Origin of the sequence: Delftia sp. DLF01, from assembly GCF_014852125.1 — a bacterium.
GTDB lineage: Bacteria > Pseudomonadota > Gammaproteobacteria > Burkholderiales > Burkholderiaceae_C > Comamonas > Comamonas acidovorans.
The window spans coordinates 511,331-569,001 of the sequence record NZ_JACVAZ010000003.1 but is presented as its reverse complement, the minus strand read 5'-3'; the positions used below and the strand labels follow the sequence as shown (position 1 = coordinate 569,001).

The 57,671-nt window shown below is 68.3% G+C and carries 44 protein-coding genes and 1 tRNA gene (2 of these 45 running past the window's edge); 25 read left to right on the top strand and 20 right to left on the bottom strand.

The window, feature by feature from the left end:
* Positions 1 to 25, top strand: partial view of an addiction module antidote protein gene (locus tag IB269_RS17765; protein WP_017406814.1) — the end only. 272 nt of this gene lie to the left of the window's left edge; the window shows 25 of its 297 coding nt (coding positions 273–297); the start codon falls outside the window, past its left edge; its stop codon occupies positions 23 to 25.
* 74 nt (positions 26 to 99) lie between these two features.
* On the opposite strand, the gene IB269_RS17760 is transcribed toward IB269_RS17765, so the two are convergent.
* From IB269_RS17760 to IB269_RS17735, 6 genes are all read right to left on the bottom strand, one after another.
* A tRNA-Thr gene (locus IB269_RS17760) sits at positions 100 to 175 on the bottom strand.
* Positions 176 to 201: 26 nt separating this feature from the next.
* On the bottom strand, positions 202 to 1,209 hold the full coding sequence (locus tag IB269_RS17755; protein ID WP_013802818.1) for a class 1 fructose-bisphosphatase: 1,008 nt from the start codon (positions 1,207 to 1,209) through the stop codon (positions 202 to 204).
* A gap of 50 nt (positions 1,210 to 1,259) precedes the next feature.
* The gene (gene pepN, locus IB269_RS17750; protein WP_180317331.1) at positions 1,260 to 3,986 is read right to left on the bottom strand and encodes an aminopeptidase N; all 2,727 of its coding nucleotides are present in this window, start codon (positions 3,984 to 3,986) and stop codon (positions 1,260 to 1,262) included.
* Positions 3,987 to 4,063: 77 nt separating this feature from the next.
* Positions 4,064 to 5,168, bottom strand: a protein-coding gene (prfB, locus tag IB269_RS17745) for a peptide chain release factor 2 (RefSeq protein WP_013802816.1) whose coding sequence is annotated in 2 segments (ribosomal slippage) — positions 4,064 to 5,086 and positions 5,088 to 5,168 — 1,104 coding nt in all. Because the reading frame shifts where the segments join, the coding sequence is not laid out codon by codon here.
* A 315-nt stretch (positions 5,169 to 5,483) separates the two neighbouring features.
* The gene (locus IB269_RS17740) at positions 5,484 to 7,343 is read right to left on the bottom strand and encodes a methyl-accepting chemotaxis protein (protein WP_192367846.1); all 1,860 of its coding nucleotides are present in this window, start codon (positions 7,341 to 7,343) and stop codon (positions 5,484 to 5,486) included.
* 255 nt (positions 7,344 to 7,598) lie between these two features.
* Positions 7,599 to 10,199, bottom strand: coding sequence for an EAL domain-containing protein (locus IB269_RS17735; protein ID WP_192367845.1), 2,601 nt, complete (start codon positions 10,197 to 10,199; stop codon positions 7,599 to 7,601).
* Positions 10,200 to 10,427: 228 nt separating this feature from the next.
* Between IB269_RS17735 and IB269_RS17730 the strand changes: the two genes are divergently transcribed.
* The 12 genes from IB269_RS17730 to IB269_RS17675 all read left to right on the top strand — a co-directional run bounded on the left by IB269_RS17730 (position 10,428) and on the right by IB269_RS17675 (position 27,350).
* Positions 10,428 to 10,970: a sigma-70 family RNA polymerase sigma factor gene (locus IB269_RS17730; RefSeq protein WP_192367844.1), complete on the top strand. Its 543-nt coding sequence runs from the start codon at positions 10,428 to 10,430 to the stop codon at positions 10,968 to 10,970.
* Positions 10,967 to 11,977, top strand: coding sequence for a FecR domain-containing protein (locus tag IB269_RS17725; RefSeq protein ID WP_192368191.1), 1,011 nt, complete (start codon positions 10,967 to 10,969; stop codon positions 11,975 to 11,977). Before IB269_RS17730 ends, IB269_RS17725 begins: the two co-directional genes overlap by 4 nt.
* 95 nt (positions 11,978 to 12,072) lie before the next feature.
* Positions 12,073 to 14,568 (top strand): TonB-dependent siderophore receptor, encoded by a 2,496-nt coding sequence (locus tag IB269_RS17720; protein ID WP_192367843.1) that lies wholly within the window; start codon positions 12,073 to 12,075, stop codon positions 14,566 to 14,568.
* A 119-nt stretch (positions 14,569 to 14,687) separates the two neighbouring features.
* A complete protein-coding gene (locus tag IB269_RS17715) occupies positions 14,688 to 15,194 on the top strand; it encodes a sigma-70 family RNA polymerase sigma factor (protein ID WP_012205109.1) in 507 nt (168 codons plus the stop codon).
* Positions 15,173 to 16,177, top strand: coding sequence for a FecR domain-containing protein (locus IB269_RS17710; protein WP_192367842.1), 1,005 nt, complete (start codon positions 15,173 to 15,175; stop codon positions 16,175 to 16,177). The genes IB269_RS17715 and IB269_RS17710 overlap by 22 nt, the downstream gene beginning before the upstream one ends.
* Positions 16,178 to 16,266: 89 nt before the next feature.
* Positions 16,267 to 18,747 (top strand): TonB-dependent siderophore receptor, encoded by a 2,481-nt coding sequence (locus tag IB269_RS17705; RefSeq protein ID WP_192367841.1) that lies wholly within the window; start codon positions 16,267 to 16,269, stop codon positions 18,745 to 18,747.
* Positions 18,748 to 18,873: 126 nt separating this feature from the next.
* Complete coding sequence (locus IB269_RS17700; RefSeq protein ID WP_192367840.1) at positions 18,874 to 19,356, top strand: sigma-70 family RNA polymerase sigma factor; 483 nt, start codon at positions 18,874 to 18,876, stop codon at positions 19,354 to 19,356.
* 5 nt (positions 19,357 to 19,361) lie between these two features.
* Positions 19,362 to 20,345: a FecR domain-containing protein gene (locus tag IB269_RS17695; RefSeq protein ID WP_192367839.1), complete on the top strand. Its 984-nt coding sequence runs from the start codon at positions 19,362 to 19,364 to the stop codon at positions 20,343 to 20,345.
* Positions 20,346 to 20,486: 141 nt separating this feature from the next.
* Positions 20,487 to 23,018: a ferric-rhodotorulic acid/ferric-coprogen receptor FhuE gene (gene fhuE, locus IB269_RS17690; protein WP_192367838.1), complete on the top strand. Its 2,532-nt coding sequence runs from the start codon at positions 20,487 to 20,489 to the stop codon at positions 23,016 to 23,018.
* A gap of 105 nt (positions 23,019 to 23,123) precedes the next feature.
* On the top strand, positions 23,124 to 23,633 hold the full coding sequence (locus IB269_RS17685; protein WP_043825626.1) for a sigma-70 family RNA polymerase sigma factor: 510 nt from the start codon (positions 23,124 to 23,126) through the stop codon (positions 23,631 to 23,633).
* Positions 23,630 to 24,640 (top strand): FecR domain-containing protein, encoded by a 1,011-nt coding sequence (locus IB269_RS17680; protein WP_192367837.1) that lies wholly within the window; start codon positions 23,630 to 23,632, stop codon positions 24,638 to 24,640. The genes IB269_RS17685 and IB269_RS17680 overlap by 4 nt, the downstream gene beginning before the upstream one ends.
* Positions 24,641 to 24,803: 163 nt before the next feature.
* Positions 24,804 to 27,350 (top strand): TonB-dependent siderophore receptor, encoded by a 2,547-nt coding sequence (locus tag IB269_RS17675; protein WP_192367836.1) that lies wholly within the window; start codon positions 24,804 to 24,806, stop codon positions 27,348 to 27,350.
* A gap of 56 nt (positions 27,351 to 27,406) precedes the next feature.
* Here IB269_RS17675 and IB269_RS17670 read toward each other — a convergent pair whose 3' ends face one another.
* A complete protein-coding gene (locus tag IB269_RS17670) occupies positions 27,407 to 27,676 on the bottom strand; it encodes a hypothetical protein (RefSeq protein WP_192367835.1) in 270 nt (89 codons plus the stop codon).
* A 3-nt stretch (positions 27,677 to 27,679) separates the two neighbouring features.
* Entirely contained in the window at positions 27,680 to 28,051 is a 372-nt protein-coding gene (locus tag IB269_RS17665; RefSeq protein WP_192367834.1) for a hypothetical protein, read from the bottom strand.
* Between the two features lie 489 nt (positions 28,052 to 28,540).
* Between IB269_RS17665 and IB269_RS17660 the strand changes: the two genes are divergently transcribed.
* The 8 genes from IB269_RS17660 to IB269_RS17625 all read left to right on the top strand — a co-directional run bounded on the left by IB269_RS17660 (position 28,541) and on the right by IB269_RS17625 (position 39,900).
* On the top strand, positions 28,541 to 29,896 hold the full coding sequence (locus IB269_RS17660) for a sigma-70 family RNA polymerase sigma factor (RefSeq protein WP_192367833.1): 1,356 nt from the start codon (positions 28,541 to 28,543) through the stop codon (positions 29,894 to 29,896).
* A gap of 132 nt (positions 29,897 to 30,028) precedes the next feature.
* The gene (locus IB269_RS17655; protein WP_047473137.1) at positions 30,029 to 32,524 is read left to right on the top strand and encodes a TonB-dependent siderophore receptor; all 2,496 of its coding nucleotides are present in this window, start codon (positions 30,029 to 30,031) and stop codon (positions 32,522 to 32,524) included.
* Positions 32,525 to 32,729: 205 nt separating this feature from the next.
* Positions 32,730 to 33,065 (top strand): DUF3649 domain-containing protein, encoded by a 336-nt coding sequence (locus IB269_RS17650; RefSeq protein ID WP_197485475.1) that lies wholly within the window; start codon positions 32,730 to 32,732, stop codon positions 33,063 to 33,065.
* Position 33,066: 1 nt separating this feature from the next.
* The gene (locus IB269_RS17645; protein WP_192367832.1) at positions 33,067 to 34,782 is read left to right on the top strand and encodes a PepSY-associated TM helix domain-containing protein; all 1,716 of its coding nucleotides are present in this window, start codon (positions 33,067 to 33,069) and stop codon (positions 34,780 to 34,782) included.
* On the top strand, positions 34,779 to 35,156 hold the full coding sequence (locus IB269_RS17640; protein WP_071955411.1) for a DUF3325 domain-containing protein: 378 nt from the start codon (positions 34,779 to 34,781) through the stop codon (positions 35,154 to 35,156). The genes IB269_RS17645 and IB269_RS17640 overlap by 4 nt, the downstream gene beginning before the upstream one ends.
* 49 nt (positions 35,157 to 35,205) lie before the next feature.
* The gene (locus IB269_RS17635) at positions 35,206 to 36,447 is read left to right on the top strand and encodes an efflux RND transporter periplasmic adaptor subunit (protein ID WP_192367831.1); all 1,242 of its coding nucleotides are present in this window, start codon (positions 35,206 to 35,208) and stop codon (positions 36,445 to 36,447) included.
* On the top strand, positions 36,447 to 38,441 hold the full coding sequence (locus IB269_RS17630; protein ID WP_192368190.1) for an ABC transporter permease: 1,995 nt from the start codon (positions 36,447 to 36,449) through the stop codon (positions 38,439 to 38,441). The genes IB269_RS17635 and IB269_RS17630 overlap by 1 nt, the downstream gene beginning before the upstream one ends.
* A gap of 1 nt (position 38,442) precedes the next feature.
* Complete coding sequence (locus tag IB269_RS17625; protein ID WP_192367830.1) at positions 38,443 to 39,900, top strand: efflux transporter outer membrane subunit; 1,458 nt, start codon at positions 38,443 to 38,445, stop codon at positions 39,898 to 39,900.
* A gap of 70 nt (positions 39,901 to 39,970) precedes the next feature.
* Here IB269_RS17625 and IB269_RS17620 read toward each other — a convergent pair whose 3' ends face one another.
* From IB269_RS17620 to IB269_RS17605, 4 genes are all read right to left on the bottom strand, one after another.
* Complete coding sequence (locus IB269_RS17620) at positions 39,971 to 41,245, bottom strand: acyl-CoA dehydrogenase family protein (protein WP_013802791.1); 1,275 nt, start codon at positions 41,243 to 41,245, stop codon at positions 39,971 to 39,973.
* Positions 41,246 to 41,324: 79 nt separating this feature from the next.
* Positions 41,325 to 42,410 carry a phosphotransferase gene (locus tag IB269_RS17615; protein ID WP_013802790.1) on the bottom strand — a complete coding sequence of 362 codons (1,086 nt, stop codon included), beginning with the start codon at positions 42,408 to 42,410 and terminating at the stop codon, positions 41,325 to 41,327.
* A 151-nt stretch (positions 42,411 to 42,561) separates the two neighbouring features.
* Positions 42,562 to 43,281 carry a Crp/Fnr family transcriptional regulator gene (locus IB269_RS17610; RefSeq protein ID WP_012205125.1) on the bottom strand — a complete coding sequence of 240 codons (720 nt, stop codon included), beginning with the start codon at positions 43,279 to 43,281 and terminating at the stop codon, positions 42,562 to 42,564.
* Positions 43,282 to 43,451: 170 nt separating this feature from the next.
* The gene (locus IB269_RS17605) at positions 43,452 to 44,990 is read right to left on the bottom strand and encodes a 3-hydroxyacyl-CoA dehydrogenase (protein ID WP_192367829.1); all 1,539 of its coding nucleotides are present in this window, start codon (positions 44,988 to 44,990) and stop codon (positions 43,452 to 43,454) included.
* A gap of 121 nt (positions 44,991 to 45,111) precedes the next feature.
* Between IB269_RS17605 and IB269_RS17600 the strand changes: the two genes are divergently transcribed.
* Complete coding sequence (locus IB269_RS17600; protein ID WP_225614173.1) at positions 45,112 to 47,787, top strand: FimV family protein; 2,676 nt, start codon at positions 45,112 to 45,114, stop codon at positions 47,785 to 47,787.
* Between the two features lie 57 nt (positions 47,788 to 47,844).
* Here the strand turns inward: IB269_RS17600 and thiE are convergent, their stop codons facing one another.
* The 4 genes from thiE to IB269_RS17580 all read right to left on the bottom strand — a co-directional run bounded on the left by thiE (position 47,845) and on the right by IB269_RS17580 (position 51,057).
* Positions 47,845 to 48,768: a thiamine phosphate synthase gene (thiE, locus tag IB269_RS17595; protein ID WP_192367827.1), complete on the bottom strand. Its 924-nt coding sequence runs from the start codon at positions 48,766 to 48,768 to the stop codon at positions 47,845 to 47,847.
* A gap of 11 nt (positions 48,769 to 48,779) precedes the next feature.
* Positions 48,780 to 49,589: a thiazole synthase gene (locus tag IB269_RS17590; RefSeq protein WP_013802786.1), complete on the bottom strand. Its 810-nt coding sequence runs from the start codon at positions 49,587 to 49,589 to the stop codon at positions 48,780 to 48,782.
* Positions 49,590 to 49,621: 32 nt separating this feature from the next.
* Positions 49,622 to 49,819 (bottom strand): sulfur carrier protein ThiS, encoded by a 198-nt coding sequence (gene thiS / locus IB269_RS17585; RefSeq protein WP_192367826.1) that lies wholly within the window; start codon positions 49,817 to 49,819, stop codon positions 49,622 to 49,624.
* A gap of 119 nt (positions 49,820 to 49,938) precedes the next feature.
* Entirely contained in the window at positions 49,939 to 51,057 is a 1,119-nt protein-coding gene (locus tag IB269_RS17580) for an FAD-dependent oxidoreductase (protein WP_071957121.1), read from the bottom strand.
* Between the two features lie 354 nt (positions 51,058 to 51,411).
* Between IB269_RS17580 and thiD the strand changes: the two genes are divergently transcribed.
* Complete coding sequence (thiD, locus tag IB269_RS17575; RefSeq protein WP_192367825.1) at positions 51,412 to 52,293, top strand: bifunctional hydroxymethylpyrimidine kinase/phosphomethylpyrimidine kinase; 882 nt, start codon at positions 51,412 to 51,414, stop codon at positions 52,291 to 52,293.
* Positions 52,294 to 52,327: 34 nt separating this feature from the next.
* On the opposite strand, the gene IB269_RS17570 is transcribed toward thiD, so the two are convergent.
* Positions 52,328 to 52,804 (bottom strand): SH3 domain-containing protein, encoded by a 477-nt coding sequence (locus IB269_RS17570; RefSeq protein WP_012205133.1) that lies wholly within the window; start codon positions 52,802 to 52,804, stop codon positions 52,328 to 52,330.
* A 201-nt stretch (positions 52,805 to 53,005) separates the two neighbouring features.
* Here IB269_RS17570 and IB269_RS17565 point away from each other — a divergent pair, with 201 nt between their 5' ends.
* Together IB269_RS17565 and IB269_RS17560 are read left to right on the top strand one after the other, a co-directional pair.
* Positions 53,006 to 53,770, top strand: a complete 765-nt coding sequence (locus IB269_RS17565; protein WP_012205134.1) for an ankyrin repeat domain-containing protein — start codon at positions 53,006 to 53,008, stop codon at positions 53,768 to 53,770.
* A gap of 115 nt (positions 53,771 to 53,885) precedes the next feature.
* Positions 53,886 to 56,087 carry a TonB-dependent receptor gene (locus IB269_RS17560; RefSeq protein WP_192367824.1) on the top strand — a complete coding sequence of 734 codons (2,202 nt, stop codon included), beginning with the start codon at positions 53,886 to 53,888 and terminating at the stop codon, positions 56,085 to 56,087.
* 178 nt (positions 56,088 to 56,265) lie between these two features.
* Here the strand turns inward: IB269_RS17560 and IB269_RS17555 are convergent, their stop codons facing one another.
* The 3 genes from IB269_RS17555 to IB269_RS17545 form a co-directional block, all read right to left on the bottom strand.
* Positions 56,266 to 57,051 (bottom strand): peptidylprolyl isomerase, encoded by a 786-nt coding sequence (locus IB269_RS17555; protein WP_012205136.1) that lies wholly within the window; start codon positions 57,049 to 57,051, stop codon positions 56,266 to 56,268.
* A gap of 81 nt (positions 57,052 to 57,132) precedes the next feature.
* Complete coding sequence (locus tag IB269_RS17550) at positions 57,133 to 57,414, bottom strand: BolA family protein (protein WP_192367823.1); 282 nt, start codon at positions 57,412 to 57,414, stop codon at positions 57,133 to 57,135.
* Positions 57,411 to 57,671, bottom strand: partial view of a septation protein A gene (locus tag IB269_RS17545; protein ID WP_013802779.1) — the end only. Its footprint extends 339 nt past the window's final position; the window shows 261 of its 600 coding nt (coding positions 340–600); its start codon lies beyond the right edge, outside the window — the gene reads right to left on this strand; it ends in the stop codon at positions 57,411 to 57,413. The genes IB269_RS17550 and IB269_RS17545 overlap by 4 nt, the downstream gene beginning before the upstream one ends.

Here is a 57,671-nt window from a genome sequence, read left to right as displayed (position 1 = left end):
GGTGGCTCAGCCTATCCGCACCTGATCATTGTTGCCGGAATGCACTCAGAGTGCCCAACGAAAAAGCCCCTGGCTCTTGCGAACCAGGGGCTTCTTGTTTGGTGCCGGAGAAAGGAATCGAACCCTCGACCTTCTCATTACGAATGAGCTGCTCTACCAACTGAGCTACACCGGCGACAGACAAAAATTATAACGGCAAATTCATGCCTCGGAATGGTACTGCGTCACTTTTTCGACTTCGTTCTTCGAGCCGAGGATGACGCTCACACGTTCGTGCAACTGCGTGGGCTGGATGTCGAGGATGCGCTGCTTGCCGTTGGTGGCGGCGCCGCCGGCCTGCTCTATGAGCCAGGACATGGGGTTGGCTTCGTACATCAGGCGCAGCTTGCCGGGCTTGTTGGGCTCGCGGCGGTCCCAGGGGTACATGAAGATGCCGCCGCGGGTCATGATGCGGTGCACGTCGGCCACCATGGAGGCGATCCAGCGCATGTTGAAGTCCTTGCCGCGCGGGCCTTCCACGCCGGCCAGGCATTCGTCCACGTAGCGCTTGACGGGGGTGTCCCAGTGGCGCATGTTGGACATGTTGATGGCGAATTCCTTGGTGTCTTCAGGGATGCGGATGTTTTCCTGCACCAGCACGAAGGAGCCTTGCTCGCGGTCCAGCGTGAACATGGACACGCCGTCGCCCACGGTCAGCACCAGGGTGGTCTGCGGGCCATAGATGCAGTAGCCGGCCGCGACCTGCTGGGTGCCGGGCTGCATGAAGTCCTGCTCGGTCACGCCGGGGTGGCCTTCGGGCTTCTTGAGCACGCTGAAGATGGTGCCGATGGAGACGTTGACGTCGATGTTGGACGAGCCGTCCAGCGGATCGAACATCAGCAGGTATTCGCCGTGCGGGTAGCGGTTGGGCACCAGGTAGATGCCTTCCATTTCCTCGGAGGCCATGGCTGCCAGGTGGCCGCCCCATTCGTTGGCCTCGATCAGCACCTCGTTGGCGATGATGTCCAGCTTCTTCTGGACTTCGCCCTGCACGTTCTCGCTGCCGGCCGTGCCCAGCACGTCGCCGATGGCGCCCTTGTTGACGGACTGGCTGATGCGCTTGCAGGCGCGGGCCACGACTTCCAGCAGCAGGCGCAACTGGCCGGGGATGAGGCCGTCCACGCGTTGCTGCTCGACCAGGTAGCGGGTCAGGCTGACGTTTTTCTTCATGGGTTCAACTCCTAAAAATCCGGGAGGCGCGGCCTGGGCCGCGCCTTGGGTCAATCCGCGAGGGCGCGGGTGACGACTTCACGCACGTCGTTGCTCAGTTCAGCGCGGGCCGCCACGCGGGCGACGGCCTCGCGTGCGGCCGTGCGGTAGGGCTCGGCCAGCTTGCTCCAGCGGTCCAGGGCGCGCGCCAGGCGGGCGGCGACCTGGGGGTTGATGGCGTCCAGCTCGATGACGCGCTCGCTCCAGAACACATAGCCCGCCGCGTCGGCGCGGTGGAAGGCGCCGGGGTTGGCGCTGCAGTAGCTGAAGATCAGGCTGCGCGCGCGGTTGGGGTTCTTGATCTGGAAGTCGGGGTGCTTCATCAGCTGCTTGACGGCCGGCAGCACGTTGCCGCCACGGTCGCAGGCGCCGCCCTGCAGCGCGAACCACTTGTCCAGGACCAGCGCATCGTGCTGGAACAGCTTGTGGAAACGCGCCAGGGCCTGGGCTGCCAGCGGGTGGCCGCTTTGCACCAGGGCCGTCAGGGCGCTCATGCGGTCGGTCATGTTGCCCGCGTCCTTGAAGCGCTGCAGCGCCTTGCCGGGCCAGACGCTGTCGCCCGAGGCGCGTGCGGCCAGGCACAGCATGGACAGGGCCAGGCCTGCCAGCGCACGGCGGCCGGAGCTTACGGGGTCGGGGCGGTAGGCGCCGGTGTCGCTGTGCTCTTGCCATGCCTGCTGCCAGTCGGCCTGCAGCTCGGTGGCCAGTTGCTGGCGCATGGCTTCACGCACGGCGTGCACGCGCTGCGGATCGACCACGGCCAGTTGCTCGGCGATGTAGCTTTCGCCGGGCAGGGCCAGCATCAACTCCTTGAAGGCCGCATCCAGCTGGGGATGGCGCAGCACGCCGCGCATGGCCTCGATGAAGGAGGCCGGCAGCAGGGCGGCCGTGATCTGGCCGCTGGCATCTGCCGTGATGGAGGTGTCGCCAATGGCCTGCAGCGCGATGCGCAGGCCCAGGCGCTGGCCGGCTTCCCAGCGGTTGAAGGCGTCGCTGTCATGGGCCAGCAGGGTCAGCAAGGCGGCATCGCTGTCGCTGTGCTGCAGCACCACGGGGGCGCTGAAGCCGCGCAGCAGCGAGGGCACGGGCTCCTGGTCCACGTCGGTGAAGACGAAGCTGTGGCTGGGCTCGGACAGCACCAGCAGGCGGCTGTCGCCCGCTGCCGCCTGGTCCTCGCCCTGCAGGCGCAGGGTCAGCGCGCGGCCGTCCTGGCCCAGCAGGCCCATCTGCACGGGGATGACGAAGGGCAGCTTCTCTGCCTGGCCCGGCGTGGGCGCGCAGCTTTGGCTCAGGGTCAGCGTGTAGGTGCGGGCGGCGGCGTCATAGCTGCCTTCGGCGTGCAGCTGGGGCGTGCCGGCCTGACTGTACCAGCGCTTGAACTGGTCCAGGCGCTGGGCCAGCTCGCTGCCGGGGTTGGCGTCGGCCATGGCCTGGGCGAAGTCGTCGCAGGTGACGGCGTGGCCGTCATGGCGCTCGAAATACAGCTTCATGCCCTTGGCAAAGCCTTCGCGGCCCACCAGGTTGTGCTGCATGCGCACGACCTCGGCACCCTTTTCGTAGATGGTGACGGTGTAGAAGTTGTTGATCTCGATGTAGCTGTCGGGCCGCACCGGGTGGGCCATGGGGCCCGCATCTTCGGGGAACTGGGCGGTGCGCAGCACGCGCACGTCCTCGATGCGCTTGACGGCGCGCGCCGAGGGGCTGCCCGCCATGTCCATGCTGAATTCCTGGTCGCGGAAGACGGTCAGGCCTTCCTTGAGCGACAGCTGGAACCAGTCGCGGCAGGTGACGCGGTTGCCGGTCCAGTTGTGGAAGTACTCGTGGCCGACGACGGACTCGATGTTGGCGTAGTCGGTGTCGGTGGCCGTGGACTGGCTGGCCAGAACGTACTTGGTATTGAAGACGTTCAGGCCCTTGTTCTCCATGGCGCCCATGTTGAAGTCGCTGGTGGCGACGATCATGAAGCGGTCCAGGTCCAGGGACAGGCCGAAGCGGGCCTCGTCCCAGGCCACGCTGGCCATGAGGGAGTTCATGGCGTGCTCGGTCTTCTCCAGGTCGCCGGGGCGCACGAAGACCTGCAGCAGGTGGTCGCGGCCTGCGCGGCTCTTGATCTTTTGCTCGCGCGCAACCAGATTGCCGGCCACGAGGGCGAACAGGTAGCTGGGCTTTCTGTGCGGATCGGCCCACTTGGCGAAGTGGCGGCCGTCTTCCAGCGCGCCTTGCTCGACCAGGTTGCCGTTGGACAGCAGCACCGGGTACGCGGTCTTGTCGGCGCGCAGCGTCACGGTATACATGGCCATCACATCGGGACGGTCCAGGAAATAGGTGATGCGGCGGAAACCCTCGGCCTCGCACTGGGTGAAGAACGTGCCCTGGCTCACATACAGGCCCATGAGCTTGGTGTTCTTGGCGGGCGCGCAGGTGGTGAAGATTTCCAGATCGACGGGGTCGCCGCCCTCGGGCAGGTTCTCCAGCACGAGCTGGTCGCCGTCCATCTTGAACGAGGTGCCGCCGCCGTTGACCAGCACGCGCGCAAGGTTCAGTTCATCGCCGTCCAGGCGCAGCGGCTGCGCCGGCACCTCGGTGTTGCGGCGCACGCGCATCTTGTTGAGCACGCGGGTCTTGGCCGGATCGAGATCGAAGGTCAGGTCCACGGTGTCGATCCACCAGGCAGGAGCCTGGTAGTCGGCGCGGTGGATGGCGGTGGCAGGGGCCTGCCCGTCACGCAGTTGCAGCATACAGATTCCTTCCTATGCCAATATCAGGGGACAGAGTTCAAGCCCCTGTGCGGCCGGTGCCGCCCAGGGGCTTGAAATCAGAGGCCTTGCTTGAGCGAGGCTTCGATGAAAGCGTCGAGGTCGCCGTCCAGCACCTTCTGGGTGGCCGAGATTTCGACGTTGGTGCGCAAATCCTTGATGCGGCTGTTGTCCAGCACGTACGAGCGGATCTGGTGGCCCCAGCCCACATCGGTCTTGGTGTCCTCCAGCTTTTGCTGCTCCACCATGCGCTTTTGCATCTCGTGCTCATAGAGCTTGGAGCGCAGGCGCTGCCATGCCACGTCGCGGTTGCTGTGCTGGCTGCGGCCGTCCTGGCATTGCACGACGATGCCGGTGGGCATGTGCGTCAGGCGCACGGCCGAGTCGGTCTTGTTGATGTGCTGGCCGCCGGCGCCCGATGCGCGGTAGGTGTCGGTGCGCACGTCCGAGGGGTTGATCTCGATCTGGATCGAGTCGTCGATCTCGGGGTAGACGAACAGCGAGGCAAAGCTGGTGTGGCGGCCGCCCGAGCTGTCGAACGGCGACTTGCGCACCAGGCGGTGCACGCCGGTTTCGGTGCGCAGCAGGCCGTAGGCGTACTCGCCTTCGATGTGGATGGTCGCGCTCTTGATGCCGGCGATGTCGCCCGGCGTCTCTTCCTCGACCGTGGCCTTGAAGCCCTTGCGCTCGGCGTACTTCAGGTACTGGCGCAGCAGCATGCCGGCCCAGTCGCAGGCTTCGGTGCCGCCGGCGCCGGCCTGGATGTCCACGAAGCAGTTCAGCGGATCGGCTTCCTTGCCGAACATGCGGCGGAACTCCAGCTCCTCGATCAGCGGCTGCAGCTTGGCGGTCTCGCCCTCGATGGTGAGCAGGCCGGTCTCATCGCCTTCTTCCTTGCTCATCTCGAACAGCTCGGCGTTGTCGGCCAGCTCGGTGGTCAGCTTTTGCAGCGTCAGCACGACGCCGTCGAGCAGCTTCTTTTCCTTGCCCAGCTCCTGGGCCTTCTTGGGGTCGTTCCAGACGCTGGGATCTTCCAGCGAGGCGTTTACCGTGCGCAGTCGTTCGTACTTTGCATCGTAGTCAAAGATACCTCCGTAGATCTGCCGCACGCTGCGACAGATCTTCGAGGGTGTTGCCGATGAGGTTGATGCGTTCTGCTTCCATGATGTGTTCCGTTCTTCTGATGAATGTGTTCTTGGCCGAATCGCCGATTTTCTCATGCTGAGGCATCGTGCCGGGGCAAGCGCCCGCCGCGCGGGCCTGGAGGCGCGCTGCCGTGTGACGATGGCTTTCAAAACAAGGGCTTGCAGCGGCCGATCATGGCAGATTTGAAGGGCTTGGCCATGGCAATGCGCAGGTTGCAGCGTGGACCCTGGCGTGATCTGGCTGCAGACCTCCCGGAAAAAAGGCCCGGCCAGCTGGAGCTGGTCGGGCCTTGGCAGGCATGTCCGCCCCCGGCGGGGCGGGCGAAAACCTGGTTCAGAAGGTTTCCCAATCGTCGTCGGAAGCCGTGCTGGCCGCCTTGGCCTTGGCTTTGGCCGATGCCGTCACGGCGGGCCGGGCCGGCTGTGCTGGCTGGGCCGGGCGCGCGGCGCCAGCCGGAGCAGGGGTTGCACCGGCCGCACCGGTCGCACTGGTTGCAGAAGGCAGGGCGGCCGAGGCACGTGCGGGCACCGCGCGTTTGGGAGCGGAAGGCGCCAGATGCGGACGGGGCGCCGTCGGCGCGTGGCGGGGCGCTGCCACGGCAGCGGCGTGGTTGACGCCACGGCTGTTGCCCAGCATGCCGGTGGACGGCGAGAGCTTGAACACGCTGACCACTTCGGCCAACGCCTTGGCCTGGGCCTGCAGTGCGCCGGTGGCCGCCGCCGATTCCTCGACCAGAGCCGCGTTCTGCTGGGTCATCTGGTCCATCTGCGTGACGGCCTGGTTGACCTGCTCGATACCGGCCGTCTGCTCATGGCTGGCGGCCGAGATCTCGCCCATGATGTCGGTCACGCGGCGCACGCTGGCCACGATCTCTTCCATGGTCTTGCCGGCCGAGTCGACCTGGGCGCTGCCTTCCTCGACCTTACCCACCGAGTCGTCGATGAGCTGCTTGATCTCCTTGGCGGCGGCGGCCGAGCGCTGGGCCAGGGTGCGCACTTCCGAGGCGACGACGGCAAAGCCCCGGCCCTGGTCACCGGCGCGGGCCGCTTCCACGGCCGCATTCAGCGCCAGGATATTGGTCTGGAAGGCGATGGAGTCGATGACGCCGATGATGTCCACGATCTTGCGCGAGGCATCGTTGATGGCGGACATGGTCTGCACCACCTGGGCCACGGCCGAGCCGCCGCGCACGGCGACCTGGGAGGCGGCGGCGGCCAGCTGGTTGGCCTGCTGGGCGTTGGCGCCGTTTTGCTTGACGGTGGAGGTCAGCTCCTCCATGGAGGCGGCGGTCTGCTCCAGCGAGCTGGCCTGTTCCTCGGTGCGGGCCGACAGGTCCTGGTTGCCCGAGGCGATCTGGCCGCTGGCCGTGGCGATGGAGTCCGTGCCCTGGCGCACCTGGCCGACGATGCGCTGCAGGCTCTCGTTCATGTGCTGCAGGGCCTGCAGCAGCTGGCCGGTTTCATCCTTGCCATGCACCTCGATGCGGCTGCCCAGGTCGCCGGCGGCCACGGCCTGTGCCAGGCTCACGGCCTGCTGCAGGGGGCGTGCCACGCTGCGGGCGATCAGCAGCGCCATGCCCAGGCCGAAGAGGACGGCCCCCGCCAGCAGGGCGATCACCCACCAGCGTGCGGCGGTGAAGATGTCGTCGCCTGCCTGGTTGGCATCCTCGATGCCCTGGGCGTTGATCTTGAGCAGTTCGTCCAGCTTGGTGTTGATGGCACGGCTGGTCTTGACCGAATCGCCGCGCAGCACCTCGGACGCCTCGTCGGTGCGCAGGGCGTGGGACAGGTCCACGATCTTTGCCGTGTGCTGCGCGTACTGGCCCAGGTCGTCCTTGATGCCGGCCATCAGCTCGCGCTCACGCGCGGTGTTGGCATAGCGCTCGAAGGCCTGCTGGTTCTTGAGCAGCTCGGACCACAGCGCCGGCATGCTCTTGTCGTAGATGGCCATTTCATCCATCGAGGTGGCCAGCACATGCTGCATGGTCTGCGAGCGGTAGCGCTGCAGCTGGTAGCGCATCTCCATGATCACGCGCTCGGCGGGCATCCAGTGGTGCGCCAGGTCGGTGGCCGTGCGGTTGACACGGTCCAGCTGGACCACGGAGAACAGGCCCAGGCCGGCGGTCAGCAGCAGCAGGGCGATGAAAGAGGCCAGCAGCTTGTGGGCCAGCTTCAGATTGCGGAAAAACATCATGGTGGGGAGTGCCGTACGGCGAGAAGCGAAAGCGGGTGAGCGGCGGTGGCTGCGAATCGAGGGGATGCGGTGGCGATCGGTGGCGATCAGCGGGACCGACACTCGGCCCCGCCATGCCGCAGTTATCGGTCACTTGCCGGCGAGGCTTAGGGAAAAATAGGTCCAGTCCGAATATTTATTGCGGATTGTTACTTTTTCCGGCCAAGGTCTCCGCGCGCATGGCCTGGTCCGCGCACGTGCCCGCTCACATGCCGTTCACACGTCCGGTCCCACGTCCGTCGCCACGCCGGCTTGCAGGCTCGATGCCTGCAGCCACCGCTCCAGATCCGCTGCCGGCAGCGGGCGCGAGAACAGATAGCCCTGCGCGACCGGATAGCCCTGTTCGCGCAGGATGGTGTTCTGCGCAGCCGTCTCCACTCCCTCGGCCACCACGGTCAGGTGCAGGCTGCGGCCTATGCCCAGGATGGCGTTGCTCAGGGCCTGGGCGGCTTCGTCGTTTTCCAGGTCGGCCACGAAGCTGCGGTCCAGCTTGAGCTCGCTGACCGGCAGGCGCCGCAGGTAGCTAAGGCTGGAGTAGCCCGTGCCGAAGTCGTCCATGGACAGGCGCACGCCCTGGGAATGCACGGCCTGCAGCGTGCGCATGGTGCCCGGGTTGGTGTCCAGCAGCAGGCTTTCGGTGATCTCCAGCGTGAGGTCCTGCGGCTTGAGCGCGTTGTGCTCCAGCGTGTCGGCAATCATGCGCGGCAGGTCCAGGTTGTGAAAGCTCGTGGGCGAGAGGTTGACCGACATGGCCGGCACGTCAATGCCCCGGCTGCGCCACTCGCCCAGCTGGCGGCAGGCCTCGCGCAGTGCCCAGGTTCCCAGCTCGCCGATCAGGCCGCATTCCTCGGCCAGCGGAATGAAGCGTGCGGGCGAGATCTCGCCGAATTCCGCATGGCTCCAGCGCGCCAGGGCCTCCACGCCGTAGAGGCGCCCGTCCTTCAGGTCGAGCTGAGGCTGGTAGTGCAGTCGCAGGCCGCCGCTGCGCAGGGCGTCGCGCAGCGCCGTCTCCAGCACCAGCCGCTCCTGGGCCAGGCGGTTCATCTCGGGGCTGAAGAAGCTGTAGAGCCCGCGCCCGCCCGATTTGGCCTGGTACATGGCCATGTCGGCGCGGTGCAGCAGGGTCTCCATGTCGCGCCCGTCGGCGGGAAACACGGCAATGCCGCAACTGGCCGTGCTGGCCAGGGACACGTCGTCGATCATGCAGGGCTCGCCAAGTGCCGACTGCAGCCGCTCGATCACCTCGGCAGCCTGCGCACCGCCGCAGTGTGGCAGCACGATGACGAATTCATCGCCCGACAGGCGCCCGGCAATGTCGCCCGTGCGCAGCTCCGCCTGGATGCGCTGGGCCACGCTGCACAGCAGCCGGTCGCCGGCCGGGTGGCCCAGCGAGTCGTTGACCTGCTTGAAACGGTCCAGGTCGATGAAGACCACGGCCAGCTCGTGGCCCTCGTGCGAAGCCACGGACAGCGCCTGTTCGGCCTGCGCCAGCAGCAGGCTGCGGTTGGGCAGGGTGGTCAGCCCGTCGTAGAAGGCCAACTGCCGGATGCGGCGGCGTGCCTGCTCGCGCTCCAGCGCCAGCGCACACAGGTCGGTGCAGGCCTCCACCAGCCGCTGGTGGAAGGGATCGGGGCCGGGCCGGTCGAAATGGCGGTAGTAGAAGGCAAAGGTGCCGGCCACGCCGCCCTGCAGCCCGCAGATGGGCGTGGACCAGCAGGCCGTATACCCCAGCGGCAGGATGAGGTGCTTGAAGTCGGCCCACAACGGATCGGTGGCGATGTCGCCCACCAGCACGGGCCGGTTGTGGAAGGCCGCCGCGCCGCAGGAGCCGACATTGGGGCCGATGGGCACGCCGTCCAGCGCCGCCGAATAGGAGGCCGGCAGGCTGGGCGCGGCCAGCGGATGCAGGCGGTTCTGGTCATCGACTTCCAGCACCGACACCGCGATATCGGGCGCAATGCGCTCGACCTCGCGGCAGACCAGGTCCAGCACCTCGGTCAGCGGCTGGTCGCGGGCCATGGCCTCCAGGGCGCGCCGCTGCAGCACCTCGTGCATCTTGGCCTCGGTGATGTCGGTGATCACGGTCACCGTGGTGTGGAGGCGGCCGTCGGGGCCCATGACGGGATTGGCCTGGGCGCTGACCCAATACCGCTCGCCGTCCTTGCCGACGAGGATCTCCTCGCGGTAAACCGGCTTGCCTGCGTCCAGTTCGGCGCGGTAGGCGGCCGTGAATTCGGGCGAGGCATGGGGCACCAGCAGGGCGATGGGCGCACGGCCCACGACCTCTTCGCTGCTCCAGCCGAACATGCGGGTGAAGCCTGCGTTGACATAGGAGATGGTCCAGTTGCCGTCGGCGATCACCACGGCCGCGTCGGTGGCATCGGCCACCAGGGACAGGCGCCGCAAATGCTCCTGCCGTCTGCGGTCGGCCTGCACCCGGGCCGTGATGTCGGTGGCAATGCACAGCACATGGCTGAGCGCGCCCTGGGTATCCAGCACGGGGGCATAGGTGGCCTCCAGCCAGCAGGTGCTGCCGTCGCGGCGCCGGTGTTCGCCCACGCGCGAAATCGTCTCGCCCGCGCCCCAGCGCTGGCGCCACCGGCCGTAGGCGTCGGGATCGGCATGTGCCTGGGTGCACAGGTCACTGTGCAGCAGGCCCTCGGCGCCCGAGGTGGGGTAGCCAAGAATGGCTTCGTAATTGGCGTTGGCGCGCATCAGCCGGCCTTCGGGCGTGAACTCCGCCAGCGCCATGGCCTTGTCCAGCGTGCTCCACAGCGCCTGCTGCCCTGCCGTGCCTGCTACCCGCGTTTCGAACATGGTTCGCTCTCCTGATGGATGCTGAGCTGATGATGATTGTTTCCAAATGATACCGATCCGGCGCAGCAGCTGGATGTCCAGCCACACCTGATCGCACTTGCTCCCTCTGTTCGCCCATGGATGGTCCGCCTGATGGCACTCTTAGGCAAGTGCTGCCGCTGGTTACAATGATTTGAGAATGATTCTTGTTTGATGGCGCCTCCCGCCTTCAAGCCATCGGGTCCCACCATGCCATCCGCCCCAGCCTCCAGCGCCACCTCCAACGCGGTCTCCAGCCCCTTGCACCGCGAAATCTTCGCCCTCTACGTCGGCCACCATGGCTGGCTGCAGGGCTGGCTGCGCCGCCGACTTGGCAATGCCTGCGACGCGGCCGACCTGGCGCAGGACACCTTTGTCCGCCTGCTGGTGGCGCCTGCAGGCGACTTGCCCGCCCTGCGCGAGCCACGCGCCTACCTGGCCACGGTGGCGCGGCGCCTGCTGATCAACCACCTGCGCCGCCAGTCGCTGGAGCAGGCCTGGCTGCAGGCCCTGGCCGCGCTGCCAGCGCCGCAGGCGCCGTCGCCCGAGCAGCAATTGCTCATCCTGCAGGCGCTGCAGGAGGTCGATGCCATGCTCGACGGCCTGCCGCCCAAGGTGCGTGCGGTCTTCATCCTGTCCCAGGTCGAGGGGCTGACCTATGCGGCCATTGCCGAGCAACTGGGCATGGGCCTGCGTTCGGTCAAGCGCTACATGGCCCAGGCCATGGCCGAGTGCATTCTGCTGTCGGCATGAACGCCGTGGACTCCCAGGCCGCAGCACCGCTGTCGCGCGAAATCGCCTTGCAGGCCGCCGAATGGTTTGTGCTGCTGCACTCGGGCGAGGCCAGCGAGGCCGACCACCGCGCCTTCGAGGCCTGGCGCACCCGTGCCGATGTCCATGAGCAGGCCTGGCTGCGCGCCCTGGCCGTGAGCCAGCGCGCGGGCAGCCTGCCGCCCGCACTGGGGGCACCGGCCCTGGGCCGCAAGCAGCGCCGTCTGGGCGCCGTGGGCCGCCGCGATACCGTGCGCGCTCTGGCCCTGCTGATCACGGCCGCCCCCGTAGGCTGGCTGGCCTGGCGTGCCACGCCCTGGAGGCAGTGGACCTCCAGCCATGCCACGGCCACGGGCGAGCGCCGCGAATGGACGCTAGCCGATGGCAGCCGCATCGTGCTCGATACGGGCAGTGCCGTCGATGTGTTGTTTGACGAGGCGCTGCGCCGTGTCCACCTGAGTGAGGGCGCCGTCTTCATAGAGACCGCGCCCGACCCGCAGTCCCGGCATCGGCCCTTCGTGGTCACCACAGGGCAGGGCAGGGTGCGCGCCCTAGGCACGCGCTTTGTCGTGCGCAGTGTCCGGGAGCGCAGCGAGGTGGCCGTGCTGCAGGGCGCCGTGCAGATCACCACCCGTGGCGGCGCCGCGCAGCAGCTGCAGGCAGGCCAGCAACTGTGGTTTGACGCCATGGGCATAGGCCGTGCCGAGCCTGCGGACGCCAGCGCCGCCCAATGGGCGCGCGGCCTGCTGGCCGCAGACAACATGCGGTTGGCCGATTTTGTGGCCGAGCTGTCGCGCTACCGCTCCGGCTGGCTGCACTGCGATCCGTCTGTGGCGGATTTGCGCGTCACCGGCGCCTTTCAACTGGGCGATGCCGATACCGGCACGGACGCCGTGCTCGCCAACCTCGTGCACCTGCTGCCCGTGCAGGTCCACTACCGCACGCGCTACTGGGTGACGGTGGCGGCGCGCGGCACACCACCGGCTTGAAATTTCTTTCGGAATCTGGCCCCTTTCTGCGGCAGGCCGTGTCCTGTTCGATGGCAACCGATTTCATCGAACGACTTCCGAAGGAAAAACAGACCATGGCTCTCCGGCCCGGCATGCGCAGCGTGGCGCGCACTCCCTCCCCCTTGCTCTTTCCACTGTCCCAGACAGGTCTCGCCGTGCTCATGGCCGCGGGCCTGGCGGCAGGCGCCGCCTTGCCGCGCGCCGCGCTGGCCCAGGCCGGTGCGGCGGCCACCAGCGCGGTGCAGCGTCCGTTCCAGGTGCCGGCAGGCCCGCTGGCCACCGCGCTCACGGCGTTTGCCGCTGACGCAGGCGTGAGCATCAGTGCGCCGCCCGCCCTGGTGCAGGGCCGGCGCACCCAGGGCGTGCAGGGCCGCCTCACGGTGCGCGAGGCGCTGGACCGACTGCTGGCCGGCACCGACCTGCAGGCGCAGGCGGCGGGGGAGGGCGGTTTTGTGCTGCGTGCGGTGCCCGAGGCCACCCAGGCATCGACCGTGCTGGGCGAGGTCAGGGTGACCGCCGCGGCCCCGGCAGAAAGCCCATGGGGCAGCACCAGCGGGTATGTGGCGCGCCGGGCCAGCACGGCCACCAAGACCGATGCGTCGATTCTCGAGGTGGCGCAATCGGTGTCCGTCATCACGCGTGACCGCATGGACGACCAGGGCGTGCGCACGCTCAACGATGCCGTGCAGTACACGGCCGGCGTGCGCACCAATACGGGCGGGGCAAATCCTGCGGACGACAGTCTGTCGGTGCGCGGCTTCAGCCAGTTCTCGGGCAATTTCTACCTGGACGGGCTGCGCCTCATGCCGCTGGGCACGCTGGGCTTTTTCGGCATGGAGCCTTACGGGGCCGAGCGCATGGAGGTCCTCAAGGGGCCGGCCTCGGTGCTGTATGGCCAGAACTCGCCGGGCGGCATCGTGAACTTCGTGTCCAAGCGGCCTTCGGCCGATGCGGTGCGCGGCATGGAGTTGTCCGTAGGCAGCCATGCTCGCCGGCAGGCGGCCTTCGACCTCGGAGGGCCGGTGGGTGACGATGGCACGGTGAGCTACCGCCTGGTGGGGCTGGCCAGGGCGGCCGACCAGCAGATCGACTTCATGCGTGATGACCGCGTCTACCTGGCGCCCAGCCTGACCTGGGCGCCGGACGCGCGCACCAGCGTCACGCTGCGCGGCTTCTACCAGAAGAACCACGCCATGATGTCCACCAACGTGCAGTGGGATGCGCTCAACGGGCGCAACCCCAATGGCCGGCTGCCCCTGAACCGCTTCCTGGGGGAGCCGGGCTTCGACCGCGAAGAGACCGAGGTCGCATCGCTGGGCTACGACGCACGCCATCAATTCGACAGCGGCTGGACGCTGCGGCAGAACTTCCGCTACCTGCACGCACGCAACCACGAGCAATACATGTTCCGCTACGGGCCGCTGATCGACGGCTCCATCACCAACCGGGAGATCGATTCGCGCGATGGCAAGGGTGGCGTCTACACCGTGGACACCAGCCTGTCGGGCCAATTCGCGGCGGCCGGCCTGCAGCATGAACTCATCGTGGGGCTGGACTACAACCGCAGCCGCTCCAGTTTCGACTCCTACATTGCCGACGGTCCGCAGCTGGACATCTACCGGCCCGTCTATGGCAGCTTCATCGACACCTCGCTGCTGCAGCCCGATGCGCTGCGCGATGAGCGCGCCCAGCAGGTAGGCCTCTACGTGCAGGACCGCATCCGCAAGGACCGCTGGGTGCTGGCCCTGGGCGGACGCCACGACTGGAGCCGCCTGGAGCAGTCCAGCCGCCTGGCCGACCCCGTGTCCACCAGCGTGCGCAAGCCCAAATCCTTCACGGGCCGCGTGGGCCTGACCTATCTTGCAGACAATGGCGTGGCGCCCTATGTCAGCTACAGCGAGTCGTTTGTCCCTTTGATGGGCGCTGACCGCAACGACCGGCCCTTTGATCCGGAAACCGGCAAACAGGTCGAGGTCGGCGTCAAGTACTCGCCCGACGAGCGCAGCAGCTTCACGCTGGCCGCCTTCGAGCTGCGCCGGCAGAACGTGCTCACCACCGACCCCGAGAACGTCCGCTATTCCATACAGCAGGGCGAAGTGCGTTCTCGCGGCATCGAGTTCGAGGCGGCAGTCCAGCCCACGCGCGGGCTCAAGCTCCTGGCCGCGCTGACCTACAACCCCGTCAAGGTGACCCGGGCCCAGCCAGACCAGTGGGGCGGCAACGTGCAGGGCAAGTCGCCTTACGAAGTGCCCCGCAAGATGGCGTCGGCCTGGGTGGACTATGCCTTTGGGGGCGACCTGCTGGGGCTGGGGGCGGGCGTGGGGGCGCGCTACATCGGCTGGAGCTGGGGCGATGCGGACAACAGCTTCCGCGTACCGTCGTTCACCCTGGTGGATGCCTCGCTGCGCTATGACCTGGGAAAGATGCGCAGTGACTGGCGCGGGGCCAGCGTGAGCCTTACGGTGAAGAACCTGTTCGACAAGTACCACACGGCGTCGTGCTTTTCCGCCAATGCCTGCAACTATGGCGAAGCGCGCAACATGGTGGTTCGGTTCGGGTACATCTGGTAGGCCTTGCGGCATCAGGCCGGTCGAAAGCGCGGTTGCACGCTCCCTGGCATGGATACAATCGAATAAGAATGATTCTTGTTTGATTGCGGGCCCCGCCCCCAAGGGAATCGGGACCTGCCATGCCATCCGCCTCCACCCCCCAGCACCGAGAAGCCGCCTCCCTGTACACCGCCCACCATGGCTGGCTGCAGGGCTGGCTGCGCCGCAGGCTGGGCAATGGGGCGGATGCGGCGGACCTGGCGCAGGACACCTTCGTGCGCATCCTGGGCGTGCGCGACCTGGCCGGTGTGCAGGAGCCGCGTGCCTACCTGACCACGGTAGCCAAGGGCGTGCTCGTCAACTGGTACAAGCGCCAGGCGCTGGAGCGGGCCTACCTCGAAGCCCTGGCCGCGCTGCCCGAACCCGTGGCGCCTTCGCCCGAGCAGCGCGCCCTGGTGCTGGAGACCCTGCACGAGATAGACGCCATGCTGGACGCGCTGCCGCCCATCGTGCGGCGCACGTTTTTGCTGTCCCAGCTGGACGGCATGAAGTACGAGGACATCGCGCAGCAGCTGGAGGTCTCGCTCACCAGCGTCAAGCGCTACATGGCCCAGGCGTTTCGCCAATGCCTGGTGGCAATGGCGTGATGGAGACGCCCCTGCAAGCGCGCGTGCTCGACGAGGCCGCCGAATGGCTGATGCGCCTGCACGACAGCGGTGCCACCGATGCCGACCGCGCCGCCTGCGAACGCTGGCGCCAGGCCGACCCACAGCATGCCCTGGCCTGGGAGCGTGCCGAGCGGCTGCTGGGCAAGTTGGGCGGCCTGCCTGCAGCGCTGGCCATGCCGGCGCTGGACCGGCCCCGAAGCCACCGCGCCCAGCGCCGCGCCACCGTGGCCCGGCTGGCCGCGCTGCTGGCCGTGGCGCCTGCAGGCTGGCTGGTATGGAGTGCGGCGGACCAGCGCGGCTGGGGCGCCGACCTGCGCACCGCCACCGGCGAGCGCCGCACCGAGCATCTGGCCGATGGCAGCCGCCTCCTGCTGGACACGGCCAGTGCGGTGGACATCCGGTTTGATGGCGCACTGCGCCTGCTCACCTTGCGCCAAGGCGCGATTTCCATAGAAACGGCGGCCGATACCGCCACGCCGCACCGCCCCTTTGTCGTGGACACCGCCCATGGCCGGCTGCGCGCCCTGGGCACCCGCTTCACCGTGCGGCAGGAGGGGGGCAGGGCGGACGGCGGCCCCGTGCGCCTGGCCGTGACCGAGGGCGCCGTGGAAGTCACGCTGCGCGGCGCCGCCCACCCGGCGCTGGTCGTTCAAGCCGGTCAGCAAACGGTATTGCGAGCGGGGGAGGTGACCGCGCCCCACCCCCTGCAGCCCGAGGCCACGGCCTGGACCCACGGCATGCTGATGGCCGACGCCATGCCGCTGGCCGCGTTCTGCGCCGAACTGTCGCGCTACCGGCCCGGCCTGCTGCAGTGCGCGCCCGAGGTGCGCGCGCTGCGCGTGTCCGGCTCCTTTCCGCTGGGCGATACGGACCGGACGCTGACCATGCTGGCCTCCACCTATCCCGTCGACGTGCAGACGCGCATGCGCGGCTACTGGATCACCGTGGTCGCCAGGAACTAAAAAAATCAAGGCAGGGTGACACTTTTTCGGATCTCGGCTGGCAACGGGGAAAGAGCTTCTTTCTTCACCGCCTCCAAGGACCGATTTCCATGCCTGCCGTACCCATGCCGCATCCCGTCTTCCATCCCCTGGCGCATGCCGCCCGCCTGGCCCTGCTGGGCATGGCATTGGCCGCAGGCGCCGTGCAGGCGGCCGAACCGGCACCTGCTCCCACACCCGCTCCCGCAGCCCAGACCTACCAGATCGCACCCGGGCCGCTGGGCCGCACGCTGGCCGGCGTGGCCACGGCGGCGGGTATTTCGCTGTCCTTCGATCCTGCGCTGACCGAAGGGCTCACCAGCCCGGCCCTGTCCGGCCACTATGCGCCGCAGCAGGCACTGCAGCGCCTGCTGGCCGGCAGCGGGCTGGACATGGTGGCGCGCAGCGATGGCAGCTACACGCTGCGCAGGCAGGCCGCACCGGCCGGCGCTGGTGCCGGTTCCACCACGGTCCTGAACGAAGTGCAGGTGACGGCCCGCGCCGAGCGCAGCGCCACCAGCGAAGGCACGGGCAGCTACGTGGCCCGCGCGGTCACGGTGGGCAAGGGCGAGCAGGCGATCAAGGACATCCCCCAGTCCATCAGCGTGATCACGCGCCAGCGCATGGACGACCAGAACCTCAACACCGTGGACGACGTGCTGGCCAGCACCACGGGCATCACGATGTACGACAGCCCCATGGGCGGGCGCTATGTCTACTCGCGCGGCTTCCGCGTGGACACCTACCAGTTCGATGGCGTGAACCGCGCCTTCTACTACCCGCAAGCCGACAACTTCACCAGCAACGCCGCCACGCTGGACCGCGTGGAAGTGGTGCGCGGTGCCACGGGGCTGCTGCAGGGGGCGGGCTCCCCCAGCGCGGCCATCAACATGGTGCGCAAGCGCCCCCTGGCAGAGCGCCAGCTGGAGGTATCGGCCAGCGCGGGCTCCTGGAACAACCTGCGTAGCGAGATCGATGCCACGGGCCCGCTCAACGAGGCCGGCACGCTGCGCGGGCGCGTGGTCGCCAGCCTCAACAGCCGCGACTATTTCTACGACGTGGCCAGCAGCCGCACCGGCGTGCTCTACGGCGTGCTGGAGTACGACCTCAGCTCCCAGACCCGGCTGACGGTGGGCGCCACCCACGAGCGGCTGCGCTCCACGCCGTTCTTCCAGGGCCTGCCGCGCTATGCCGACGGGGCGGACCTGCGGCTGCCGCGCTCCACCTTCCTGGGCGCGGACTGGAACCGCTGGGACAGCGAGCAGACATCGCTGTTTGCCGAGCTGCAGCACCGCTTCAACGCGGACTGGACCGTCAAGGCCACGGCGGGCTACACCCGGGAAAAGCACGACATGAAGTACGCCTTCGCCCTGGGGGCCATCAATCCCGCCACGCTGGCGGGCAACGAGATGTATGCCGGCCTGTTCGATGTCACCACCGACAACAAGACCCTGGACGTGGCGGTGGACGGCAAATTCGACGCCTTCGGCCGCCGGCATTCGCTGAGCTTTGGTGCCAACACGGGCCGCATGGTCAACGACAGCGACTATTCGCTGATCCGCATGGGCCTGCCCAACAACGTGTTCGACCCGAGCGCCGCCATCCGCGAGCCGTCCCGCGCGGAATTCCTGGCCAACCGCTATCGCGGCGATGAAAGCCGCACCCGCATGACCCAGTCCGGCGCCTACGGCGTGGCGCGGCTGGGCCTCACCGATGCGCTGACCCTGATCGGCGGCGCCCGCGTCACCCGCTTCACGGGCAGCAGCAACTACCGCAACACGGGCGAGGCCTACAACGACCCGTACAAGGAAAGCGGCGTCATCACGCCCTATGGCGGCCTGGTCTATGCGCTCAATGACCAGTGGTCGGCCTATGCCAGCTACTCCGACATCTTCCAGGCCCAGAACGCCGTGACGGCGGCCGGCGACCTGCTGGCACCCATCAAGGGGCGCAATCTGGAAGTGGGCATGAAGGGCGAATTGCTGGACGGCAGGGTGAACGCGGCCGTGGCCCTGTTCCGCATCGACCAGAAGAACCGCGCCGAAGAGGACCTGGTCAACCCCTGCTCGGCCAGCACCTACTGCTATGTCTCCGTGGGCAAGGTCCGCAGCCAGGGGCTGGATGCCGAGATCAGCGGCGAGGTGGCGCGTGGCTGGCAGCTGTTTGCCGGCTACACCTTCAGCCATTTCAAATACCTGGACAACACCTCCAATGCCGGCGTGGAGTTCGCCAGCACCTACACGCCCAAGCACATGCTGCGGGTCTGGAGCGACTACCGCCTGCCGGGCGAATGGAGCGCCTGGAACGTGGGCGGCGGCGTCAACTTCCAGACCGCCAGCTCGCGCGCGGTGGGCGCCATCACCGACGTGCAGCCAGCCTATGCCGTGTGGTCTGCCCGCCTGGGCTACCGGATCGACCGCAACTGGTCCGTGGCACTGAGCGTGGCCAACCTGTTCGACAAGACCTACTACCAGACCATAGGCGCGCCGGCCTGGGGCAATGTCTACGGCGCACCGCGCAGCGCGACACTCACGCTGCGCGGCAAGTTCTGAAACACGGCCAGGAGGAACGGACTGCAGCAGCAGGCGGGAGAGCAGGGCCGCAAGAGGGTCGTAGTTGCCTATAATTGAGAATTATTCTCAATCTCGGGTCGCCGCGTGTCCAGCCCATCGCCTTCCTTGTCCGCCCATGTCGAATCCCTGTACCTGGCCCACCACGGCTGGCTGCAGGGCTGGCTGCGCAAGAAGGTGGGCAATGCCTTCGACGCGGCCGATCTGGCGCAGAGCACCTTCCTCAAGGTGCTGGGCGCCAAGGGCCTGGACCAGCTCCAGGAGCCGCGCGCCTACCTGACCACCATTGCGCGCAACCTGCTGATCAACCAGGTGCGGCGCCGCGCCATCGAGCAGGCCTATCTCGATGCGCTGGCCGCCATGCCCGATCCCGTGGCGCCGCCGCCCGAGGTCCGGCTCATGGTGCTGGAGACCCTGGTGGAGATAGACCGCCGCCTGGGCCGCCTGCCCGCGCTGGCCAAGCAGGCCTTCCTGCTGGCCCAACTCGAAGGGCTCGGCCATGGCGAGATCGCGGCTGAGCTGGGGATTTCCATCTCCACGGTCAAGCGGCATCTGGCCAAGGCGGCCATGCGCTGCTTCTTCCCGGAGTAGGCGGCATGCAGGCGTTCCCTTCCGCTTCTTCCCCCATTTCTGCCGAAGTGGCCCGCCAGGCCGTGCAATGGTGGCTGCAACTGAACTCCGGCAAGGCCCAGGCCCGGCAGCACGATGGCCTGCAGCGCTGGCGTGCGGCCAGCCCCGAGCATGAGGCCGCCTGGCAGCGCATCGAATCCATGGGCAGCCAGATGGCCGGCATCCCCATGCCGCTGGCGCGGGCCGCATTGGCCGCGCCCGGCTCGGCCGGCAGGCGCCGTGCAGTGCAGGCGCTGGCCGTGCTGCTGGTCTCGGGCGCAGGCTCCGCTGCCGTCGTGCGCTCGCAGGCCTGGCGCGGCTGGACGGCCGACCAGGTGGCTGCCGTGGGCGAGCAGCGCCGGCTGCCGCTGCCCGACGGCGGCAGCGTGGTGCTCAACACCGGCAGCGCCCTCAACCTGCGCTACGGCGCAGCCGAGCGCGTGCTGGAGCTGGTGCGTGGCGAAATCCTCGTGCAGACCGCGCCGGACAGCCTGCACCGTCCCTTCATCGTGCAGACCGCCATGGGCGCCGTTCAGGCCCTGGGCACGCGCTTCACGGTGCGCGAGCGCGGGAGCGGCATCGAAGTGGGCGTGCTGCAAGGCGCCGTGCAACTGCGGCCCGCGCATGCCCCGCATGCCGCGCAGCGCATCGATGCGGGAGAGCAGGGCACGTTCACGGCCCAGCAGGCCGTGCACTCCGGCGCGCTGGACACGGCAGCCAGCGCCTGGGCCGAAGGCATGCTCGTGGCCTCGCGCATGCGGCTGGAGGATTTCCTGGCCGAGCTGGGCCGCTACCGGCGCGGGCGCCTGGGCTGCGACCCGGCCGTGGCCGGCCTGCACGTCTCCGGCGCCTATCCGCTGGCCGACACCGACCGCGTGCTGGCCGCGCTGACTTCCTCGCTGCCCGTGGAAATCCATTCCTTCTCGCGCTACTGGGTGATGGTGCGGCCTGCCGGGGCGGGCAAGGCATGAGCGGCACGGCCTGCATGAAGGCCTTCGCACTTTCCTGAAAAAAATTTGAGCTGATTTGCCGGCGATGGCTGTCAACAGAGACAGGAGCGCACCGCAGCGTGCGCCAACGCTTCTCTACAACCATTGCAACAAGGCCTTTCCATGCGCCCTCAGACCATGCGCCAGAACTCCATGCGGCAGACTGCCGCCTCCACCGTCCGCCCATCCCAGGCGGCCCCGGCATTACGTCCGGTGGCGCTGGCGCTGCAGGTGCTGTGCGCGGGCACGCTGGCGGGGCTGGCTGCCGCAGGCGCCCTGGCTCCGGCACAGGCCTGGGCGCAGCCCGCTGCCGGTGCTTCGCAGCAACGCCAGTACGACATTGCAGCCGGCCCGCTGGAAAGCGTGCTCAACCAGCTCGGCCGCGAGGCCGGCGTGCTGGTCACCTTTGGCTCGGCCGTCACCGAAGGCTTGCGCAGCGGCGGCGTGAGCGGGCGCTTCACCGTGGAGCAGGCGCTGGACCGCGCCTTGCTGGGCACGCCGCTTGCGGCCGTGCGCTCGGCCGGTGGCGGCTACACCCTGCGCGAGATGCCCGTGGTGCCGGCCGCCTCCGCTGCGGGTGCTGCGGGTGCGGCAGGCGCGCCGTCCTCCCAGACACTCAGGACCGTGCTGGTCACGGCCTCGGCCCAGGCCAGCCCCACCACCGAAGGCTCGGGCTCCTACACCACGCCGGCCACGGCGGCGGCCACGGGCCTGAGCCTGTCGCTGCGCGACACACCGCAGTCCGTCAGCGTGCTCACGCGCCAGCAGATCGAAGACCAGGGCCTGCTCTCGCTCAATGACGCCATGCGCAGCGTCACCGGCATCCATGTCGTCAGCTCGGACAGCGACCGCTCGGACTTCTACTCGCGCGGCTTCTACGTGGACAACCTGCAGTACGACGGCGTGCCCACCTCCATCGGCCTGTCGTTCTACGGTGACTCGGGCACCGATACCACCATCTATGACCGCGTCGAAGTGGTGCGTGGCGCCACGGGCCTGCTCACGGGCGCGGGCAATCCGTCGGCCTCCATCAACATGGTGCGCAAGCACGCCAACAGCAAGGTGTTCACGGGCTCGGCCTCGGCCAGCGTGGGCTCGTGGAACCACCATCGTGGCACGGTGGACCTGTCCATGCCGCTGACGCAGGACGGCCGCATCCGCGCACGCGTCGCAGGCATGGCCGAAGAGCGCGACTCCCATGTGGATCTCTACCACGCGCGCAAGCAGGTCTTCTACGGCGTGATCGACGCCGACCTCACGCCCGACACCACGCTCAGCGTGGGCGCCGACTACCAGTCCAACCGGCCCACCGGCTCGACCTGGGGCGGCCTGCCGCTGGTCTTCACGAACGGCATGCCAGCCGACTGGAGCACCTCCAAGACCACGGCCGCGAACTGGACGCGCTGGAACAGCACCAACAAAAACATCTTCGCCAACCTGCAGCACCGCTTCGGCAACGACTGGAAGCTCAAGGCCAACTTCGTGCACCGCGACAGCGCCTACGACGCCAAGCTGCTGTACCTCATGCGCCAGCCCGACATCACCACCGGCCTGGGCATGGCGGCCCTGCCCAACTACTCCGAATACAGCTTCCAGCAAAACAGCGCCGACCTGCAGGTGACGGGCGGCTGGGAACTGGGCGGGCGCCGCCATGAGGCCGTTGTCGGCCTGAGCAGCAGCCGTGCCCGCGAGCACAAGGCCGGCCATGCGCGCACCAGCCCCCTGCAGGACGTGGGCAACTACTACCAATGGGACGGCTCCTATGCCGAGCCCACCTGGGGGCCGCTGACCACCAGCAGCCTGGACCACACGCGCCAGGACGCGCTGTACGGCGCGCTGCGCCTGTCGCTGGCCGATCCGGTCAAGCTCATCGTGGGCGGGCGCCAGAGCAGCTGGAAGGTGCGCAGCCTCAGCGAGGTGCGCGACCACAACGTCTTCATCCCCTACGCAGGCCTGGTGCTGGACCTGAGCGAAGGCTTCTCCGCCTATGCCAGCTACACCGACATCTTCCAGCCCCAGAACTACCGCGACCGTGGCGGCAGCTACCTGGACCCCGTGGCGGGCAAGAGCTTCGAGATCGGCATCAAGGGCGAGCACCTGGACGGCAGGCTCAACAGCTCGCTGTCCGTCTTCCGCATCCAGCAGGACAACGTGGCCCAGCTGGACGAAGGCCAGGTCGTGCCCGGCACCACCGACTTCGCCTACTACGGCGCCAAGGGCGTGACCAGCAAGGGCTTCGAGGCCCAGGTCTCGGGCGAGCTGGCCACGGGCTGGAACCTGTCGGCCGGCATTGCCCACACCGTCGCGCGTGACGCCCAGGGCCTGTCCATCAACGCCTGGGCGCCCAAGACCCAGGCCCAGCTGTTCACTTCCTACCGCCTGCCCGGTGGATGGAATCAGCTCACCGTGGGCGGCGGCCTGCAATGGCAAAGCCGCACCCGCGCCAGCGTCTTCGTGGCGGGCAATGACCTGGTCTTCGAGCAGAAATCCTTCGCCACCGCCAGCCTCATGGCGCGCTATGCCTTCAGCCCCAAGCTTTCGCTGCAGCTGAACCTGAACAACCTCTTCAACAAGAAGTACTACGTCAACATCGACGGCCAGGGCCAGTTCGGCACGCCGCGCCAGGCCATGGCGGTGTTGAACTACAAGTTCTGAGTGGACAGGGCGGCGGGGGCAACAGCGCAGGCCAACCGTTAGAATGCAAATGAGAATTGATCTCATATTTCGGGCCAGCCGCCCACGCATTCCTCCTCCCGCGCCATGTCTGCCGCCGAAACCTCCCTTCACCGCGAAGTCGCCACGCTCTACACCGACCACCACGGCTGGCTGCAGGGCTGGCTGCGCAAGAAGCTGGGCGATGTGCACCAGGCGGCCGATCTGGCGCACGACACCTTTGTGCGCCTGCTGGCGCGCGACGAGCCTGTGCAGGCGCGTGAGCCGCGCGCCTTCCTGACCACGGTGGCGCAGCGCGTGCTGGCCAACCACTACCGGCGCCAGCAACTGGAGCGCGCGTATCTGGAGGCGCTGGCACAGGCGCCGCAGTCCTTTGCCATCTCGCCCGAGGAGCGCGCGCTGCTGCTGGAGGCGCTGGACGAGATCGACCGCATGCTCGACGGCCTGCCTGCCCCTGTGCGGCGGGCCTTTCTGATGGCCCAGCTGGACGGCATGAAGCAGGCCGACATTGCGCGCGAGCTGGGCCTGTCGCTGACCACCGTCAAGCGCTACCTGGTGCAGGCCGGCATGCACTGCTATTTCGCGGTGGATGCATGACGGCGCCGGGAGCCGGCCTGCCGCCCGAGGTAGCGCGCAGCGCCATCGAGTGGTGGCTGAAGCACCAGGAGGGCGGCCTGTCCGATGAGTTGGCCCGCGAATGGCAAGCCTGGCAGGCCTGGCGCGCGGCCGATCCCCTGCACGAGCAGGCCTGGCAGCGCATCACTGCCGTCAACCAGCGGCTGGCTGGGCTGGTGGCGCCGCCGCAATCACCGATAGCCCGGGCTGCGCTGGCCCCGCGTGGTTCCGCTCGCCGGCGCGTGATCCGGTCCCTGGCCGTTGCGGCCTTTGGTGCCGGCATTGCCTGGCAGCTGGAGCAGCGCCTGCCCTGGCAGGGCTGGGTGGCCGATGCACGCACGGCGCGGGGCGAGCGTCGGCAGATGGCGTTGCCGGACGGCACGCAGATCGTGCTCAACGGCGCCAGCGCGCTGGACATCGAATACGGTCCCCGGCACCGCCGTCTGCGCCTGCTGCAGGGCGAGGTGCTGGTCACCACGGCCAAGGACACCGAGCAGCCCGCCCGGCCCTTTGCCGTGCAGACCACTGCGGGCGAAGCTCTGGCCCTGGGGACGCGGTTTTCCGTGCGTGCGCTCGCGGATGGTGATTTCCAGGTGGGTGTGTTCGAGGGTGCCGTGCGCCTGACCCCCCGGCTGGCCGGCCACAGTGTGCTGGTGCTCAGGGCGGGCGAGCAGGCCACGCTGCGGGCCGATGGCGTCTCGCCAGCCACCGCCGTGCATGAGGACAGCACCGCCTGGACCGAGGGCATGCTGGTGGCGCGCGGCATGCCGCTGGCCCGGATGCTGCAGGCGCTGCAGCCATACAGCGATGCGGCCCTGGCCTGCGAGCCCGAAGTGGCCGACCTGCGCATCTCCGGCACCTATCCGCTGGCCGAGGTGCCGCGCGTGCTGGCCGTGATCGGTGCGCTGCCGGGACTGGAGCTGCGCTCCATGACGCGCTGGTGGGGCCGGCGCGAGGTGGTGGTGGGCAAGAAATCGGCAGGGGCTTGAAGGGACCTGCGCAGTTTTTTTGAAGAAATCTGCGCCCGGGGTGGTCTGTTTCGAGAACTCGCGGGACATGGAGGAAGAGGGGGGCTTGCCATGCCGGGCCCGCCCATCGATTCGTCCATTCATCCGTTTGTCTTTTCCTTCCAGGCCCAGTCCTTCGCACACCATGGCATATCCCGCAGCGCCCCGGCGCTTTCCCTGCGCCTTGCGCCCCTCCGTCGTCCCGTCCCGTGGCCTGTTGCTGGCTTTGGCCTGCGCGGGGCTGGGCAGCAACCTGTGGGCGCAGGCGCCTTCGCCGTCCGTCAACACCACGGCCGCCACAGCAGCCACACGCAGCTACCAGATTCCGGCGGGCACGCTGGAGGACGCGCTCAACCGATTCGGGCGCGATTCGGGTTTGCTGCTGTCCTTCACCCAGGACCAGGTCCAGGGCCTGCGCAGCCCGGGGCTGCAGGGCAGCCACACCGCGCAGGCCGGCCTGGCCGCGCTGCTGCAGGGCACGGGGCTGGAGGCGGCGGTGCAGCCGCAAGGCGGCTATGTGCTGCGCCAGCGCGCCGTGCCCGATGCCCGGGCGCCAGACGTTGCCCCGCGCGCGGTGTCGCTGGCCGAGGTGCGCGTGGCCGCGCGCCGCGCCGGTGACGGCACGACCGAAGGCACGGGCTCCTACACCAGCCGCGTGACCAGCATTGCCTCCAAGACGGACCAGTCGTTCCGCGAGATTGCGCAGTCGGTATCGGTGGTCACACGCGAACAGCTCGACGACCAGCGCGTGACCGATGTGACCGAGGCCCTCAAGCTCACGCCCGGCGTGGTCGTGGCCAATACCGTGGGCGACTTCTATTCGCGGGGCTTTCAGATCACCAGCATGCAGATCGACGGCGGCGCGCCGCTGGCTTTGGGCGCCTACACCTATTCGCCGCAGCAGGACATGGCCTTCTACGACCGCGTCGAAGTCATGCGCGGCGCCTCGGGCCTGCTGGGCGGCGTGGGCGATCCGGGCGGCATCATCAACCTGGTGCGCAAGAAGCCGCTGGCCCAGCGGCAGTTCAAGGCCGCGCTGTCGGCCGGCTCCTGGAGCCGGCGCGGCGTGGAGCTCGATGCCAGCGCGCCGCTGGCCGACGACGGCCGCGTGCGCGGCCGCGCCGTGCTGTCCTACCACAAGGGCGACTCCTACATGGACCTGCGCAGCAGCGAAAAGCCCTCGATCTACGGCGTGCTGGAGGCCGACCTCACGCCAGACACCCTGCTGACCGTGGGCGGCAGCTACGGAAAGACCCATGAGAACGGCGACTATGCCGGCCTGCCGCGCTTTGCCGACGGCAGCAGCCTGGGCCTGCCCCGCCACACCAACTTCACCCAGCCCTGGGCCTATTACGACTACGAGACCAAGGAGCTGTTCGCCCAGCTCGAGCACAAGTTCGACAACCGCTGGAAGGCCAAGCTCAACGTCTCGCGCGTGGAGACCGAGCTGGACCGCTTCTGGGTCTACATGGGCGGCGCCATCAACCCGCAGACCCTGGCGGGTGCGGTCTGGCGCGGCGGCCACATCCAGTCCGGCAATACGCAGGAGGTGGTGGACCTGAGCCTGGGCGGTCCCTTCCAGCTCATGGGCCGCACGCATGAATTGCTGCTGGGCGCGGACTGGCAGCGCGTGGAAAGCTTCTGGCAAAGCGCCAATTTCACGGGCAGCGGCACCGTGGCCAGCAATCCGTTTGCCCCCAGCATCTGGACGCCGCCCACGGAAACCTACTTCAACACCCGCTACGGCCCCTGGGGCCAAAAGCAGATGGGCGGCTATGGCGTGCTGCGCCTGCATCCCACGGACAGGCTGCACCTCATCCTGGGTGCGCGCGCCAGTCGCTACGACTTCCAGCAGTCGATCTGGAACCTGGATGCGCAGGGCAACCGCACGCCCTGGTCGAACACGCCGTTCAAGGAGCCCACCAAGATCACGCCCTATGGCGGGGTGATCTATGACCTGAACAGCCAGTGGTCGGCCTATGCCAGCTATTCGTCCATCTTCAAGCCGCAGGCGCTGAGCATGGCCGGCCCGGCGCCGGGCACCTCGCTGCCGCCGGTCAAGGGCGCCAGCTACGAGGCCGGCCTCAAGGGCGAGCTGATGGACGGGCGGCTGAACGCCACCTTCAGCCTCTTCAATGTGGAGCGCACGGGCACGGCCGTGGTGGACCCGCGCTACGAGACCAGCACCAGCCGCTGGGGCGGCAACTGCTGCTACCTGGCACAGGGCAAGGTCACCAGCCGGGGCTTCGACATGGAGCTGGGCGGCGAGCTGCAGCCCGGCTGGCAGCTGGCAGCTGGCTACACCTTCAACAACACCCGCGACCGCAGCACCGAAAAGACCTACAGCAGCATCACGCCGCGCCACCTGTTCAAGCTGTCCACGGCCTATACGCTGCCGGGCGAGCTGTCGCGCTGGAAAGTGGGCGGCAGCGCCCAGATCCAGAGCACGCACTACGTCAGCGGCACGGCGCTGTCGGCGGCGGGCACGTCCGTGCCCTTTGACTTCACGCAGGGCGGCTACGCGCTGTGGAATGCCATGGTGCAGTACCGCATCGACCCGCGCTGGACGGTCACGCTGAACATCAACAACCTGCTCGACAAGACCTACTACCAGACCCTGGGCACAACGTTCAGCAACAACCTGTATGGCGCACCGCGCCACGCCATGCTCACGCTGCGCGGCAGCTTCTGAGGACGGCGGCGCAGGCGTTCGGGCCGCCGTTGTGCAGCCAGCGGCCTTGCGGGGGATCACACCACGCGCCGGGCCTCCACCTTCACATGGCCGGCCAGCAGGTCGGCGCTGTCGCGGATGGCGCGCAGCGCATGGGCCAGGGCCTGCTGGCTGTGGTGCTCCTGCGGTGCATGCACTGCCGCCAGGGCCAGTTGCGCCAGGGCCGAGATGGCGGAGCAGTTTTCCTGCACGCTGCTGTGGATCTCGGTAATGGCGCTGGTCAACTGGTGCAGGCTGGGGGGCTGTGTCCTGGTGGTGCCCTTGTCCTTCTCCTTGTCCATGGCCATGCCTCAGCCCTGCGGGCGCACCGGCTCATGGGTGCGGCAGTCGAGCAGGTGCGCCATGGCCTTGGCGGCTGCCTCGGCCGCTTCGGCGCGGCGCATCTCGGCCGCGTCTTCGAATCCGCAGCCCATGGCCTGGGCCTCGGTGCCGGCGTAGTCGGCCAGCGTCTCGGCGCTGTCGCGGATGCTTTGCAGGGCGCGGGCCACCACGTCCATGTGGCGATGGCCCTTGGGCGTCTCCAGCCATGCCAGGGCCAGCTGGGCGATGGCGGAGATTTCTGCACAGCCTTGCTGCACGAGATGGTCCACCTGGGTGAGGGCATTGGACAGCTGCCGGGTGCTGTGGCTGTCCGTGGCGGATTTGGGCTGGGGGGGGGTCATGCCTGGGCCCTCCGTGTGGAAAGGGCGGCGCCAAAAGAGGGCGCGCAGGCGAGTGCCAGAGAAACGGCAGTCATGTTTCCGTGCTCCTTACTGAGACTGAAACCACCGACTCCGCGTTTTGAAGCACGAAACAGGTGGACGGGATGTTCAAAACACACAGCAAGATGTGCGGACGCCCTTACGGGTAGCCCCATCCCGCCCGAAACCGCAGGGGCGTGGACGAGCGTCCACAGCCCGGAATCCAGACGTGACAAGGCCTCGCTTTCGGGGAGGCAGCACCGCTTACTAAATGGGTGTTTTGAAGCACCGGCCCCGGAACAGGGGGCTGGTGCGGATGAGAGCGCGTGCGGCGTGCGCAAAGTCGCTTGGCGGCCCGTTGCACCTTGCGATCGCGCCCTTTCAGGAACGGTCCAGGAACCGCTGAAAGAGCCCGGCATGCATTGCGTTTATTGAGAATGATTCTTCTTTGCGCGGTTATGATCCAGCCCCATGGATTTGTCCGCCTCCTTCACCCGCGCTCTGCTTTCCGGCTTTGACCGGGCCTATGCCGACCTGGTGCGTGCCGCCACGCGCAGCACGGGCAGCCGCGAGGAGGCGGGCGACCTGGTGCACGACACCTGGCTGCGGCTGGCGGAACACGCGCGCAGCGCCCCGGCCGAGGCCGCAGACCTGGCCGGGGCCGCGAATCCGGCCCAGATGCCGCGCGACGCCACGGCCTATCTGGCCGTGATGGCCCAGCACATGGCGCTGGATGCGCACCGCCGCCGCCAGCGCCATGCCCGCTACCTGGGCGAGGCGGCAGTCCATGAACAACTGGCGCCCAGCCATGCGCCCGATGTGGCCGACTCCGTCATGTACCGCCAGGCGCTGGCCGTGCTGGAGTCCGCCTTGCACAGCCTGCCCGAGCGCTGCCGCGCCGCCTTCATCGCCCACCGCGTGCAGGGCGAGCGCCAGCCCGAGATTGCCGAGCGCCTGGGCGTCAGCCTCAACACCGTGGAGCGCGACCTGATCCAGGCCAGTGCCTGCATAGAGGATGCGCTGCACCGCTGGCGCGGTACGCGGCCCGGCAGCGCCGTTGCACGACATGCAGGTCGGCGGCGCAGCCTGGCCGCGCTGCTGGGCGTGGCCGGTTTCGGCCTGGGCGGCAGCCTGGGCTGGCAGCAATGGCGGCACTACCGCGACACGCATGTGCAGTGGCAGGCCGGCTGGTCCAGCCTGCGCGGCCAGCAGGTGCGCCATGGCCTGCCCGATGGCTCCAGCCTGCTGCTGGACGCGCTCAGCAGCGCGCAGGTGGAGTATTTCGCCACGCGGCGCGTGGTGCAGCTGACGCAGGGCGCAGCCTTCTTCGAGGTGGAGCGGGACGAGGACTGGCCCTTCACCGTGCAGGCCGGCGGCGTGCGCGTCACCGTGCTGGGCACGCGCTTCGGCGTGGAACTGGCCACGGGCGCCCAGGGGCAGGAGCGGGTCACGGTGCAGGTGGAGTCGGGGCGTGTGCGCGTGCAATCCGACGCGGATGGCGGGCGCTTCTATGAATTGTCTGCAGGCCAGGGCCTGCGCATGGAAGGCACGGTGGCCACGCAGACCCGGGGCGATGCGGGGCAGGCGGCCTCCTGGCGGCATGGCGAGCTGGTGTTTGCCGATGCCACGCTGGGCGAGGCCCTGGCGCGGCTGTCACGCTATGCGCCGTTCGACCTGCAGGCCACACCCGAGGCCGCGCGCCTGCCCCTGAGCGGGCGCGTGCGCATCGCCAAGGCCCATGCCTGGGTGCGGGCGCTGCCCCATGCGCTGCCGGTGCAGGTGCGCAGGCAGGCCGATGGCGGCCTGCTGGTGGCCACGGCGGGCTGAGGCGTGACGGTGGCAAGAGCAACTGCATGCGCACGGCAGCGGGGCGCACATTGTTTTTCAGGAGTTTTCCTGGCCAGTCGTCATGGCAGTGATCCCTGTGGGTCCCTTCCATCACTGCCAAGGACGATTTCCATGCATCCGCTTTTCCCTTCTTCGGGCGCCTGCCGCGCCGCCCTCCATCCGCTGGCCCATGCCGTGCTCTGCCTGGGCCTGGCCATGCCGCTGCAGGCGGCGCTGGCCCAGCCGGCCGCACAGACGCTGCGCTTCGACATAGCGGCGCAGCCGCTGGCCAGCGCGCTGGATCAGTTCGCGCGGCAGGCCGGGCTGCAGCTGGTGTTCACGCCCTCGCTGGCCGCCCAGCGGCAGGCGCCGGCCGTACGGGGCGAGCTGCCGCTGCGCCAGGCGCTGGATGATTTGCTGGCCGGCAGCGGCCTGCAGGGCCATGTGCAAGAGGGCACGCTGACCGTGCAGCCCGTCGCCGCCATCGAAAAGACGCTGGCCGAAGTGCGGGTGAGCGCGCGCCGGGCCATCGACGGCACGACCGAGGGCACGGGCTCGTACACCAGCCGGGTGACCAGCATCGCCTCCAAGACGGACCAGTCGTTCCGCGAGATCCCGCAATCGGTGTCGGTGATCACGCGCCAGCAGCTCGACGACCGCCGCATGACCGACATCCGCGACGCGCTGGCCGCCACGCCCGGCATCACCACCAGCCAGATCAATTTCGACTCCACCTATTTCTATTCGCGCGGCTTCCAGATCGACAGCATGCAGATCGACGGCGGCGCGCCGCTGAACATCGCCCAGTACACCTACAGCGTCAACCAGAGCATGGACTTCTACGACCGCGTGGAGGTGATGCGCGGCGCCTCGGGCCTGCTGGGCGGCGTGGGCGACCCGGGCGGCATCATCAACATCGTGCGCAAGAAGCCGCTGGCCGAGCCGCGCTTCGTGGTGCAGCAGTCCATCGGCAGCTGGAACAACTACCAGACCATGGTGGATGCCACGGGGCCGCTGGCCCTTGATGGCCGGGTGCGCGGCCGGGCCGTGCTGTCCTACCAGGACACGGACCAGTTCGTGGACATCAAGCACACGCGCGCTCCCCAGTTCTACGGCGTGGTCGAGGCGGACCTGACGCCCGACACCCTGCTGACCGTGGGCATGAGCCGCAGCAAGATCCGCACGCGCGGCGATGGCGGCGGCGACGTGCCGCGCTACAGCGACGGCAGCGATATCGGCCTGCCGCGCCACACCAGCTTCACCCAGCCCTGGGCCACGGGCCGCAAGGACAACAGCGAGCTGTTCGGCGCGCTGGAGCACCGTTTTTCCGCGCGCTGGAAGGGCAAGCTCAACCTGACCCGCAGCAAGTCCAGCTATGACGGCTCCACGGTGTTCGGCTACGGCGCGCTGGACCCCGCAACCGGCCTGGGCGTGAACTGGAACGGCGGCGGCCACTACCTGTACGAGAACCGGCAGACCGTGCTGGACGCCAGCCTGGCCGGCAGCTTCGACCTGGGCGGGCGCACGCACGAGATCCTGCTGGGCATGGACCGGCAGAAGGTGGAGAGCTTCTGGAACGTGGGCTATTCCACCGATGCCACGGGCGTGGAGCCCATCGATGTCTACAATCCCGGCGCCTGGCGCCCGGCGCCGGCCGGCGAGATCTCGCGCCGCTACAACCCCTGGGGCCAGGACCAGTCGGGCGGCTATGGAGTATTGCGCCTGCATCCGACGGACCGCCTGCATGTGATCGTGGGCGCGCGCTATGCCAAGTACCGCTTCAACCAGGTCTATGAGTCGCTGAATGCGGCGGGCCAGTGGGAATTGGCATCGGGCAGCCGCTTTTCCGAGCCGGCCAAGTTCACGCCGTATGGCGGGGTGATCTATGACCTGAACAACCAATGGTCGGCGTATCTGAGCTATTCCTCGATTCTCAAGCCGCAGGCGCTGTCCAAGTCGGGGCCTCCTCCGGGCAATTCGCTGGACCCGGTCAAGGGCAAGAGCTATGAGGCCGGTTTCAAGGGCGAATTGGCCGATGGCCGGCTCAATGCCACATTCAGCCTTTTCAACGTGGTGCGCACGGGCACGGCGGTGACGGATACGCGCTATCCGAGCAATCACGAGGAATGGTCGGGCAATTGCTGCTTTCTGCCGCAGGGCAAGGTGACCAGCCGCGGCTTTGACGCCGAGATCGGCGGCGAGCTGCGCCCGGGCTGGCAGATCGCGGCCGGCTACACCTACACCACCACGCGCGACAAGACCGAGGATGCGCCCTACAGCAGCATCACGCCGCGCCATCTGCTCAAGCTGTCCACGGCCTATGTGCTGCCGGGCGAGCTGTCGCGCTGGAAGATTGGCGGCAGCGCCCATATCCAGAGCAAGCACCATGTGCGCGATACGCTGTATGACGCCGACTGGAATGAAGTCGGCCGCTACAACTTCACCCAGGGCGGCTATTCGGTCATCAATGCGATGGTGCAGTACCGGATCGATCCGCGCTGGACGGTTTCCCTGAATCTCAACAATATCTTTGACAAGACGTACTACCAGACCGTGGGCTATGCGAGCGGCGGCAATTTCTATGGAAAGCCGCGCAATGCGGTGCTGACGCTGCGCGGCACCTTCTGAGGGCCGGGGCGGGGTCCAGGAGGGCCCGCCCCAGTCCGACCCAGGCCACTGGCCGCAATGGCGAAAACCATTGCGGCTGGCCTTTTTTTCGATCTCGTTTGTCATGTATGAGGAGGGCCTTGAAGGCCGCCGCATCACGGCATCCGTCTGGGCCCCTTGTTTGCACGCATTCGTGCGTTCCTGTGCTTATCCGAATACCCATTACATGCCCCAATCCCAACCCGCTGATCCTGCAGATATCACCCAGGCCGACAGGCCCGTCCATCCGGGCCTGCTTGTCCTGTCCCGCCTGCTGGCCGCCGTCTTCGGCGGCTATGCGCTGGCCAGTGCGCTGGCGGCCTTCCTGGCCGCTGCGCTGCCCGGCGCGCGTGTCGATGCCGTGATCGCCGGCATGCAGTGGAGCTTTGCGCTGCACGCGCTGGCGGTGATCTGGGCGTTCTCGCCGGTTTCGGCGGGCCGGGTCTGGCTGGGGTTGCTGGTGCCTGCGGCCCTGATGGGCGGCGCCGCGCTGCTGCTGGCGCGCAATGGCGGGGGCGTTTGAGATGGCAAAGGCGCAGATCAGCAAGGTCCCCGGCAGCGGCGCTGCCACGGGCGGTTTCCGCCAGGCCCAGGCCTGGCTGCATACCTGGTGCGGGCTGTGGTTTTCGTGGCTGCTGTTCGCGGTGTTCCTCACGGGTTCGCTGGCCGTGTTCCAGGAAGCCATCACGCACTGGATGACGCCCGAGCACCATGCCGAGGAGGCGGCCGAGGCGGCAGCGCGCGCCGCCGCGCCGGCCGGGCAGGGTGCGGACCTGGGCCAGCGCCTGGCCTGGGGCGCGGCCTACATGCAAAAGCACCACCAGGGCGCGCAGATGTGGGAGATCTGGCCGTCCGACGACAAGGGCGGCGGCGACCTGCGTGTCTACTGGTTCGACGCCAACCGCCAGTACGCCGATGCCGAGCTGGACACCGCCACGGGCGAGGAAATGGGGGCCGGCCACGGCCACGGCGCCGCGCGCGCCACCATGGGCGGCAACCATTTCGTGGACTTCCACTATGAACTGCATGCAGGGCAGGTGGGGCTGTGGGTGATCGGCATTGCCGCCATGGCCATGCTGGTGGCCCTGGTCAGCGGCGTGATCACGCACAAGCGCATCTTCAAGGACTTCTTCACCTTTCGCGCACGCAAGGGCCAGCGCAGCTGGCTGGACGCGCACAACGCCGTGGCGGTGCTGACGCTGCCCTTCCAGTTCATGATCGCCTATACCGGCATCGCCATCTCCAGCCTGAGCTTCATGCCCGTTGGCGTCTGGACGGTCTATGGCACGGACCAGGCCGCCCGCACGGCCTTCATCGCCGACATGAACGAGGCCGGACCGCCCGCGCTGTCCGGCAAGCCCCTGGCGGTGCCCGATCTGGAGCCCTTTGTGCGGCGCGGCCAGGAGCTGATGGGCCAGGCGGTGCGCGCGGTGGTCGTCAACCATCCCGGCGATGCGTCGGCACGCATCGGCGTCTACGGCTGGAACAGCGATGACCGTGCGCATCAGCGCCTGAGCCCCAATTCGGGCATGGCCATGTTCTCGGCCGCCACGGGCGAGGTGCTGCAGGTGCGCCTGCCCGGCGGCGCCGACGGCGGCACCCCCTCGCTGGCCCAGGCGGTCATGGGCGGGCTGCACATGGTCAAGTTCGGCGGGCTGGCCATGAAGTGGCTGTACTTCCTGTGCGGCCTGGCGGGCGCGGCCATGATGGCCACGGGCGCCATTCTCTTCATGGTCAAGCGCCGCAGCCGCCACCAGGGCGAGTTCGGCAGCGCCACGGCGCGCGTGTACCGGCTGATCGAGGGCCTGAACGTGGCGGCCATCGCCGGGCTGGGCCTGGGCTGCATCGGCTACCTGTGGGCCAACCGCCTGGTGCCCGTGGGCTTGGCGCACCGCGATAACTGGGAGCTGGCCGTGTTCTTCGGGCTGTGGGGCCTGGCGCTGGTCCATGCGCTGGCCTGCGCGCCGGCCACGGCCTGGCGCCAGCAGATGGGCCTGCTGGCCATGCTGTGCCTGCTGCTGCCGCTGCTCAACTGGATCACCGTGGGCGAGCCGCTGTGGGCCCACATGCGGGAGGGCGACTGGGAAAGCGCCGGGGTGGAGCTGTTCTGCCTGGCCACGGGGCTGGCGGCCGCCTGGGCCTGGCGCTGGCTGGCGCGGCGCGGCGCAGGTGCCGCCGCCAAGGCAAGGACGGCCAAGGGGCAGGCCGCCGTGGCCGGCCGCTCGGAGGTGCAGGCATGAGCACGTTGCACGCATCCCTGGCCGCACTGGCCCTGGCCTTTGCAGGCATGGCGGCCCTGGCCTTTGCCATGGACCGCCACTACGAACAATTGACCGGCGCGCGCGAGCTGCCGGCCCGCCGTGGCCCGCAGTTGCGCGGCCTGGGCACGGCGCTGCTGGCGCTGGCCCTTGTGCCCGTTGTCTCGGGCTGGGGCGGCACGGTGGGCACGGTGGCCTGGCTGGGCTTTGTGTCCGCCGGCGCGCTGATGGCCGTGGCCCTGATCAGCGCCCATGCGCGCTGGGCGGCGCGGCTGGCCTGGTTGGCTGGCGTGCTTGCCGTGGCGGATTTGGCGTGGATTGTTTTCAGTTTCGGTACTACGGGGTTTTTCAGATGAGTTTCCTGCTTTCGTTCCAGTTCGGGGTGTGTGTGGTCGGGAGGCAAGCATGACGCGCACGCAGCAACGCTGGAAAGCCATCGCCGTGGCGGTGGTCCTGTTGGCGGCGGCCGGGGGCGCGGCCGCCTGGTGGTCCAGCCGGCCTGCCGTGGCCTACCAGACCGAGACCGTGGCACGCACCGATATCGAGTCCACCGTCACGGCCATCGGCACGCTGCAGCCGCGCCGCTATGTGGACGTGGGCGCCCAGGTGTCGGGCCAGGTCACCCGGCTGCGTGTGGAGCCCGGCGCCCAGGTGGAGAAGGGCGCTCTGCTGGTGGAGATCGACCCCAGCGTGCAGCGCGCCACGGTGGATGCGGGGCGTGCCTCGCTGGCGGGCCTGCGCGCCCAGCTGGCCGAGCAGCAGGCGCTGCGCAAGCTGGCCGAGCAGCAGCTCACGCGCCAGCGCCAGCTGGCCCGCGACGGGGCCACGCGCGAGGAAGACCTGCAGACCGCAGAAGCCAACCTGGCCGCAGCCGGCGCCCGCATGGAGCATCTGAAGGCCCAGATCGACCAGACCCAGGCCACGCTCAAGGCCGACGAGGCGCGCCTGGGCTATACGCGCATCTACGCGCCCATGGCGGGCACCGTGGTGTCGGTGGAGGCGCGCGAGGGCCAGACGCTGAACGCCACCTACCAGACGCCCAACATCCTGCGCATTGCCGACCTGTCGGCCATGACGGTGTGGACCGAGGTGTCCGAGGCCGACGTGCGCCGCGTGCGCGACGACATGCCGGTGTACTTCACCACGCTGGGCGGCGCCGACCAGGCCAGGCCCCGGCGCTGGTCCAGCAAGGTGCGCCAGGTGCTGCCTTCGCCCTCTGCCAGCCAGGCGCCGGCCGGCGGCAATGCGGGCCAGGCGCCTGCGCCCGCCACCAAGGCCGTGGCCTATACCGTGCTGTTCGATGTGGACAACGAGGACGCCGAGCTGATGCCCCAGATGACGGCCCAGGTGGTCTTCGTCACCGGCCAGGCCGCGCAGGCGCTGACCGTGCCGCTGATGGCCGTGGCCGACAAGGCGGGAACGACTGACAAGGCAGAGAAGGCAGAGAACGCCGAGAAGGCCGAGAAGGCCGGCAGCACGCAGACCGTGCGCGTGCTGGACGCCAAGGGCCAGCCCGAGCAGCGCACCGTGCGCCTGGGCGTGCGCAGCCGCCACCAGGCCGAGGTGCTGGAGGGCCTGCAGGAAGGCGAGCGCGTCATCGTCGGCGAGACGCCTCTGGACCGTGGCCCGCGGTGGCTGCAATGGTGATGGCGCAGGGCATGCAGGCCGGCGCGCCGCTGACCGCACCGCTGATAGAGCTGCGCGGCATCACCAAGCACTACGGCGGCGGCGACAGCGGCCAGCCCGCCGTCACCGTGCTGCACGGCATCGACCTGGAGATACGCGCGGGCGAGTTCGTGGCCGTGGTGGGCAGCTCGGGCTCGGGCAAGTCCACGCTGATGAACATCCTGGGCTGCCTGGACCGGCCCAGCGAGGGCAGCTACCACTTCCAGGGCCAGGACGTGGCCACGCTGGACTCGGACGCGCTGGCCTGGCTGCGGCGCGAGGCCTTCGGCTTCGTCTTCCAGGGCTACCACCTGATAGCCAGCGAAAGCGCCAGCGAGAACGTGGAAATGCCTGCCATCTACGCAGGCCTGCCCAAGGAGGAGCGCGTGCGCCGCGCCCGTGCGCTGCTGGAGCGCCTGGGACTGGGCTCGCGCCTGGGCAACCGGCCCAACCAGCTGTCGGGCGGGCAGCAGCAGCGTGTGTCGATTGCGCGTGCGCTGATGAACGGCGGCCAGATCATCCTGGCCGACGAACCCACGGGCGCGCTGGACTCGCACAGCGGCGCCGAGGTCATGGCCCTGCTGCGCGAGCTGGCCGACGCGGGCCACACCATCATCCTCATCACCCACGACCGCGCGGTGGCCGCCCAGGCGCGCCGCGTGATCGAGATCAGCGACGGCCGCATCACCAGCGACAGCCAGCGCGACGATGCCGCAAACGGGGTGAATGCGGGCGCCGCTGCCCTGCCGCTCACGCCGCAGCGCGGCAGCGCCGGCGCGCCCTGGCTGGCGGAACTGTTCGAGGCCGCGCGCAGCGCCTGGCGCGGCATGCGCATGAACCGCGTGCGCACCAGCCTGACCTTGCTGGGCATCGTCATCGGCGTGGCCTCGGTGATTGTCATGCTGGCCATCGGCGAGGGCGCGCGGCGCAAGGTGGTCGAGCAGATGGGGACCATGGGCACGGCCATCCTCTACATGGGCAGCAAGCCGCCGGCCACGGGCGGGCCGGCCGGGCAAATGACCGAGGAAGACCTGGCCGCCGTGCGCGAACTGCCCGAGATACGGCGCGTGATGCCCGTCATCGGCGACCCCATCACCGTGCGCTACGGCAAGGCCGACAAGCAGATCTACGTGTTCGCGGCCAGCGAGGAGATGCCCCTGGTGCACCACTGGAAGCTGGCCCAGGGCCGCTACTACACCGAGGCCGAGGACCGCGACCTGGCGCCCCTGGTGGTCCTGGGCCACAAGGCGCACCAGCACTTCTTCCCCGACACGCCCAACCCGCTGGGCCGCCAGCTGATCATCGGCACATCGGCCTTCGAGGTCATCGGTGTGATGAGCGAGCGGGGCGCGGACTCGGGTGCGCAGAACTATGACGACATGGTCTTCATTCCCTACCGCTCGGGCCGGGCGCGCGTCTACCAGTCGCAGACCCAGCCCGACTATGTGGTGATCGAGGCCATGTCCTCCGACGTGGTGCACGAGGCGGAGGAGGCCATGCGCAAGCTGCTGCTGGCCCGCCACGGCGGGCGTGAGGACTTCGGCATCGGCAACGCGGCCGCGCGCATCCAGGCCGAGGCGGCCACGCGCCAGAGCATGGCGGTGATGCTGGGCCTGATTGCCGCCGTCTCCCTGGTGGTGGGCGGCATCGGCGTGATGAACGTGATGCTGATGACGGTGCGCGAGCGCACGCGCGAGATCGGCATCCGCATGGCCACGGGCGCGCGCCAGCGCGACATCCTGCGCCAGTTCCTGACCGAGGCCAGCCTGGTCACCTTCGTGGGCGGCACGGTGGGCCTGCTGGCCGGGCTGGCCGTGGGCGTGGTGCTCATCGTGGCGGGCGTGCCCGTGGTGTTTTCGGTGCGCGCCATGCTGGGCGCCTTTGCCTGCGCCGTGGTGACGGGCCTGGTGTTCGGCTACATGCCGGCCAAGACGGCGGCGCGGCTGGACCCGGTGCGCGCGCTGGCGGGAGAGTGAGATGAAAGACATGAACGACAAGACGCTGGGAAATGCGCGCCTGGGCTGCATCGCCCTGGCCCTGGCTGCGCTGGGCGGTTGCGCCGCGCAGCAGACGATGCCGGACAGGACAGCGCCTGCGCTGGCCGCTTCGTGGAAGCAGCAGGGCGAAGTCCTCCCTGCCTCCGTCTCACCGCAGTGGTGGCAGGCCTTTGGCAGCGCGGAGCTGGGCGGCATGGTGCAGGCTGCCCAGGACCAGAGCCTGGACATGGCCGCCGCCATGGCCCGCGTGCGCCAGGCCGAGGCGGCCACGCGCCAGGCAGGCGCGACGCTGCTGCCCTCGCTCAATGGCGAGCTGCGCGCCCAGCGCATGAACCATGCACAGGTGTCGGGCGGGCAGGCCAGCGTCTACGGCGCCGCGCTGACGGCCTCGTATGAGGTGGACTTCTGGGGCCGCAACCGCGCCACGCGCGATGCGGCGGCGGCGGCCTGGCAGGCCAGCCGGTTCGACCAGGACACGGTGCGCCTCACGGTCACCGCCCAGGTGGCCCATGGCTGGCTGCAGGCCGTGGCGCTGCGCGAGCGCCAGGCCATTGCGGCGCGCAACGTGGCCAATGCCGAGCGGCTGCTGGGCCTGGTGGAGTCCCGCGCGCGTGCAGGCGCCGCCACCCAGCTGGAGCTGGCCCAGCAGCGCGGCCTGGTGGCCAGCCAGCGCCAGGCCCTGGCCACGCTGCGCCGCCAGGGCGAGGATGCCGATGCCACGCTGGCCGTGCTGCTGGGCCAGGCACGCCGCCCCGCGCTGGCCACGGATTCGCTGCAAGCCCTGCAACTGCCCGAGATCGGCGCAGGCCTGCCCACGCAGCTGCTGCAGCGCCGCCCTGACATTGCCAATGCGGAAGCGCAGCTGGCCGCCGCCAGCGCCAACCTGCAGGCGGCCCGCGCAGCGCTGTGGCCCCGGCTGACCCTCACGGGCAGCGCGGGCACCAGCGCGGGCCGCGCCAGCGACTGGCTGCGCGAGCCCGTGTATTCGCTGCTGGCCGGACTGGCCGGCCCCATCTTCGACGGCGGTCGGCTGGCGGCCGAGCGCGATGGCGCCCAGGCCCGGCGCGAGGAGCTGCTGGCCGGCTATTACAAGTCCATCGTCGCGGCCTATGGCGATGTGGACCTGGCGCTCAATGCCGTCCACGGCCTCAAGGCCCAGGCCGAGGCCCAGGCCGAGGTGCTGGCCCAGGCCCGCCAGGCCGTGTCGCTGGCCGAGTTGCGCTACAAGGCCGGGGCGGAAAGCCTGCTGTCCCTGCTGCAGGCCCAGACCACGCTGTACGCGGCCCAGGACGATGCCGTGCTGCAGCGCCTGCTGCAGCTGCAGGCGCGCGTGGCGTTGTACCGGGCGCTGGGCGGGGGATGGGAGGCGCCTGCCGTAGGCACTGAAATGCCGGAAAGGCAGGCGCAAAAAAGCCAGGAGGCATTGCCACCTGGCTGAGAGGGGAGGGGCAGGGCCGCCACCCGATCCTGTCGGGTGTGCGGCCTCAGGCCTCAGGCTTGAAGCCTGCTCAGCTGCCGCGCGTGATGGGAACGCCGGCATCCTTGCCGTAGGCGCCGTACTTGCCCAGCTCCCACTTGGCGATGGCGTTGCGGTGCACCTCGTCCGGGCCGTCGGCAAAGCGCAGCGTGCGCGCGTGGGCGTAGGCGCTGGCCAGCGGGAAGTCGTCGCTCATGCCGCCGCCGCCGTGCACCTGCATGGCCCAGTCGATGACCTGGCAGGCCATGCTGGGGGCCACGACCTTGATCATGGCGATCTCGCTGCGGGCCACCTTGTTGCCGGCGATGTCCATCAGCCAGGCGGCCTTGAGCGTGAGCAGGCGCGCCATGTCGATGCGGCAGCGTGCCTCGGCGATGCGCTCCTGCGTCACGGTCTGCTGGGCCACGCTCTTGCCGAAGGCGATGCGCGAGCTGGCGCGCTTGCACATCAGCTCCAGCGCGCGCTCGGCCAGGCCGATCAGGCGCATGCAGTGGTGGATGCGGCCGGGGCCAAGGCGGCCCTGGGCGATCTCGAAGCCACGGCCCTCGCCCAGCAGGATGTTGCCAGCAGGCACGCGCACGTTCTCGAAGTACATCTCCATGTGGCCGTGCGGCGCGTCGTCATAGCCCATGACGTTGAGCGGGCGCACGATGCGGATGCCGGGCGCGTCGCCGGGCACGATGATCATGCTTTGCTGCGAGTGCTTGGGCGCATCGGGGTCGGTCTTGCCCATGGTGATGAAGACCTGGCAGCGCGGATCGCCGGCACCCGAGATCCACCACTTGTGGCCGTTGATCACGTACTCGTCGCCCTGGCGCTCGATGCGGGTGCAGATGTTGGTGGCGTCGGAGGAGGCCACCTCGGGCTCGGTCATGGCGAAGGCCGAGCGGATCTTGCCCTCCAGCAGCGGCTTGAGCCAGCGCTCCTTGAGTTCGGTGCTGCCGTAGCGCGCAATGGTTTCCATGTTGCCGGTGTCGGGCGCAGAGCAGTTGAAAACCTCGCTGGACCATGGCACGCGGCCCATGATCTCGGCCAGCGGCGCGTATTCCTGGTTGGTCAGGCCGCCGCCCTTGTAGCCAGCGGCCTCGGCGCTGTCCACGGGCAGGAACAGGTTCCACAGGCCTTGCTCCCGGGCCTTGACCTTGAGCTTCTCGATGGTCTGCAGCGGCGTCCAGCGCTTGCCTGCGGCGGTGTTGGCTTCCATCTCGGCGGCATAGTCCTTTTCGCCGGGATAGATGTGCTCGTCCATGAACTTCAGCAGGCGTTCCTGCAGGTCCTTGGTCTTGGGCGAATATTCAAAGTCCATGGATGCGCTCCTTCTCTTGGCTTGTCGCTTGTGGTGGAAACGGGGTGATCGGTGAGTGTTGGGGGCTGGTCTGGATGGCTCAGCTGCGCTGGGCGAAGGACCAGGCCAGCTCGGCCATGGGCCGGGCGGTGTCGCCCGAGGCCTTGGCCTGGGCGCTGGAGGCCGTGCCGGCCTCCACGCGCTTGGCAATGCCCTGCAGGATGGCCGCGATGCGGAACATGTTGTAGGCCATGTAGAAGTTCCAGTCGGCGCGCAGCGTGTCCACGTCCTTGAGGCCTGTGCGCTCGCAGTAGCGGCGGATGTATTCCTCTTCGCCGGGAATGCCCAGGGCAGCCAGGTCCTTGCCTGCGATGCCCCGGCCCAGCGTGGCCGGGATGTGCCAGCTCATGCAGTGGTAGCTGAAGTCGGCCAGCGGGTGGCCCAGGGTGGACAGCTCCCAGTCCAGCACGGCGATGACGCGCGGCTCGGTGGGGTGGAACATCAGGTTGTCCAGGCGGAAGTCGCCGTGCACGATGGACACGCGCGAGGCATCCAGCGCGCTGGCCGGCATGTGGGCGGGCAGCCACTGCATGAGCTGGTCCATCTCGGGGATGGGCTGGGTGACCGAGGCCACGTACTGCTTGCTCCAGCGGCCGATCTGGCGCTCGAAGTAGTTGCCGCTCTTGCCGTAGTCGGCCAGGCCCTGGGCCGCGAAGTCCACGGTGTGCAGGGCCGAGATCACGCGGTTCATCTCGTCGTAGATGGCGGCGCGCTGGGCCGGCTCCATGCCCGGCAGGGACTGGTCCCAGAGCACGCGGCCTTCCATGCACTCCATGATGTAGAAGGCGCGGCCGATGATGGACTCGTCCTCGCACAGCGCATACATGTGGGGCACGGGCACGTCGGTGCCGGCCAGGCCCTTCATCACGCGGAACTCGCGCTCGATGGCATGGGCCGAGGGCAGCAGCTTGGCCACGGGGCCGGGCTTGGAGCGCATCACGTAGCTGCGGCCGGGCGTGATCAGCTTGTAGGTGGGGTTGGACTGGCCGCCCTTGAACATCTCCACCTGCAGCGGGCCGGCAAAGCCCTGCACATGGCCTTGCATCCAGGCGGTGAGCGCGGGCACGTCGAATGCGTGCTGGTCGGAGACGGGGCGCGTGCCTACGAAATGGTCGAAAGTGCTCATGGGGCAGTCAGTCCTGTGATCGGTTCGGAAACCGGTTCTAGAAAGGGGTGCGGCCGCGCGGCACGGGCGCGGCGAGGCACCGGCCGGCGCGAGCGTCCGGTCGGTGAAGGAAAGGGCTTTGTGTACGCGGCGCGGCGCGTGCCGCGCAGGTTCAGGCGTCGGGCGCGGCGATGCGCAGCAGCGTGTCGCGGTCGCAGACCACCAGGCCGCCCGGCTCGATGCGGATGGCGTTCTCGCGCTCCATGGCCTTGAGTTCCTGGTTCACGCGCTGGCGCGAGGCGCCCAGCAACTGGGCCAGTTCCTCCTGCGCCAGGTGCAGGCCGATGCGGATCTCGCTGCCATCCGACAGGCTGGTCACGCCGTAGCTGCGCACCAGGTGCAGCAGCTGCTTGGCCAGGCGCGCGCGCAGCGGCAGGGTGTTGAGGTCCTCGACCAGGCCGTAGAGCTGGCGGATGCGCCGTGCATGCAGGCGCAGCATGGCTTCCGAGAACTCCACATGCATGGACAGGATTTTCTTGAAGTCGGTCTTGGACACGCACAGCAGCGTGGTCTCGCCGTGCGCATAGGCATCGTGCGTGCGCTTGTCCCCGTCCAGGATGGCCACGTCGCCGAACCAGATGCCCGGCTCCACGTAGTCCAGCGTGATCTGCTTGCCCGTGATCGAGGTCGAGCTCACGCGCACCGCACCGCGGGCGCAGGCGATCCATTCCTCGGGCGGTTCTCCGCGTGCGCAGATGAGCGTGCCATCTTTGAACCGTTTGACGTAAGCGCATCGAAGAATGTCGTGCCGAAGCGATGGAGAAAGTGATGAAAACCAGCGACCGGAATTGATCGCTTCACGTTCTTCGATGGTAAGAATCGGGTCGTCCATGGCCTGTCTTTTGCGTGACTGATGACGGTCACATTGTCGCGTGTGGGACCGCCGCGGCGCAGCATGCCGCCGGCGGGCCTGTCACTTCGGTGTCTGGGCCTGCCGAAAACGGGGCAGGGCGGCGAAAAAAAGGCGACCCGTCGTGCGTCGGGTCGCCTGCTTTGCAGGGCTTATGGCTCCTCGTGCGTGAGGCTCAGCCCCAGCGCGCCACGGCGGCGCAGCCAGGGGCTGGGGCGGTAGCGTGGGTCGCCGTAGACGGTCTGCAGGTTGAACAGGACCTCCAGCATGTTGGTGGGGCCCCAGCGGTCGCCCATGGCCAGCGGGCCCATGGGATAGCCCAGGCCCAGGGTCACGGCCTTTTCCAAGTCGGCCGGGCTGCCGATGCCCTGCTGGCAGATGTCGCTGGCGATGTTGACGATGGAGCCCACCACGCGCTGCGTGACGAAGCCGCCGCTGTCGCGGATCACGCTGACGGCCTTGCCGTCGCTGGCAAAAAGCGCATGGGCGGCATCGCGCATGTCGGTGCGCGTGGCCGGCGTGGTGGCCAGCACGCGGCGGCGCGTGTCGGCGTCGGCGATCAGCATGTCGATGCCCATGGTGCGCGTGCAGTCCAGCCGCTCCACGGCAGCCACCGTGGTCACGTCCAGGCCCAGCGGCGCCACCAGGATCAAGGCCTGCTCGGTCGGTGCCTGCGCGGTTTCAATGCGTGCGCCCAGGCTCTTGAGCAACTGGTAGATCTCGTTGCGCCGGGCCGCGCGTGCGGACACCCAGACCGGTGGCAGCGTCTGCACCTGCGGCACGGCAGGCTCGGCAGGCTGCTCGGCGCGGCCTTCGGCATAGCGGTAAAAGCCCCGGCCGGTCTTGCGGCCCAGCAGGCCGGCCGCCACGCGCTGCGCGGCAATGGGGCTGGGGCGGTAGCGCGGCTCCTGGTAGTACTGGTGGTAGATGTGCTCCATCACGGCATGGGTGACATCCAGGCCGGTGAGATCCATCAGCTCGAACGGGCCGAGCTTGAATCCCACCTGCTCGCGCAGGATGCGGTCGATGGTGGCGAAGTCGGCAATGCCTTCCTGCACGATGCGCAGCGCCTCGGTCACATAGCCGCGGCCCAGGTGGTTGACCAGAAAGCCCGGCGTGTCCTGCGCGCGCACGGGCGTGTGGCCGAAGCTGCGCGCGAAATGTGCCAGCGTGGCGCAGGTGGCCTCATCCGTGGCCAGGCCGCGCACGATCTCCACCACCTTCATCAGCGGGGCCGGGTTGAAGAAGTGAAAGCCGGCAAAGCGCTGCGGGTGCTTGAGCGCCGTGGCCAGCGTGGTGATGGACAGGGCCGAGGTATTGCTGGCGATGAGGGTCCCGGGCGCAACAATGGCCTCCAGCTCGCGCAGCAGCGCCTGCTTGGCATCCATGCGCTCGACGATGGCCTCTATCACCATGTCGCAGTTCCTGAAGGCATCGAGACCGTCCACCACCGTCAGCCGGGCCTTGCAATCTGCGGCCTGCTCACTTGTTATTTTTTGTTTCTTCTGCAGCGTGTCCCACAGCGCAAGCAGCTGTTGCTGCGCTTGTGCGGCAGCACCGGGACGGGCATCCTGCAACAGCACCCTGGCGCCTGCCTGGGCGGCCAACTGGGCAATGCCTTGCCCCATGATGCCTGCGCCTATCAATCCGACGTTTCTGATAGGAGAAATGTTGTTTTGGATCATATACATAGAGGAGGTGTCCTACAGGTGTCTATGCAAAAATGCAAGCGTTCAAAGAAAGGCTGATGTGAGAATTTGTAGCACCATTCTCGGCGTCGCCCTGTCCTCCATGGCCTGGAACGCGTCCGCATTGTCGTTGGGCAGTCCTCGGGGCAACGTGGTGCTGGGCGCTCCGTTCGACCTGGTGGTGGGCTTGCAGCCCGATAGCGGAAACGACGCCGGCAGCTCCTGTGTGCGCGCCGAGCTGCTGGCCGGTGACAGGCCCATCGAATCCTCGCGCGTCAGTGTCAGCCCGACCTCGTCGGGCAAGGCCGTGCGGGTGCAGGCCCGCTATACGGTGGACGAGCCCATCGTGACGCTCAAGCTGTGGGCGGGCTGCGAAGGTGGCGGCATCAGCCGCAGCTATACGCTGCTGGCGCAGCTGCCAGATTCGGTGGACGCCACAGGCAACCAGCCCATCAATGTGCGTGAACTGGCAGCAGCGCAGCCTGCGCTGCCGACCGTGGGCGCCGCCGCAGCAGCCGGCGCTGGCGCTGGTGCAGCCGGTGTGGCTGGCACCGCTTCTGAATCTTCTTCGACACCCTCCCGCGCGGCCGCTGCCCGCAGTGCCCGGTCGGATGCCCGGCCTGCCACGGCGCCCGCTCCCAAGGAGGCGCAGCCCCAGCCCAAACCAAAGCCCAGGCCGAAACCCAAGGCCGCGGCCGAAAAGTCCAAGCCTCCCGTGGGTGTGACCGCCCAGGCCCAGGCCGGGCAGCTGCAGGCGGGCCTGCGCATCGAACCGCGCCTGCGCATGGAGCCGGTGGAGGAATGGCTGGGCACGGGCGGAACCCCGGGCGCCGCTGGAGCAGCCGGAACACCCGGAACACCCGAAGGCGGCGCCGCATCTGCGGCTCCCATGTTCGATGCGGGCAGCGAGCAGCTGGCCGAGGCCAACAAGCGCGTGCAGGCGCTGGAGGCCGAGATGGCGGCCTTCAAGAAGCGCGACGGCGTGGACCGTGGGCAACTGGCCCAGCTGCGGGCCGAGCTGGACGCAATGCGCCAGGAGTCCGGCGGCTCGTCCTGGCTGTTCAATGCGCTGCTGCTGGCCCTGATTGCCGCCGTGGCCGTGATCGGCTGGATGGCCTGGCGCATGCGCTCGGGTGCTTCGCTGTTCTCGCGCGAGCAAAACGCCTGGCGGGAATCGGTGGAGCGTTCGTCGCAGGACCCCGTGCCGTCGACCCCGCCGCATGTGCGCGATGACGAGATCCACACCCTGCCGCATTCCCTGGATCCCCATAGGCCCACGCGGCCCATGGCTCCCATCCTGCGTGAGCACCGGCCTGCGGCACCGCAGCAGGACGACCGCCGGGGACCGGATACCCTGGCTTCGCCCTACGTGCAGCGCGGCGCCCAGATGCGCCCCGGCGTGACCTATGAGCTGCATGAGGATGTGGACCCTGGCGACTTCGGCCCGGCCACCATTCCCGTGCCTGTGTCCGTGCATGCCGAGCTGGAAACCGAGCCTGCGCCGCAGGCCCCGGCACCTGTGCGCACGTCCGGGCCCGAGGCCATCAAGGCCAGGCGCATGGTGCAGCCCGGCGAACTGTTCGACGTGCAGCAACAGGCGGAATTCTTCATCTCGGTGGGCGAACACCAGCAGGCCATCGAGCTGCTGCGCTCGCATATCGACACGCATGAGGATTCCTCGCCGCTGGCCTATCTGGAGCTGCTGCACCTGTACTACACGCTGAGCCGTCGCGACGATTTCGACCAGCTGCGCGCCCGCTTTGCCAGGCATTTCAACGCCCGTGTGCCGGCCATGCCGGGCTTTACCGACAAGGGCAGCAGCCTGCTGCAGGGCTATCCCGAGCAACTGGCACGCATTGAGGCCCTGTGGCCCGTGGACGAAGTCGAAACTTGCCTGGCGCACTACCTGTTCAAGCAGGACGGTGCACCCGACCCCGATGCGCCGGCTCCCTTCGATCTGGCCGCCTTCGACGACCTGCTGCTGCTGCTGTCCATTGCGCGCACCTCACCTGCCGGAACACGCGGCGAACCCGGCCCGCGCGAGCGCACCACGCCGCGCATGGTGGCGGGCACGGCTGCAGCCGGCGCAGCCACGGCTGGCGCGGCTGCCTTCACAGCGGCTGCAGAAGCCACGCCGGCGCAGGCTCCTGCATCCGCGGCCACGGGCGTGGACTGGATGGCAGAGCTGCAGCCGCCGATAGAACCTGCACAGCCGCAGCCGGCCTCAGTGACGCCGCTGGAGCCGGGCCTGGAGTTCACCCCCATGGACACGCTGCCCCTGTCCACGGGTGCAGTCGGTGGCGGCGACAAGCCTGCGAGCAGCGCACCGGACTCGTTGTCCGCACCGCTGCACTTCGAGTTGCAGCCCCTGAACTTCGATCTGGATCAGGCCGGCCAACTGCCCGCAGGCCAGGTGCGCGCCGTGCCCCTGGGCGAGGCGCCTTCCTTCATCCACGATGAGTCGGCACCGCTGCTGGACATAGACCTCACGGACCTGGGCGAGAACGAGCTGCCGCATGTCGATGTGCCCTCGCGCTTTCCGCCCGTGACGCTGTCGGTGCCCGGCTCGGGTGCCGTGGGTTTCAGCAGCCACAATCTCAAGGCGCCGCTGGACATGGACCTGGCGCTGGACAAGTGGGAGCTGGAGCCGCCCGACACCGTGCGTGAGCACCGAGGCCTGGACGAGCCGCTGAGCCGCTCGGTGGACATGCTGCTGTCGCGCGAGACCGACCCGGCCTTTCGTAGCTCACCACAGGCTCCGTCGCCGCAGGCAGACGACAAGGATCCGCCCAAGGGCTGAGGCAGTTAAAAAAAGGGAGCATCTGCTCCCTTTTTTGTTGGAGTGCCCAGCAAGAACTCAGTCGGCAGCGTGCATGCTGGCGAGCAACTGCTGCGCCGCCGCTTCTGGATCCTCGGCATTGACCAGCGCCCGCACCACGGCCACCGAGCCCACGCCCGTGGCGCGCACGGCCGGGAACTGGTCGGCCGAGATGCCGCCTATGGCCACCAGCGGATAGCGCTGCATCAGCCGCACATAGGCGCCCAGGCGCGCCAGGCCCTGCGGAGCCGTGGCCATCTTCTTGAGCGTTGTGGGGAAGACGGCGCCCAGCGCGATGTAGCTGGGCTGCACCGCATGGGCGCGCACCATTTCGGCATAGCCATGCGTGCTCACGCCCAGGCGCAGGCCCGAGGCGTGGATGGCCTGCAGGTCGGCGCCGGCCAGCGCATCCAGGTCTTCCTGGCCCACATGCACGCCATAGGCGCCGGCATCGATGGCCTCGCGCCAGTGGTCGTTGATGAAGAGCAGGGCGTCCGTGCCTTCCACGGCGGCCACGGCGGCACGCACTTCGCGGGCGATGGCGTCGCGGTCCTCGGACTTGAAGCGCAATTGCACGGTGGGGACACCGGCGCGGGCCATGCGGCCCACCCATTGCGCGTCGGGCAGCACGCCGTACAGCCCCAGGGACCTTGGACAGTCCGGGAAGGCCAGTGCGGGATCGGCGCCCTCCAGGCCGAAGTCGCGCGGATCGTCGGGCCATAGCGTGGCCTCGAAGCGGCCCCTGCGCAGCGTCTGCGCCTGCCAGGCACAGGCCAGCGTCTCGGCGTCGATGGCGATGAAGCCCAGGGCGCTGCAGGCCTGCAGTGCCGCAAGATAGGCCGGCTCCTGGCGCTGTGCCTGCGGCACGGGCTGAGAGGGCAGGGCGGAGCCTTCAGGGGCGAAGGTGGCGCCGTGCAGGCGCACGATGGCGTCTGCCCAGGATTGGATGGAGTCGTTGCTCATGGCCGGTCTCCTCAGCCGTGGTGCCAGAACGGCGTGCCCAGCACGGGTGTGCTGGGCTGGGCGGCAGATTGCTCGGCCATGGCGCCGGCGCGATGGGCGGCGTGGCCGGCGTTCACGGCATCGGCAAAGGCGCCGGCCATGGCGACGGGATCTTCGGACAGGGCCACGGCCGTGTTCAGCAGCACGGCGTCATAGCCCCACTCCATGACCTGGCAGGCATGCGAGGGCCGACCCAGGCCCGCATCCACGATCAGCGGCACCTTCAGGCGCTCGCGCAGCGTCTGCATGGCGTAGGGGTTGACGGGGCCGCGGCCCGTGCCGATGGGCGCCGCCCAGGGCATGACGGCCTGGCAGCCCACATCCACCAGGCGCTGGCACAGCACCAGGTCCTCGGTGGTGTAGGGCAGGACCTGGAAGCCGTCCTTGATGAGGATGGAGGCGGCCTCGACCAGGTTCAGCGTGTCGGGCTGCAGGGTGTAGTCGTCGCCGATCAGCTCCAGCTTGATCCAGGGGGTCTCGAAGACTTCGCGCGCCATCTGGGCCGTGGTCACGGCTTCCTGCACGGTCATGCAGCCGGCGGTGTTGGGCAGCACGGGCACGTTGAGCTTTCTGAGCAGTTCCCAGAAGCTGGCGCCGGTCTCGGCGGCATTGCTGCCCTGGCGGCGCAGCGAGGCCGTGACCATGGCAGGGCGCGCGCGCTGCACGGCAGCTTCCAGCACGGCGGGCGAGGGGTAGCGGGAGGTGCCCAGCAGCAGGCGGCTGTCAAAGCGCTGGCCGTACAGGACCAGGCTGTCGTCGGAGGAAGGGGCGGAAGTCGTCATGGCGTGAGGCAATGGGAGAGTCGGATGGGGCATCAGCCGCCGGTCACCGGCGAGATCACTTCGAGGCGGTCGCCGTCGTTCAGCGCCTGATCGGCATAGCGGGCCTTGGGTACGAAGACGGTATTGATGGCCACGGCAAAGGGCGGGCGCGGCGCAAGCTGGGCCAGCGCGTCGGCCACGGTGGCTCCGTCGCTCAGTTCGGTCGCTTGCTGGTTGATGGTGATGTTCATGGCGGCTGGGGGGAAACGAAAGGCGGGTACGGGGGCTTGTTCGATCTTAGGCAGGGCCGGGGCTGGCGACCCTGCGTGCATGTCCGGTCTGTTGTGCGTGAAAGTGCCGTGCGTGCCGTTCAGGCGGCTGCCTTGTGCTGCGATGGCGCATGCTCGACGGCGACATCGAAGCGGCGGGCCAGTTCGGAATCGCCGCTGTCGAGCAACTCCAGCACCACGTCCAGCATGGCCGGCGCGATCATGAAGCCATGGCGGTACAGGCCGTTGACCTCCATCACGCGCGGCGCGCTCCAGCGCACGGCCGGCAGATTGTCGGGCAGGGTGGGGCGGCATTGGGTGGCGATCTCGACAATGCGGCCCTCGGCAAAACCCGGATGCACGGTGTAGGCGGCGCTCAGCAGCTCCAGCGTGGAGCGCACGCTGGCCGGCGACATGTCGTCGGACTCGATCTCGGTGGCGCCGATGACGAAGAGGTGGTCCTCCTTGGGCGCAATGTAGATCGGGTAGCGCGGATGGATCAGGCGCGTGGGCCGCTGCAGCGTGACCTCGGGCGCGTGGATGCGCACCACCTCGCCGCGCACGCCGCGCAGCGCAGGCCACTGGCCGCGTGCGCCCAGGCCCCGGCAATCCAGCACCCAGTCGGGCTGGCCCGGCGTGCCGGGTTGGAAGTCGGCCAGCTCGCGCGGCTGGTTCCAGTGCTGCTCCACGCCCAGGCGGGTCAGCGTGGCGTGGAGTGCGGCCAGCAGCTGGCGGTTGTCCAATTGGCCCTCGCCCTGCAGGTACATGGCCTGGGCAAAGCGCCGCTCAAGCGCGGGCTCGCAGTCGTGCAGGGCCTGGTCGGCCAGCGGCTGCAGCGCGGGAAGGCTGGGGTTGATGCGGCGGTTTTTCTCCAGCAGGCCGAAGAAGCGCTGGGCATCGCCCGCGTCCTGGCGGTGCCAGAGGATGAGGGTGCCGTTTTGCTGGAAGAACACGGGCGCATCGAGCTGGGCCAGCAGTTCGGGCCAGCGCGTCAGGCCGTGCTGGCCCATGCGCACCACGCCGGGCTCGGTGATGGCCGATTCGGCCAGGGGCGCGAGCATGGCGGCTGCCACGCGGGCGGCAGCGCCATCGCCTTCGGGGCCGTGGGCGTCATATACGGCAATGCCGTGGCCGCGACGGGCCAGCGCCAATGCCAGCAGCCGGCCCATGAGGCCGCCGCCCAGAATGGCGATGCGGGAAGAAGCTTGTAGAACGGACATGTGCATCTGGTGGTCAAGTGCGCCCATGCCCGTGGGACTGCCGGCCGGCTGTCCGCGCACAGGGCATGTGCTGGACAAAACGCGGCGTACCACCCCGATTGATTGAAACTCCCCACGCCAGCATGACCTGGATCGGGTGCAGGGGCGCTGCGCGGCAAGGTGCCTGTGGTGCAGGCTTGTGCGGCAGGGGGCTGGTCGCCCCGGGGCCCCAGGGTGTTTCTCAGTCACGCATCGGCGAGGCGGGCCAGGCCCTGTTTCACCGACGGGACACCCCTGTTTCGTCCGTCAGCAGGCATTACAGCACATCCCGCAGCTGCCGGTATTGACCATGCGCATGGGTGATAATTTTCGCCCATGACTGCCGACCACTCCCCTTCGACCGCCGCATCCCCCGAACCGGCTCCCGCCGCGCGCAAGCGCTATGCCCGCGTGCTCATCATCGCGGGCTCCGACAGCGGCGGCGGCGCCGGCATACAGGCCGACCTCAAGACCTGCAGCGCCCTGGGCTGCTACGGCATGACGGCCATCACGGCCATCACCGTGCAGAACACGCTGGGCGTCAGCGGCATCCACGGCATTCCCGTGGACATACTGCGCGGCCAGATCGATGCGGTGGTCGAGGACATCGGCGCCGACGCCGTCAAGATCGGCATGCTGGCCACGCCCGAGGTGGTGCAGGTGGTGGCCGATGCCATCCGCCGCCACCAGCTGCGCAACGTGGTGCTGGACCCCGTGATGGTGGCCACCAGCGGCGACCGGCTGATCGCGCCGGAAACCGCCTCCGTGCTGGTGCGCGAACTGTTCCCCCTGGCCACCGTGGTCACGCCCAATCTGGACGAGGCCGCGCTGCTGCTGGGCCACTCCATTGAGGGCATAGATGCACTGGACGGCGCCGTGCAGGAACTCCTGGCGCTGGGCGCGCCGGCCGCCTTGCTCAAGGGCGGGCACTTGTCGGGCGATCTGGTGGTGGACCTGCTGGGCCATGGCAACGGCCAGCGGCTGCGCCTGCAGTCGCAGCGCATTGCCACGCACAACGGGCACGGCACGGGCTGCACGCTGTCTTCGGCGATTGCCTCGCACCTGGCGCTGGGCCTGCCGCTGGAGGCGTCCGTGGCCCAGGCGCGCGATTACATCCTGGGCGCGATTGCGGCCGGTGCCGATGTGTTCACGGGCGCCGGCCATGGCCCGCTGAACCACGGCTATGCGCCGCGCGCGCAGGTCGTGGTCAACGGCTGAACGTCCAGCCAGGCGTCCAGGTAATCAGCCCAGGTCACCAGCCCCAGGTCAGGCTGCGCGCCACCCAGCCCTTTTGGCCGTTGTCGCGCTGGACCTGGGCCCAGGAGCCCTGTTTCCTGAGTGTGCGCACCACTTCCATTTCAGCCAGCTTGCCCACCACGCGATGGTTCTGGCCCGGGCCGGCGCGCAGGTTGGCGGTGCGCCCGGTCACCACCATGTGCGGGGTCTTGCCGGTCAGCGGCGCATGCACCCAGCCCAGCGTGCTCTCGTTGTCCCTGACGCGCAGCCACTGGCCCTTGCGCTGCACCACCTGCAGCGGATAGCCCTTGCCCAGTTCCCACAGCGTGGCCGAGCGCGTGGTGGGCTGCTGCCGCACATTGACGCTGGTGCCCTTGACGCTGACGAACTCGCGCGCATGGGCGACGGCCGGAGCCAGGGTGGTGGTGAGGACGGCGAGGGCGGTGGCGGCTGCGGCCAGCCAGCGGGCGGCACGGCGTTGATTGCAAGGCACGGGAACGGGTCTCCTTTCGTTCGAGGTCGGCTGGCGCGCGGAGACTTTCCAGCGCGGGCCGAGCCCAGGGAAAGCGCGTGGGATCAGGCGATGCCGCTATAGTTCCTGAATGAAACTGACGGGCGGCACCCCGGGTTCGCGTGCAATCGCCCGGGCTTGCCGTACGCTTGCCGCACCACAGTGTTTTCCAGGAGGGCTTGTATGCACCATGCTGTTTCCCGATCCGGCGCGCAGGGCCGGCACGCGGCGATTCTGACGGCCTGCCTTGCGGCGGGACTGGCGGATGTCCAGGCGCAGGAGGCCCAGGCCGTTGCCGCAGCCGCCGAGGGCCGCGACGCGGCCAAGGCGCAGGAGGGTGTGGTGAACCGCCCCGAATTCGGCCCCGCGCTGCTGGCGGCCGCACAGGCGGGCGAAGCGCTGCAGGTGCGCGACTGGCTCAAGCGCGGCGCGCCGGTGGATGTGCGTGATCCGCAGGGCAACACGCCGCTGCTGCTGGCCGTGCGCGGCAACCATGTCGAGGTCGCGCGCTCCTTGCTGGTCCACGGGGCCAATCCCAATCTCAAGAACGACCTGCAGGACAGCGCCTATCTGCTGGCCGGTGCCCTGGGCCGGCTGGAAATCCTGCGCATGACACTGTCCTATGGTGCCGACCTGCAAAGCGTCAACCGCTATGGCGGCACGGCGCTGATCCCCGCCTGCGAGCGCGGCCACGTCGATACCGTGCAGGCCTTGCTGGCTGCCGGGGTGCGGGCCGACCATGTGAACCGGCTGGGCTGGACCTGCCTGCTCGAAGCCGTTTTGCTGGGCGATGGTGGCCCGCGCTACCAGGACATCGTGCGCCAGCTGATCACGGCGAAGGCGGACCTCAGCCTGCCCGACAAGGACGGCGTCACGGCCCTGGCCCACGCCCGCCAGCGCAGCCAGCATGAGGTGGAGCGGCTGCTGCAGGAGGCGGGAGCGCGCTGATCGACGCAAGCGAAAACGCCTGAAATCGAGGTCTGAACACCAGAATCAGACGGATCTGATTGCTTGGGAAAGGTCTTGTTGCAAATGATTTCCATTTTCAACAAAGGCCCTTGCCATGCGCACTTCAGATTGCCGTTCCCGACCTTTCGTCTCCGGCCCCCAGTCATGCCTTTATTCGGTCTTCGCTGCGGCGCTGGTCACACCCGCATACGCGCAGGATGTGCCCCCTGAGGATCGCCAGGTCCAGCTGGCGCCGGTCACCGTTTCGGGACCGCGCACCACCGGCTCGCGCACCGAGGCATCCGACTCGGTCAAGTACGCCAAGCCGCTGCTGGATGTGCCCCAGACCATTACGGTGGTACCGGGGCAGGTGCTCCAGGAACAGAACGCCCTGAGCCTGCAGCAGGCGCTGTCCAATGTGTCGGGCATCACCTTCAATGCGGGCGAGGGCGGTGCAGGCTCGGGCGACAGCATCAACATCCGCGGCTTCAGCGCCAACGCCAACCTGCAGATCGACGGGCTGCGCGACAGTGGGCAGAACAACCGCAGCGACCTCTTCAACACGGAGTCTGTCGAAGTCATCAAGGGCCCGAACTCGGTCTTTGGCGGGGCAGGCACCTCGGGCGGCAGCATCAACATGATCAGCAAGCAGCCCAAGGCCCATGACTTCACCGAGGCCGACGCAGGCCTGGGCACGGCCAGCTACCGGCGCCTCACGCTCGACACCAACCGGGTGCTGGCTGGCGGCAAGGCCGCCATGCGCCTGAACCTCATGGGCCATGACAGCGACGTGGCCGGGCGCGACACCATCTTCAAGCGGCGCTGGGGTGTGGCGCCCTCGCTGGCTCTGGGATTGAATTCGCCCACGCGCGTGACTCTCAGCTTCTTCCACCAGAACGATGACAATCTTCCCGACTTTGGCGTGCCGGCCTTTCGCGGCAAGATGCTCGATGGCGTCTCGCGCAATGCCTACTTCGGCTGGCGCAACCTTGACCGCGAAAAGATCAGCCAGGATGCCCTGACCGCGAAGATCGAGCATGACTTCGCCTCGGGCGCCAAGCTGCAGAACCTCTCGCGCTACTCGCGGCTGAGCCGCGATACCGTGATCTCTGCCTCGCATGTCGATCTCCGGGGCATGCAGCCTGGCTACTACCGGCCCGCAGGGCCCCAGGCCTATGGCCGCGATGCGGCCACCACCCTGTGGATCAACCAGACCAACCTGACCCAGCGCTTCGACACAGGCGTGCTGGGGCATACGCTGATCACGGGCTTCGAGATCGCGCGCGAGACCTATGACCGCACCACCTCTTCCTACAACATCAACCGGCAGTTCCCGGCCGGCGGCTATCCGCTGGCCCGTCCGCCCGGATACTGGACGGGCACGACGGACTTGCAAAACAGCGGAAGGAACGAAACCAGCCTGGACACCCGCGCGCTGTATGCCACCGACTCCATTGCGCTGGGTCCGCGCTGGGATCTGAACCTGGGCCTGCGCTATGACTGGATCGACGGGCGCTCCAACGCCACAACGGCCGCTGGCGTGCGCACCGCGGTGGACAGCTCCGACGGCCGGCTCAGCGGCCGCACGGCCCTGAGCTTCAAGCCCGCCGACAATGGCCGCATCTACCTGGCCTATGGCACGGCCTTCAACCCTTCCGCCGAATTCCTGGTCTCCACGGGCTCGGGCCTGGATGCGGCTACGGCCTCGCTGGCACCCGAGAAGAACACCAGCCTGGAACTGGGAACCAAGTGGGATGTGCTGGACCGCCAGCTGGCGCTGACCGGCGCCCTGTTCCAGGTGGACAAGACCAATGCCCGAGAGCAGATGGCCGATGGCAGCTATCTGCTGGCCGGAGAGCAGCGCGTGCGCGGGCTGGAGCTCGGTGCCGCAGGCAAGGTGACGCCGCAATGGGATGTCTTCGCCAACTACACCTTCATGGCCAGCAAGACCCTCAAGTCATTGAACGAGCCTGCGCGTGTGGGCCAGGCGCTGGGCAATACGCCGCGCCATTCGCTGAACCTGTGGACCACCTATGCATTGCCCCAAGGCTGGACGGTGGGCTATGGGGTGCGCTTCGTGGGCACGCGCAATGTCACCTCGGCAGGCGATGGGAAGCTCTCTGCCTATTGGGTGCACAGCGCCATGGTCGGCTATGAACTCAACCGGCAATGGAAGCTCAGGCTCAATCTCGAAAACATCGGCAACAAGGCCTATGTGGCCGGCGTGCGCCAGCGCCTGGGCGAGCAGTCGCGCTCCTCGGCCGTTGAATACGGCGAAGGCCGCACGGCCAGGGTAACGGCAACCTATCAGTTCTGAAGTGCCGGATTGCCTGGGGCCCGACGCTCAGCGTGCCGGCCTCAGGTAACAATGCGTGCAAGCTGCCCCCGGAGGGCAGCTTTTGTGTTTGATAGGGTCGTCGGACAAAAAAAGAGCCCGCACAAGGCGGGCTGGTGATGGTCAGGCCGGCGGCAAAAACCGCCGACTCGTACGCATCTTACTGGATCTTGGCCTTTTCGCGCAGCGATTCCTGGAATTGCGCCAGCTTTTGCTGTTGCAGCTGCTGTACGATCTGGGGCTTGACTTCCTCGAACTTGGGCAGTTCGGCCTGACGTGCGTCGTCCAGGCGGATGATGTGGTAGCCGAACTGGGTCTTGACCGGCTCCTGGGTCATGCCACCCTTTTCGAGCTTGATCAGGGCTTCGGAGAACTCGGGCACGTAGTTGCCGGGGTTGGCCCAATCGAGGTCACCGCCACGGGCGCCGGATCCGGGGTCCTTGGACTCCTTCTTGGCGATGTCTTCAAACTTCTTGCCGGCCTTGATCTCGGCAATGATGGCCTTGGCGCGGTCTTCCGACTCGACCAGGATGTGGCTGGCCTTGTATTCCTTGCCGCTGTTGGCAGCGACGGCCTTGTCGTACTCGGCCTTGGCTTCGGCGTCGGTCACGGGGTTCTTCTTCTGGAAGTCCTCGAACAGCGCGCGGATCAGGATGGTCTGGCGGGCCAGTTCCATCTGCTGCTTGTAGGCTTCGCTGTTGGCCAGGCTGCGCTTGTTGGCTTCCTGCATGAAGATCTCGCGGGCGATGACTTCTTCCTTGATCTGCCCTTCCAGCTCGGGCGTCACGGGGCGGCCGCTTTGCTCGATCTGTTGCTTGAGCGCTTCGGCGCGTGCCTTGGGCACAGCCTTGCCGTTGACGACGGCGATGTTCTGGGCCGAGGCGGACAGGGCCGCGGTGCTCAGCACGGCGGCAGTCACCAGGCTGGTCAGAAGCTGTTTTTTCATGCGAATTCCAGATATGAAGGAAAAATTGATTCTATAGCGCGGATACGCAACAGGCTCCGAATCGTCGGAGCCTGTAAAAGTTCAAAGAACCTCGATGGCGATGGCGTGTGCGCCCTGGTCAATGAATTCTTGCAGCGCATCATACACAAGGCGATGGCGTGCCACGCGTGGCTTGCCTTGAAACAAAGGTGACGCAATGCGCACGCGGAAATGCGTGCCGAAGCCGGTGCCGTTGGCGCCCACATGGCCGGCGTGCTGGTGGCTCTCGTCGATCACTTCCAGGTGATTGGGGGCGAGGCGCTCGCGCAGCACGGCCTGCATGGCTTCGGCGGTGATGGGCAGCGGATGGGCGGGCGCGCTCATGGCTGCTTGTCCTGCTGCACGCCAGGCGGGGGCAGGGCATCGGGCGTGGCGGCTGCTGCCTCGCCCTTGTCTTCCTGCATGAAGCGGCTCATGTAGATGGCCTGGCCGATCACGAAGACCAGCATCAGCCCCATGCCGCCGAACAGCTTGAAGTTGACCCAGGTGTCGGTGTCGAAGCGGTAGGCGATGACCAGGTTGAGCGCGCCCATGACCGCGAAGAACGCCGCCCAGCTCCAGTTCAGGGTGCGCCATGCGTT

Coding starts and splice junctions, on each gene's coding strand:
- IB269_RS17755 (WP_013802818.1), bottom strand. CDS start 1,209: ATGAAGAAAAACGTCAGCCTGACCCGCTACCTGGTCGAGCAGCAACGC.
- pepN (WP_180317331.1), bottom strand. CDS start 3,986: ATGCTGCAACTGCGTGACGGGCAGGCCCCTGCCACCGCCATCCACCGC.
- IB269_RS17740 (WP_192367846.1), bottom strand. CDS start 7,343: ATGATGTTTTTCCGCAATCTGAAGCTGGCCCACAAGCTGCTGGCCTCT.
- IB269_RS17735 (WP_192367845.1), bottom strand. CDS start 10,199: ATGTTCGAAACGCGGGTAGCAGGCACGGCAGGGCAGCAGGCGCTGTGG.
- IB269_RS17730 (WP_192367844.1), top strand. CDS start 10,428: ATGCCATCCGCCCCAGCCTCCAGCGCCACCTCCAACGCGGTCTCCAGC.
- IB269_RS17725 (WP_192368191.1), top strand. CDS start 10,967: ATGAACGCCGTGGACTCCCAGGCCGCAGCACCGCTGTCGCGCGAAATC.
- IB269_RS17720 (WP_192367843.1), top strand. CDS start 12,073: ATGGCTCTCCGGCCCGGCATGCGCAGCGTGGCGCGCACTCCCTCCCCC.
- IB269_RS17715 (WP_012205109.1), top strand. CDS start 14,688: ATGCCATCCGCCTCCACCCCCCAGCACCGAGAAGCCGCCTCCCTGTAC.
- IB269_RS17710 (WP_192367842.1), top strand. CDS start 15,173: ATGCCTGGTGGCAATGGCGTGATGGAGACGCCCCTGCAAGCGCGCGTG.
- IB269_RS17705 (WP_192367841.1), top strand. CDS start 16,267: ATGCCTGCCGTACCCATGCCGCATCCCGTCTTCCATCCCCTGGCGCAT.
- IB269_RS17695 (WP_192367839.1), top strand. CDS start 19,362: ATGCAGGCGTTCCCTTCCGCTTCTTCCCCCATTTCTGCCGAAGTGGCC.
- fhuE (WP_192367838.1), top strand. CDS start 20,487: ATGCGCCCTCAGACCATGCGCCAGAACTCCATGCGGCAGACTGCCGCC.
- IB269_RS17685 (WP_043825626.1), top strand. CDS start 23,124: ATGTCTGCCGCCGAAACCTCCCTTCACCGCGAAGTCGCCACGCTCTAC.
- IB269_RS17680 (WP_192367837.1), top strand. CDS start 23,630: ATGACGGCGCCGGGAGCCGGCCTGCCGCCCGAGGTAGCGCGCAGCGCC.
- IB269_RS17675 (WP_192367836.1), top strand. CDS start 24,804: ATGGCATATCCCGCAGCGCCCCGGCGCTTTCCCTGCGCCTTGCGCCCC.
- IB269_RS17670 (WP_192367835.1), bottom strand. CDS start 27,676: ATGGCCATGGACAAGGAGAAGGACAAGGGCACCACCAGGACACAGCCC.
- IB269_RS17665 (WP_192367834.1), bottom strand. CDS start 28,051: ATGACCCCCCCCCAGCCCAAATCCGCCACGGACAGCCACAGCACCCGG.
- IB269_RS17660 (WP_192367833.1), top strand. CDS start 28,541: ATGGATTTGTCCGCCTCCTTCACCCGCGCTCTGCTTTCCGGCTTTGAC.
- IB269_RS17655 (WP_047473137.1), top strand. CDS start 30,029: ATGCATCCGCTTTTCCCTTCTTCGGGCGCCTGCCGCGCCGCCCTCCAT.
- IB269_RS17650 (WP_197485475.1), top strand. CDS start 32,730: ATGCCCCAATCCCAACCCGCTGATCCTGCAGATATCACCCAGGCCGAC.
- IB269_RS17645 (WP_192367832.1), top strand. CDS start 33,067: ATGGCAAAGGCGCAGATCAGCAAGGTCCCCGGCAGCGGCGCTGCCACG.
- IB269_RS17640 (WP_071955411.1), top strand. CDS start 34,779: ATGAGCACGTTGCACGCATCCCTGGCCGCACTGGCCCTGGCCTTTGCA.
- IB269_RS17635 (WP_192367831.1), top strand. CDS start 35,206: ATGACGCGCACGCAGCAACGCTGGAAAGCCATCGCCGTGGCGGTGGTC.
- IB269_RS17630 (WP_192368190.1), top strand. CDS start 36,447: ATGGCGCAGGGCATGCAGGCCGGCGCGCCGCTGACCGCACCGCTGATA.
- IB269_RS17625 (WP_192367830.1), top strand. CDS start 38,443: ATGAAAGACATGAACGACAAGACGCTGGGAAATGCGCGCCTGGGCTGC.
- IB269_RS17620 (WP_013802791.1), bottom strand. CDS start 41,245: ATGGACTTTGAATATTCGCCCAAGACCAAGGACCTGCAGGAACGCCTG.
- IB269_RS17615 (WP_013802790.1), bottom strand. CDS start 42,410: ATGAGCACTTTCGACCATTTCGTAGGCACGCGCCCCGTCTCCGACCAG.
- IB269_RS17610 (WP_012205125.1), bottom strand. CDS start 43,281: ATGGACGACCCGATTCTTACCATCGAAGAACGTGAAGCGATCAATTCC.
- IB269_RS17605 (WP_192367829.1), bottom strand. CDS start 44,990: ATGTATATGATCCAAAACAACATTTCTCCTATCAGAAACGTCGGATTG.
- thiE (WP_192367827.1), bottom strand. CDS start 48,768: ATGAGCAACGACTCCATCCAATCCTGGGCAGACGCCATCGTGCGCCTG.
- IB269_RS17590 (WP_013802786.1), bottom strand. CDS start 49,589: ATGACGACTTCCGCCCCTTCCTCCGACGACAGCCTGGTCCTGTACGGC.
- thiS (WP_192367826.1), bottom strand. CDS start 49,819: ATGAACATCACCATCAACCAGCAAGCGACCGAACTGAGCGACGGAGCC.
- IB269_RS17580 (WP_071957121.1), bottom strand. CDS start 51,057: ATGTCCGTTCTACAAGCTTCTTCCCGCATCGCCATTCTGGGCGGCGGC.
- thiD (WP_192367825.1), top strand. CDS start 51,412: ATGACTGCCGACCACTCCCCTTCGACCGCCGCATCCCCCGAACCGGCT.
- IB269_RS17565 (WP_012205134.1), top strand. CDS start 53,006: ATGCACCATGCTGTTTCCCGATCCGGCGCGCAGGGCCGGCACGCGGCG.
- IB269_RS17560 (WP_192367824.1), top strand. CDS start 53,886: ATGCGCACTTCAGATTGCCGTTCCCGACCTTTCGTCTCCGGCCCCCAG.
- IB269_RS17555 (WP_012205136.1), bottom strand. CDS start 57,051: ATGAAAAAACAGCTTCTGACCAGCCTGGTGACTGCCGCCGTGCTGAGC.
- IB269_RS17550 (WP_192367823.1), bottom strand. CDS start 57,414: ATGAGCGCGCCCGCCCATCCGCTGCCCATCACCGCCGAAGCCATGCAG.